46 protein-coding genes and 1 tRNA gene (1 of these 47 cut by a window edge) are annotated in these 52,201 nt (G+C 63.3%); 18 read left to right on the top strand and 29 right to left on the bottom strand.

Translation table 11 applies throughout. The annotated features are described in order from the left end of the window. Positions 1 to 313 precede the first annotated feature (313 nt). Complete coding sequence (gene eno, locus FKB36_RS11320; RefSeq protein ID WP_261598181.1) at positions 314 to 1,600, top strand: phosphopyruvate hydratase; 1,287 nt, start codon at positions 314 to 316, stop codon at positions 1,598 to 1,600. A 137-nt stretch (positions 1,601 to 1,737) separates the two neighbouring features. Then, positions 1,738 to 2,925 (top strand): cation:proton antiporter, encoded by a 1,188-nt coding sequence (locus FKB36_RS11315; protein ID WP_261598180.1) that lies wholly within the window; start codon positions 1,738 to 1,740, stop codon positions 2,923 to 2,925. A 66-nt stretch (positions 2,926 to 2,991) separates the two neighbouring features. On the opposite strand, the gene FKB36_RS11310 is transcribed toward FKB36_RS11315, so the two are convergent. The 10 genes from FKB36_RS11310 to FKB36_RS11265 all read right to left on the bottom strand — a co-directional run bounded on the left by FKB36_RS11310 (position 2,992) and on the right by FKB36_RS11265 (position 14,719). Next, on the bottom strand, positions 2,992 to 3,447 hold the full coding sequence (locus FKB36_RS11310; protein WP_261598179.1) for a ferritin-like domain-containing protein: 456 nt from the start codon (positions 3,445 to 3,447) through the stop codon (positions 2,992 to 2,994). Between the two features lie 605 nt (positions 3,448 to 4,052). After that, complete coding sequence (locus FKB36_RS11305) at positions 4,053 to 5,891, bottom strand: threonine--tRNA ligase (RefSeq protein WP_261598178.1); 1,839 nt, start codon at positions 5,889 to 5,891, stop codon at positions 4,053 to 4,055. A 111-nt stretch (positions 5,892 to 6,002) separates the two neighbouring features. Next, positions 6,003 to 6,566: a dCTP deaminase gene (dcd, locus tag FKB36_RS11300; RefSeq protein WP_261598177.1), complete on the bottom strand. Its 564-nt coding sequence runs from the start codon at positions 6,564 to 6,566 to the stop codon at positions 6,003 to 6,005. 22 nt (positions 6,567 to 6,588) lie between these two features. Continuing rightward, positions 6,589 to 7,287 carry an RNA methyltransferase gene (locus FKB36_RS11295; protein ID WP_261598176.1) on the bottom strand — a complete coding sequence of 233 codons (699 nt, stop codon included), beginning with the start codon at positions 7,285 to 7,287 and terminating at the stop codon, positions 6,589 to 6,591. A gap of 3 nt (positions 7,288 to 7,290) precedes the next feature. Then, positions 7,291 to 7,983, bottom strand: a complete 693-nt coding sequence (locus FKB36_RS11290; RefSeq protein WP_261598175.1) for a phosphoglycerol geranylgeranyltransferase — start codon at positions 7,981 to 7,983, stop codon at positions 7,291 to 7,293. A gap of 4 nt (positions 7,984 to 7,987) precedes the next feature. Further along, positions 7,988 to 10,783, bottom strand: coding sequence for a DNA topoisomerase I (locus FKB36_RS11285; protein WP_261598174.1), 2,796 nt, complete (start codon positions 10,781 to 10,783; stop codon positions 7,988 to 7,990). 6 nt (positions 10,784 to 10,789) lie between these two features. After that, entirely contained in the window at positions 10,790 to 12,205 is a 1,416-nt protein-coding gene (gene gatB, locus FKB36_RS11280; RefSeq protein WP_261598173.1) for an Asp-tRNA(Asn)/Glu-tRNA(Gln) amidotransferase subunit GatB, read from the bottom strand. Further along, positions 12,202 to 13,503: an Asp-tRNA(Asn)/Glu-tRNA(Gln) amidotransferase subunit GatA gene (gatA, locus tag FKB36_RS11275; RefSeq protein WP_261598172.1), complete on the bottom strand. Its 1,302-nt coding sequence runs from the start codon at positions 13,501 to 13,503 to the stop codon at positions 12,202 to 12,204. The genes gatB and gatA overlap by 4 nt, the downstream gene beginning before the upstream one ends. Then, the gene (gene gatC / locus FKB36_RS11270) at positions 13,504 to 13,773 is read right to left on the bottom strand and encodes an Asp-tRNA(Asn)/Glu-tRNA(Gln) amidotransferase subunit GatC (RefSeq protein WP_261598171.1); all 270 of its coding nucleotides are present in this window, start codon (positions 13,771 to 13,773) and stop codon (positions 13,504 to 13,506) included. After that, entirely contained in the window at positions 13,763 to 14,719 is a 957-nt protein-coding gene (locus FKB36_RS11265) for an asparagine synthase C-terminal domain-containing protein (protein WP_261598170.1), read from the bottom strand. Before FKB36_RS11265 ends, gatC begins: the two co-directional genes overlap by 11 nt. 407 nt (positions 14,720 to 15,126) lie before the next feature. Here FKB36_RS11265 and FKB36_RS11260 point away from each other — a divergent pair, with 407 nt between their 5' ends. Further along, a complete protein-coding gene (locus FKB36_RS11260; protein WP_261598169.1) occupies positions 15,127 to 15,483 on the top strand; it encodes a cobaltochelatase subunit CobN in 357 nt (118 codons plus the stop codon). Between the two features lie 87 nt (positions 15,484 to 15,570). Here the strand turns inward: FKB36_RS11260 and FKB36_RS11255 are convergent, their stop codons facing one another. After that, positions 15,571 to 16,752: an LpqB family beta-propeller domain-containing protein gene (locus FKB36_RS11255; protein ID WP_261598168.1), complete on the bottom strand. Its 1,182-nt coding sequence runs from the start codon at positions 16,750 to 16,752 to the stop codon at positions 15,571 to 15,573. A gap of 1,470 nt (positions 16,753 to 18,222) precedes the next feature. On the opposite strand from FKB36_RS11255, the gene FKB36_RS11250 reads away from it, so the two are divergent. Next, a complete protein-coding gene (locus FKB36_RS11250; protein WP_261598167.1) occupies positions 18,223 to 18,555 on the top strand; it encodes a hypothetical protein in 333 nt (110 codons plus the stop codon). A gap of 50 nt (positions 18,556 to 18,605) precedes the next feature. On the opposite strand, the gene purB is transcribed toward FKB36_RS11250, so the two are convergent. From purB to FKB36_RS11225, 5 genes are all read right to left on the bottom strand, one after another. After that, a complete protein-coding gene (gene purB, locus FKB36_RS11245; RefSeq protein ID WP_261598166.1) occupies positions 18,606 to 19,946 on the bottom strand; it encodes an adenylosuccinate lyase in 1,341 nt (446 codons plus the stop codon). A gap of 72 nt (positions 19,947 to 20,018) precedes the next feature. Continuing rightward, positions 20,019 to 21,017, bottom strand: coding sequence for a magnesium/cobalt transporter CorA (gene corA, locus FKB36_RS11240; RefSeq protein WP_261598165.1), 999 nt, complete (start codon positions 21,015 to 21,017; stop codon positions 20,019 to 20,021). Between the two features lie 427 nt (positions 21,018 to 21,444). Further along, on the bottom strand, positions 21,445 to 22,203 hold the full coding sequence (corA, locus tag FKB36_RS11235; RefSeq protein WP_261598186.1) for a magnesium/cobalt transporter CorA: 759 nt from the start codon (positions 22,201 to 22,203) through the stop codon (positions 21,445 to 21,447). Positions 22,204 to 22,212: 9 nt separating this feature from the next. Continuing rightward, a complete protein-coding gene (locus tag FKB36_RS11230) occupies positions 22,213 to 22,482 on the bottom strand; it encodes a hypothetical protein (RefSeq protein ID WP_261598164.1) in 270 nt (89 codons plus the stop codon). 61 nt (positions 22,483 to 22,543) lie between these two features. Beyond that, positions 22,544 to 22,792, bottom strand: coding sequence for a DUF5654 family protein (locus FKB36_RS11225; protein ID WP_261598163.1), 249 nt, complete (start codon positions 22,790 to 22,792; stop codon positions 22,544 to 22,546). A 250-nt stretch (positions 22,793 to 23,042) separates the two neighbouring features. Between FKB36_RS11225 and FKB36_RS11220 the strand changes: the two genes are divergently transcribed. The 5 genes from FKB36_RS11220 (at position 23,043) to FKB36_RS11200 (ending at position 28,920) form a co-directional block, all read left to right on the top strand. Next, on the top strand, positions 23,043 to 25,052 hold the full coding sequence (locus tag FKB36_RS11220; RefSeq protein ID WP_261598185.1) for an ATP-dependent DNA helicase: 2,010 nt from the start codon (positions 23,043 to 23,045) through the stop codon (positions 25,050 to 25,052). After that, positions 25,040 to 25,507: a methylated-DNA--[protein]-cysteine S-methyltransferase gene (locus FKB36_RS11215; protein ID WP_261598162.1), complete on the top strand. Its 468-nt coding sequence runs from the start codon at positions 25,040 to 25,042 to the stop codon at positions 25,505 to 25,507. Before FKB36_RS11220 ends, FKB36_RS11215 begins: the two co-directional genes overlap by 13 nt. Positions 25,508 to 25,528: 21 nt before the next feature. Further along, positions 25,529 to 26,440, top strand: a complete 912-nt coding sequence (locus FKB36_RS11210) for a ketopantoate reductase family protein (protein WP_261598161.1) — start codon at positions 25,529 to 25,531, stop codon at positions 26,438 to 26,440. Positions 26,441 to 26,458: 18 nt separating this feature from the next. After that, entirely contained in the window at positions 26,459 to 27,082 is a 624-nt protein-coding gene (gene mobA / locus FKB36_RS11205; protein WP_261598160.1) for a molybdenum cofactor guanylyltransferase, read from the top strand. A 656-nt stretch (positions 27,083 to 27,738) separates the two neighbouring features. After that, on the top strand, positions 27,739 to 28,920 hold the full coding sequence (locus FKB36_RS11200) for a WD40 repeat domain-containing protein (RefSeq protein ID WP_261598159.1): 1,182 nt from the start codon (positions 27,739 to 27,741) through the stop codon (positions 28,918 to 28,920). 27 nt (positions 28,921 to 28,947) lie between these two features. On the opposite strand, the gene FKB36_RS11195 is transcribed toward FKB36_RS11200, so the two are convergent. Both FKB36_RS11195 and FKB36_RS11190 read right to left on the bottom strand, forming a co-directional pair. Next, positions 28,948 to 29,712: a dihydroorotate dehydrogenase electron transfer subunit gene (locus FKB36_RS11195; protein WP_261598158.1), complete on the bottom strand. Its 765-nt coding sequence runs from the start codon at positions 29,710 to 29,712 to the stop codon at positions 28,948 to 28,950. Then, positions 29,705 to 30,592 (bottom strand): dihydroorotate dehydrogenase, encoded by an 888-nt coding sequence (locus FKB36_RS11190; protein WP_261598157.1) that lies wholly within the window; start codon positions 30,590 to 30,592, stop codon positions 29,705 to 29,707. The genes FKB36_RS11195 and FKB36_RS11190 overlap by 8 nt, the downstream gene beginning before the upstream one ends. Before the next feature lie 194 nt (positions 30,593 to 30,786). On the opposite strand from FKB36_RS11190, the gene FKB36_RS11185 reads away from it, so the two are divergent. Together FKB36_RS11185 and FKB36_RS11180 are read left to right on the top strand one after the other, a co-directional pair. Then, complete coding sequence (locus FKB36_RS11185; RefSeq protein WP_261598156.1) at positions 30,787 to 31,653, top strand: malate dehydrogenase; 867 nt, start codon at positions 30,787 to 30,789, stop codon at positions 31,651 to 31,653. Positions 31,654 to 31,672: 19 nt separating this feature from the next. Continuing rightward, entirely contained in the window at positions 31,673 to 34,108 is a 2,436-nt protein-coding gene (locus tag FKB36_RS11180; protein ID WP_261598184.1) for a DNA-directed DNA polymerase, read from the top strand. A 20-nt stretch (positions 34,109 to 34,128) separates the two neighbouring features. Here the strand turns inward: FKB36_RS11180 and FKB36_RS11175 are convergent, their stop codons facing one another. Further along, on the bottom strand, positions 34,129 to 34,542 hold the full coding sequence (locus FKB36_RS11175) for a hypothetical protein (RefSeq protein ID WP_261598155.1): 414 nt from the start codon (positions 34,540 to 34,542) through the stop codon (positions 34,129 to 34,131). A 256-nt stretch (positions 34,543 to 34,798) separates the two neighbouring features. Here FKB36_RS11175 and FKB36_RS11170 point away from each other — a divergent pair, with 256 nt between their 5' ends. Both FKB36_RS11170 and FKB36_RS11165 read left to right on the top strand, forming a co-directional pair. Beyond that, positions 34,799 to 35,431 (top strand): hypothetical protein, encoded by a 633-nt coding sequence (locus tag FKB36_RS11170; protein ID WP_261598154.1) that lies wholly within the window; start codon positions 34,799 to 34,801, stop codon positions 35,429 to 35,431. Positions 35,432 to 35,546: 115 nt separating this feature from the next. Beyond that, entirely contained in the window at positions 35,547 to 36,524 is a 978-nt protein-coding gene (locus tag FKB36_RS11165) for a hypothetical protein (protein ID WP_261598153.1), read from the top strand. 123 nt (positions 36,525 to 36,647) lie between these two features. On the opposite strand, the gene FKB36_RS11160 is transcribed toward FKB36_RS11165, so the two are convergent. Continuing rightward, complete coding sequence (locus FKB36_RS11160; RefSeq protein WP_261598151.1) at positions 36,648 to 37,238, bottom strand: indolepyruvate oxidoreductase subunit beta; 591 nt, start codon at positions 37,236 to 37,238, stop codon at positions 36,648 to 36,650. Next, positions 37,235 to 39,004, bottom strand: coding sequence for an indolepyruvate ferredoxin oxidoreductase subunit alpha (iorA, locus tag FKB36_RS11155; RefSeq protein ID WP_261598150.1), 1,770 nt, complete (start codon positions 39,002 to 39,004; stop codon positions 37,235 to 37,237). The genes FKB36_RS11160 and iorA overlap by 4 nt, the downstream gene beginning before the upstream one ends. 344 nt (positions 39,005 to 39,348) lie before the next feature. Here iorA and FKB36_RS11150 point away from each other — a divergent pair. Then, positions 39,349 to 39,421, top strand: a tRNA-Ile gene (locus FKB36_RS11150). 115 nt (positions 39,422 to 39,536) lie between these two features. Here FKB36_RS11150 and FKB36_RS11145 read toward each other — a convergent pair. Continuing rightward, positions 39,537 to 40,823 (bottom strand): uracil-xanthine permease family protein, encoded by a 1,287-nt coding sequence (locus FKB36_RS11145; protein ID WP_261598149.1) that lies wholly within the window; start codon positions 40,821 to 40,823, stop codon positions 39,537 to 39,539. Between the two features lie 481 nt (positions 40,824 to 41,304). Between FKB36_RS11145 and FKB36_RS11140 the strand changes: the two genes are divergently transcribed. After that, a complete protein-coding gene (locus FKB36_RS11140) occupies positions 41,305 to 42,231 on the top strand; it encodes an ABC transporter ATP-binding protein (protein ID WP_261598148.1) in 927 nt (308 codons plus the stop codon). Beyond that, positions 42,228 to 42,920, top strand: coding sequence for an ABC transporter permease (locus tag FKB36_RS11135; RefSeq protein ID WP_261598147.1), 693 nt, complete (start codon positions 42,228 to 42,230; stop codon positions 42,918 to 42,920). Before FKB36_RS11140 ends, FKB36_RS11135 begins: the two co-directional genes overlap by 4 nt. A 19-nt stretch (positions 42,921 to 42,939) precedes the next feature. Here the strand turns inward: FKB36_RS11135 and FKB36_RS11130 are convergent, their stop codons facing one another. After that, on the bottom strand, positions 42,940 to 44,163 hold the full coding sequence (locus FKB36_RS11130) for a serine hydrolase domain-containing protein (RefSeq protein ID WP_261598146.1): 1,224 nt from the start codon (positions 44,161 to 44,163) through the stop codon (positions 42,940 to 42,942). Between the two features lie 200 nt (positions 44,164 to 44,363). Between FKB36_RS11130 and FKB36_RS11125 the strand changes: the two genes are divergently transcribed. Next, positions 44,364 to 46,424: a PAS domain S-box protein gene (locus tag FKB36_RS11125; protein ID WP_261598145.1), complete on the top strand. Its 2,061-nt coding sequence runs from the start codon at positions 44,364 to 44,366 to the stop codon at positions 46,422 to 46,424. Between the two features lie 47 nt (positions 46,425 to 46,471). On the opposite strand, the gene serS is transcribed toward FKB36_RS11125, so the two are convergent. Beyond that, a complete protein-coding gene (gene serS, locus FKB36_RS11120) occupies positions 46,472 to 47,749 on the bottom strand; it encodes a serine--tRNA ligase (protein ID WP_261598144.1) in 1,278 nt (425 codons plus the stop codon). A gap of 264 nt (positions 47,750 to 48,013) precedes the next feature. On the opposite strand from serS, the gene FKB36_RS11115 reads away from it, so the two are divergent. Beyond that, positions 48,014 to 48,466, top strand: a complete 453-nt coding sequence (locus FKB36_RS11115; protein WP_261598143.1) for a hypothetical protein — start codon at positions 48,014 to 48,016, stop codon at positions 48,464 to 48,466. A gap of 325 nt (positions 48,467 to 48,791) precedes the next feature. On the opposite strand, the gene FKB36_RS11110 is transcribed toward FKB36_RS11115, so the two are convergent. From FKB36_RS11110 to FKB36_RS11090, 5 genes are all read right to left on the bottom strand, one after another. Further along, positions 48,792 to 49,316, bottom strand: coding sequence for a hypothetical protein (locus FKB36_RS11110; RefSeq protein ID WP_261598142.1), 525 nt, complete (start codon positions 49,314 to 49,316; stop codon positions 48,792 to 48,794). Positions 49,317 to 49,366: 50 nt separating this feature from the next. After that, positions 49,367 to 50,176, bottom strand: a complete 810-nt coding sequence (locus tag FKB36_RS11105; protein ID WP_261598141.1) for a metal ABC transporter permease — start codon at positions 50,174 to 50,176, stop codon at positions 49,367 to 49,369. Positions 50,177 to 50,178: 2 nt separating this feature from the next. Further along, positions 50,179 to 50,946: a metal ABC transporter ATP-binding protein gene (locus tag FKB36_RS11100; protein WP_261598140.1), complete on the bottom strand. Its 768-nt coding sequence runs from the start codon at positions 50,944 to 50,946 to the stop codon at positions 50,179 to 50,181. After that, the gene (locus FKB36_RS11095) at positions 50,943 to 51,818 is read right to left on the bottom strand and encodes a metal ABC transporter solute-binding protein, Zn/Mn family (protein ID WP_261598139.1); all 876 of its coding nucleotides are present in this window, start codon (positions 51,816 to 51,818) and stop codon (positions 50,943 to 50,945) included. Before FKB36_RS11095 ends, FKB36_RS11100 begins: the two co-directional genes overlap by 4 nt. Before the next feature lie 70 nt (positions 51,819 to 51,888). Then, a protein-coding gene (locus tag FKB36_RS11090) for a metal-dependent transcriptional regulator (protein ID WP_261598138.1) crosses the window boundary here: on the bottom strand, positions 51,889 to 52,201 show its 3' portion. Its footprint extends 131 nt past the window's final position; 313 of the gene's 444 nt are visible here — the last part of the coding sequence; the start codon falls outside the window, past its right edge; its stop codon occupies positions 51,889 to 51,891.

Here is a 52,201-nt window from a genome sequence, read left to right as displayed (position 1 = left end):
GGGGAGGGTCCGGGAGGGGGTGTCCCCCTCCCGGTAACGGTGTTATGGGACAACTTCTTCAGATGGCGACCTGATCAGCAGCCCATCAAGACCCCGAAAGGATCTATTGGTTGGTCGCACTGCTTTCCTGCTTCCGGCATAATGGCTGCCACACTGACTGGTAGATGCTGAATCTGTCTAGTGTCCCGCGAGATCTGGAAATTGAGTTCATCTCTGGAGAGCGATAGGAAGACGGCCCATACTACCGCCACCGCCCGCGCGACCCCGCCGCTGTCGATACCTTTTTCACGCCCGCTCCCCTCCCGCATCGAGCATGACCGATACGAGGATACGATCCATCCATGCCCGCGAGATACTGGACTCAAGGGGGAACCCGACCGTCGAAGCGGATGTAATACTCGCCGGCGGGGCGTCCGGGCGTGCTGCGACCCCGTCCGGGGCATCGACCGGAAAACACGAGGCCGTCGAACTCCGCGACGGCGTAAAGGACCGATACGGCGGCAAAGGGGTGCAGCGCCCCGTTGCCCGGGTCAACGGCGAGGTCGCCGTCACCCTGCAGGGCATGGACGCCCGCGAACAGGCGGCGGTGGACGAAGCCCTCATCGATCTCGACGGAACGCCGAACAAACGAAACCTCGGCGCAAACGCCACGCTTGCGGTCTCCATGGCCGTCGCCCGGGCAGCCGCCGCCGCGGAGGGTCTCTGGCTCTGGGAGTACCTGGGAGACCCGTTGAAGCCGCTCCTGCCCGTCCCGATGATGAACATCCTCAACGGCGGGGTTCATGCCGGCTGGCAGGGGCCGGATTTCCAGGAGTACATGATCGCCCCCTACGGCGCTCCGAGCGTCGCGGAAGCGGTCCGGTGGGGGAGCGAGACCTACCATGCGCTCAAAGATATCCTCAAGGCGCGGGGCTACACGACCGGCGGCGGCGACGAAGGCGGGTTTGCCCCCGCAGTCTCCACGAACACCGAGCCGCTCGACCTGATCGTGGAGGCGATCGAACGGGCCGGGTATGCGCCCGGTCGGGAGATCGGGATCGCCCTCGACCCGGCATCGAGTGCGTTCTACTCGAACGACGTCTACAGCCTCCGGACAGAAGGGTTGACCCTGACCGCCGCCGAGATGGTGGACCGGTACCGCGACCTCACTGCGGCATACCCGGTCATCGTCATCGAGGACGGCCTTGCCGAGGACGACTGGGACGGCTGGCGGCTGCTGACAAAGGCACTCGGGGATCGGGTGGAACTCGTCGGCGACGACCTCTTCGTCACGAAAGTCGACCGGATCGATATGGGTATCCGGAAGGGGGCCGCCAACGCCGTCCTGATCAAGCCCAACCAGATCGGAACGGTGACCGAGACGATCGCCGCGGTGCATCTCGCGCAGCAGCAGCACTGGGGTGCGATGGTCTCCCACCGGAGCGGCGAGACCGTCGACACGTTCATCGCCGACTTCACCGTCGCGATGCAGACCGGCCACCTCAAGACCGGGGCCCCGGCACGGGGCGAGCGGGTGGAGAAGTACAACCAGCTCATCCGGATCGAGGAGGCGGCCGGGGATACGGCCCGGTATGCCGGGAGGAGCGGGTTCGTCCGGTAGTGCCGGGGCGGTGTCCGGGGCCAGTATCGTCAGTGGAATCTCCGGTGTGGCGGAGAAGCGGTTCTGGATCGAGCTGCAACTCTCCGGTGTTCTATATATTTCTTAAGGCCTCCCTCCCAGATCATAGGCAGGTAACTATGGAAAGCGCTGCCCTAGCAATCGAGATCCAGATGAGCCTCCTCCTCTTCCTCGCTCTCGCCGGCTACCTCGTGGCATCCCGAATCAACCAGTCGGCGACGATCGGGGCGATTCTTGTGGGGGTTCTCGTCGGACCGAGCGTCCTCGGTCTGATCACCTACACGGACTTCGTCGCGACCCTGGCGCATCTTGGGGCAATCATCCTCCTCTTCGTCATCGGTTTCGAGTTCAACATCAGGGATATCCTCGACCCGCGCTACGGTGTCATCGGCCTTGTCGGCGTGGTCATCCCCTGGATAGGCGGCTACGCAACCGCCGTCCTCTTCGGGTTCGACTTCGCGAGCGCAGTCTTTGTCGGCACCGCACTGACGGCGACGAGTATCGCCATAACCGCAAACGTTCTCAAAGAGATCGGCGTGCTCCAGACCGGGGCCGCGAAGGCGATCATCGGCGCCGCGGTCATCGACGACGTCCTCTCCCTTCTTGTGCTTGCCGTCAGCACCGATCTCGTCGTGAGCGGAGATATCTCGGTGACATCGGTTGCTCTGATTCTGGCCAAGTCCTTTGGGTTCATCGTCGTCGCCGGTGCCGTCGGGTACTTCGGCATCCGGAAGGTCATCGAGCGGATGGACGCGACACCTCTGGCGCGGAAGTATCCCGAGTTCGTCTTCATCTTCGCCATGATGGTGGCGTTCCTGTACGCGATGCTCGCCGACCTGGTGGGCTTATCCGGTATCATCGGTGCGTTCCTCGCCGGGGTCGCCTTCGCCGGCGTCGAACTCCGGCAGAGCAAGGGCGTCTACGAGGGTGCCGAGTACTTCCAGATCGTCTTCGCCTCGATCTTCTTCGTATCGCTTGGAATCCTCGCGGATATCCGTGCACTCACATCCGACATGGTCCTCTTCCTCCTGGTGCTGACCCTGGTCGCCATCGTCACCAAGGTCATCGGGTGCGCTCTCCCCGCACGGGCGATGGGGATGTGCCGGGAGGACTCCCTCATCATCGGGTTCGGGATGGCGCCGCGCGGCGAGGTGGCGATGATCGTCGCTCTGATCGGGCTCGAGTCGGGACTCATCGGCCAGGAGATCTTCGTTGTCATCGTCCTGATGAGCCTTTTGACCACTCTCATCACCCCGATCGTCTACCGGAACTGGTTCTTCAAGGGCGCATACTGCACCCCGGAGTGATGCGGGGGAAGATCCCCCTCTCATCCTTCTAAAAACAGTCGTTTCTTCTCCCGACACGCCCGGTTCTCACCAGGCCTCAGGAAACGCCATGTTGGTGTAGATGTCCTCGAGGCGCGCCTTGTGGCCGCGCTCCATCGAGGCGAGGCTCTCGAAGAGCTCGATCTGGTCGGGGTCGACGCTCAGGCCCGCGAGCTGGGTGTACATCTGCATCGCGTCGAGTTCTTTCCGGATCGCGATGACAAGGCCGTCGAGCGGTTTCAAGTCGGCCGAGAGCGGCGGGACATCGAGGGTGTCGGCGACCTTGTAGTCCCGTTTCGTGTCGAACCCCAGTTTCCCGGGCTCTTTTAAGAGAAGGGCCTCCGGGGTCTTTCGGTGTTTGCTCTCCTCCCCGGCAAGCTCGTTGAAGAGATTCTTTAAGTTCTCATCCGTGACTTTCTCCCTGACCGTGCGGTAGAAGGTGTAGGATTCGATCTCCCTCTCGATAGCGTTCGATATGATAGAACGATATTCGTCGGTGTCCATGACTCATGCACCGGTGGGACAGTAGCGTTTGAGGTTTTTATACCTTGTTGGGGGCGGGGTTTGGTGTGGTGTTGGATCGGCCGGGAGGTGTCTATAGTGGGGCAGGATGGGGAGAGGAGGCTACTCGGTTCAGGTGGGAACGATTGATAGGGATTGCATATGCCCATCCACGGTTTTCCAGGAGATATCTCCATGGACTGCCCCCGCCCCGCAGGAAGGGGGAGGAGGCCGAAGGCCGGGTGGGGTGGGGGTTACAGGTTAGCCTTACGGGGTAGAGACAGGGGAGGGGGGATGCTCCCCCCTCCCCGTCAGCCCCACCCCCAGGGGCGATATTCCCATGAAATCCGTGCCGGGTGTCGCTCGCCTGCTGCCATCCTCGGCTGCTTACATTTTGGTCCTGAGCGCGACAGTCTGAAAGGCACGACGGACGGCACGTCCATCGCAAGTCATACCTGATGGTGACTAAGCTCCGGTCTTAATGAATCGTCACCACACCTGGTGGGTGACTGCGCTCCAATTTCAATGAGCCGTCACAAGTCGCACCTGTAGTGCTCCCACTCCGACCCATCGGGTCGTCGCGCCCCAAAATTTCGCAAAAAAAGAGATTAAATAAACCGGGGCTTCCGCGAGAGGAGCCTCGGCGTGTAGAGCGGGCGGAAGGGCTTTTCGGTGGTCTCCAACTTCACCGCCTGGATGAGTTCGCTCTCGGTCATCGACTCCTTGCAGGGCTTCTTCTTCTCCGAAAGTCTCCGGATGGTGACCATGAGCCGGCCGGTCTCGGCCTCCTGGTCGCCGATCACCGCGACGTAGGGCACCCAGTCTATCCCGGCCTCGCGGACCTTCTTGTTCACGCTCTCGTCCCGGTCGTCGATGTCTGTCCGGATGCCAGCCGCGTTCAGGCGGGCGCCGATCTCCTCCGCGAAGCAGACGTGCCGCTCCGCCACCGGGACCAGCCTGACCTGGGTCGGGGCGAGCCAGGTCGGGAACGAGGGGACATCCTGGGCTGCGGTACCCTCGAGTATCGCGCAGATCACCCGCTCGATCGAGCCCGTCGGCGAGAAGTGGAGGATCGGGGGGTGGACCTCCGTCCCGTCAGGAGCATAGTATTTGATGTCGAACCGGTCAGCGCTCTCGACGTCGATCTGGACGGTTGGGTTCTCGATGGGCCTGCCCTGTGCGTCGATCGCCGCGAGGTCGACCTTCGCGATCCAGTAGTGGGTCCGCTCTGAGAGGAGCTCTATCAGCATCGGGACGCCCGACTTCGCGACGATCCCCTTCACCCAGAGTTCGTACTGCTCAAAGAAGTCCCGGGTACACCGGAAGACCCCTACGAGCGGGGTTTCGAGGTCCTCGCCGCTCTTCCAGCCTATCGCAAGCTGCTCCTCGAACGCCGCGAGGGCGCCGTCCACGTCCCGGCAGAGGGTGTGCATATCGGGCATCGTGAATGCGCGCAGGCGCTTTAACCCGATCACCTCGCCCTTCTGCTCGTGCCGGAACGAGTAGGTCGAGAGCTCGTAGAGTTTCAGCGGGAGGTTGTTCGGGGAGATGTGCATGTCGTGCATGATCGAGAACATCCCGAAACACGCCGCGAACCGGAGCATCATGTCGCGGTTGCCGCTCTTGAACCGGTACTGCCGTTCCCCGAACTTGCCGGCGTGCTCGGCAATCGCCTTGTCGCCGAGGTCGTACATCACCGGGGTCTCGACCGGCATCCCGCCGTACTCGAGCACCTGAGAGAGGACGTAGTCGGAGAGGAGGTCCCGGATCAGCTTCCCCCGGGGCATCCAGCGGTGGTTCCCGACATCCGCGCGTGGTTCATAGTCCACGAGTTCCTTCGCGCGCATCAGGTCGACGTGCGCCGGCTCGACCCCTTCCTGCCCCGGATACCCGAGCTCTTTCTTGATCAGGGAGGCAAAGGGGGTGTCCTCCTTCGCGTATTCCGCCGCGTCTCTCCGCTCCCCATCGGGGGTGAAGACGAAGAACTCGTGCTCGATCTCCCGCTTTGGTGCGGACGCTCCTCCATCGCCCGGCACAATCGTCCGGGAGAGTTCCGAGAGGGGGTGGCCCTTGCAGGAGAGCGAGAAGGCCTTGTACCAGCCGAACGGCGCCCGTTTCACAACAAAGCCGCCCTCAGCGTTGAGAGCCTCCTCGATGCCCTTGAGAACACTCACCGCCGCATCCGGCGATGCAAGATCAGCGGAGAGGTGGGCATAGGGGTAGATCATGATATTGGTAGTGCCGAGCTGCCGGGCGGTGGTGACGATCTCGGTTGCCGCCTGCCTGACGGCATCCTCGATGTTCTCCTCGTCGACGGACTCAACCGCGGAGAAGACGGCGAGCGCCTCATCGAGGGCGTCTTTTGGGACGACGTCCTCTTCGGCGACCTTCGTCTTCTTCCGGGCCTCGTATTCGATATGATCAGAGTGGATCAGAAGAAGTCGCATTGGTATCCCCAGTTGAATCGTTCAATATCTGTTTTCCTGATATATAGTGCATGACGCTCGGGGGAGCGGGAGCACGCGCCCCGGGCCGCCGATCTCGCCGGATTCCCGGCATCACTCCTGCGTGCGGCGCGCATTCTCGTGGTAGCGGGAGAGGGTCGCCTGCCGCTGGTCCATGTACTTCGCGTCCTGTTTCATGTTGTAGGGGCGCGCAGCGCGATCTGTGCGGTAGAAGACCAGCTGCCCGATCGGCATCCCCGCGTAGACCTTGACCGGCCGGGAGTTCACGTTGCACATCTCGAGCGTTATCGTTCCCCGGAACCCCGCGTCGATCCAACCCCCCGTCTGGTGAAGTTCGACCCCGAGGCGCGCGATGCTGCTCTTCCCCTCGATGCTTGCCACGACGTCGTCGGGGAGCGCGATCGCCTCCAGGGTCTCGGCGAGGAGGAACTGGCCTGGTTCAAGGACGATCGAGTCGGCCACCGTCTCTTCGGTCTCAGCGCAGACGGTCTCTCTGTCGTAGGGGTCGATCACCGTCTCTCCCGGGACGTACCAGACAAAGTGGGAACCGAGCCTGATATCCAGTGAGTTTGGCTGGATCAGGGAGGGCTCGAAAGGATCTACCTGAATATGCCCGCGCCTGATCCGGTCTTCTATCTGCCAGTCGACAAGAATCATTCTAATAAATCTCTCCCGCAACCTATTCTTTGTTTTCGAGGTGCCACTCCGTCCGGCGCATCAGCCCGTGAAGCGTGCTCGCCTCGCGGATCGTCAGTTTCGTCCGGCCGAGTATGCGGCGAATCAGGGTCATCGTGTTCTCCCGCTTGAAGTCCGGATGGTCGACCCGGTCGAGGAAGGCGCTGATGTGCCGGTAGAGCGAATCCATCTCGACAGGGTTCGCAAGCGGGTAAGTCCCGCGCGGCAGGTTCGCAAGCTCGTAGCAGAGGATGCCCACCGCGTGGGAGAGGTTGAGGATAGGGTAGATCTCTGAAGTCGGGATGGTGCAGATGAGGTTTGCCCGTTTGAGTTCGGTGTTCGCGAGCCCCCAGTTCTCCCGCCCGAAGAGGATCGCGACCTTCCCGTCGATATCGGCGACGATCTCCCTGACCTCCGCGGGCGCGTAGTAGGGCATCCGCATCGGGGTGCAGACCGACTTGCTCACCTCGCCGGTCGTCGCGACCACGAAGTCGAACTCCCGGTAGACCTCCTCGATCGTCATCCGCCGGGCGCCGTCGAGAACGTCGCGGGCGTGGGAGGCGCGCATGGTCGCGTCGTCGCCGAGCGTGCAGGGGTTGACGAGAACCAGCCGGGTGAACCCGAAGTTCTTCATCACCCGGGCGGTAAACCCGACGTTCCCCTCGTAGAGGGGTTCGACCAGGACGATCGAGATCTCAGGCATGCCTCATTGTACCGCCCGGACCGTCGCCCGGAGCACGTCGATCCCTTCCTCGTAGACTGCGTTCCCCACGACGATCGTATCGGCATACCGGCCCATCTCCGCCGCCTGCTCGGCCGAGCGGATCCCGCCGCCGTAGTAGAGGGTGGCGTGCTCGATCGCCTCGGCCGCCGCCTTCACGATTGCCGGGTCTCCGTAGGTTCCGCTGTACTCGATGTAGACGATCGGGAACCGGAAGTAGCGATCCGCCACTTCCACGAACGCGGTCACATCCCCGGCCGAGAGTGCGCAGTTCGCCCCCGTCACCCGGCCGACGGCCGAGTTCGGGTTGAGGACGATGTAGGCCTCCGGCACCACCATCTCCCAGTCGATGCTGCTCGCCTGGCGCAGCCAGGCATAGTGCTTCCCGACGATCCAGCGGACGTCGTTTGCGTTCATCACGCTCGGCACGAAGAGGTGGTCGATCTTCCCGTCGAAGATGGCGCAGTCAGGGCTCGCCGGTTCCACCACCAGCGGCAGTCCGTAGGAGGAGACCAGATCCAGGAGTTCATGGAGATTCTCCTGTGTCACGTTCAGCGTGCCCGAGAGCATCAGGGCGTCGGTTCCGCTCGTCGCGATCTCCTCGGCGGCTCCCTCAGGGAGGCGTTTATCCGGGTCAAGTTTCGTTACGTGTGCCCAGGTCTTCCAGTTCGCATGCATGGTGTCACTTCAGGTGGCCGATGTAGTCGTGGAGCCTAGCCTTCGGGATGCCGGTGATGGTAGCGATCTCATCGGGATTGGCATCACGGAGCGTAGCGGCGTCATAGATGCCTGCAAGGTAGAGCCTGTCCACGGTCGCTTCACCAAGCCCGGGGATCTCCAGGAGTTCGTTTCGTCCGCGGTCAAAGGCCGCTTTGGAGATCTTCTGGGGGGTGGGGTGCCCGCGGTGCCTGCAGACCAGATCCACATGTTTATGTATGGTCTCCGGATTAATGCCGGTTTTGCTTGCAAGGTAGGGGATGGGGAGGTAGCAGAGGTCGTCGGGACTCGAGACGCCGCCTGCCTGATACTTCTTCATGCTGACCGCGGGAACCCCGGCCTCCCGGAGGGCGCGCTCGTTGCAGAGCCCGCGGGCCGCGTCCAGGAGTTCGGTTCCGGTTGCCTCCGGGATCCCGGCCTTCTTGATCGCCGCAATGTCGGCGAGCGAGAGCGCGTGGATATCGCCGATCCCCTGTTCGAGGAGGTTCTTGATGATCTTCGCGTGGCTCCGGCCCTTCCTCGGCGGGACGATCTTTCGGACGAACTTCCTGAGTTCCGAACGACGGCGGAGAACCTCGAGAGCATCCTCCGCCTCTTTCGTGAGCTCTGCGGCCTCGCTCGTCCCGGCGCCGACGGTCTTCGCGAGATCTTCAGGCTGCATGCCCGCGATCTCGGAGACCGTGTAGATGTGATGCGCATGCAGGCGGCGCATGAGGTCGTCGGTCATCGAGGGCATCATCCGGAGCGCCTCGACGTTCGAGGCGATATGACTGCAGAGCGGGCAGCCGATGTCCCAGGGGCGTGAGCCCTTCCTGATCAGGCGGACGTGGGCGAGGTTGTGCTCTGCACACGTCGCTTCGACCCGGATCGCCTTGCCCCAGGTGCTGCCGGGCAGGCTGATGTTGAACCGGCACTCGGGGTAGCCGGTGCACCCGATGAACTGGGAGACCCCGATGTGCCGGATCCGGAGATCGTGGCCGCAGGCGGGGCAGGGGCCGACGGTATGCTCCTCGGCGGTCTGCTCCATGATCTCGCTACCGATCTCCGACTCGTGCGCCTCGAGGTTGTCGAAGACCTTATGCAACATCTCGCGTGACTCGGTGACGACGTCGTCGCGGGAGCGCTGGCTCTGCTTGATGAGTTGCATGTGCTCCTCAAGCGTCTGGGTCATCTCTGGTTCGGTGATCGTCCCGGCGTGGTTGTCGAGCGCGTCGATGACCGCCCGGCCGACGAGGGTCGGGCGGAGCGGGTTACCCTCCACGTAGCGGCGGGAGACGAGTTTGCCGATCACCTCGTGCCGGGTGCTCTTCGTTCCGAGGCCGAGTTCCTCCATCACCTGGATGAGCCTGCTCTGTGAGTAGCGCGCCGGCGGCTGCGTCTCCTTCTCTTCGAGGCTCACCTTCTTGATCGGCAGCCGCTCACCCTGGGCGAGCTCCGGGAGGATGTTCTCCTTCGCCTCCGAGTAGGGGTAGACCCGGCGCCACCCGGCGTAGAGGAGCCTGCCGCCCGTGGCCTTGTAGGACTCGCCGGAGGCATCGAAGGTGCATCGTGTGGTCGTCCAGTTCGCGTCGGGGGAGAGGGTCGCGAGGAACCTCCGCACGACGAGTTCATAGACCTTCCACCGGTCCTGCCCGAGCGCTTCGCGGGTCGCCGCCCCCGCCGGGTGGATCGGCGGGTGGTCGGTGCTCTCCTTCTTGCCCCGGGTCGGGACGGGCCGCCGGTTCTGCTGCACCCAGGCGACGTCCTTATCGAAGGCCCCTCCTTTGAGGGTGTTGAGGATCGTGTTCAGGTTCAGCGATTTCGGGTAGACCGTGTTGTCGGTCCTCGGGTAGGAGATGTACCCGTTCATGTAGAGGTCTTCGGCGATCCGCATCGCGTTCGCCGCAGAGAGGCCCAGGCGGGCCGCCGCGACGATGAACGTCGTGGTGTCGAACGGCGTCGGCGCCCGGTCGACTTTCTGCCCCTCTTTCACGTCCGTGACGACGAGCGGTTCCTTTGTCCCCGCCTCGGCGGCGAGGGCCGCTTCGTGGTCAGTGAACCGCCCGGCGGTGTGCCGCGCCTCGATCGCTACACCGTCCTTCTCGGTGTCGAGCGAGAGCATCCAGTAGGTCTGGGGGACGAACTTCTCGATCTCGCGCTCCCGCTCAACGATCATGGCGAGCGTCGGGCTCTGGACCCGGCCGACGGAGAGGATGTTGGTGCCGCCCCGCCGTGCCGCGAGGCTGATGAACCGGGTCAGCGACGCGCCCCACATCAGGTCGACCGCCTGGCGGGCCTCGCCGGCGGCCGCGAGGTCGAAGTCGAGGTCGGTCAGGTTCTCGAAGGCGGAGCGGATCTCCGCCGGGGTTATCGCGGAGAACCGGGCCCTGTTGATCCTGACGCCGGGGTTCACCGCACGGACGAGTTCGTAGGCCTCTTTCCCTATCAGTTCTCCTTCCGTATCGTAATCTGTGGCAATCGTGACGAGGTCAGCCTTCTTCGAGAGTTTCTGGATGAGGTTGACGATCTTCTTCTCGGTCGGCTTCTTGATGATCCCCGCGTCGATGAGGCTTCGCGGTGTATGGATCTCGCTTCGCCAGTTCGTGTAGCCCGGCTCGAAATCCACCTCCACCACGTGCCCTTTGAGGCCGACCACCGTCTTTGTGTCGAAGGAGTAGGTGGATACGCTTCCGTCCTTCGTCGCTCTCACCTTCTCGCTGCCGGCGAGGATCTGCGCGATCCGGTTTGCCGAGATGTTCTTCTCTGCGATGATCAGATGCACTGCGGATTACACCCCGCCTCTGTCGATGTATTCGGATACGATACGGCCGAGTTCCCGCGGGTCGGCCCGCCCGCGTGTCTCCTTCATCACCTGCCCCACGAGGAAGTTCAGGGCCCCTTTCTTCCCGGCCCGGTAGTCCTCCACGGCCTGGGGGTTCGCGGCGACCACCTTCTCGACGACCTGCGTGAACTCGCCTTCCGCGGCCCTGGTGAGCCCTTCGCGCTCCACGATCGCGGCGGGAGGCTCGCAGGGATTACCGGCGGCGCAGGCATCGAGCATCTCCCGCAGAACCTGGACGCCGGCCGCATCGGTGATCGTCTCCGACCGCAGGAGCGCGATGAGTTCCGCGATGCGCTCGGCCGGGACGGCGGCGATGCTCATCTCGCGGTAGTTGAGTTCCCCGAGAAGCGTGTCGGCCACCCAGGTTGCGGCGAGGACGGGTTCGACGTGAGCGACCGCCTCGTAGAAGTCGGCGAGCTTCGGGTCTCCCGTCAGCGTCCGGGCGTGGTTGAGCGATATGCCATACTGCGCCATGAACCGGTTCTTCCGGGCGACAGGAAGTTCGGGGAGGTCGATCGCCTCGACCCATCCCGCGACCCGGAGCGGCGGGAGGTCCGGGTCGGGGAAGTAGCGGTAGTCCTGCGCCTCTTCCTTGCTGCGGGCGGAGGTGGTGATCCCGCGCCCTTCCACGAAGTGCCGGGTCTCTCGCGCCACCTTCTGGCCGCGCCGGAGCAGGTTCCTCTGCCGGGTCACCTCGAAAGTGAGGGCTTTCTCGACGCCCTTGTAGGAGGAGATGTTCTTGACCTCAACCCGTTCGGAGCCTTCCATCGATATGTTTGCATCCACGCGGAGGCCGCCCTCCCGCTCGCCGTCGAAGACCCCGAGATACTCGAGGATCGTCCGGAGTTTGTTGAGGAACCGGCGCGCCTCCTGTGGTGAGCGCATGTCCGGTTCGGTGACGATCTCTAGAAGCGGGATGCCGGACCGGTTGTAGTCGACGAGCGAGTACTTCGACCCGCCTGCGATGTGGATGAGCCTTCCGGGGTCTTCTTCGAGGTGCGCCCGGGTGATCCGGACAATCTTCTCGTGCCCCTCGTCGTCCTCGATCTCGACCGTCCCCTCTACCGCGAGCGGTCTGTCGCTCTGGGTGATCTGGTAGGCCTTTGCGAGATCGGGGTAGAAGTAGTTCTTCCGGGCGAACTCCGACTCTTCCGGGACTCTCATGTCGAGGGCTTTTGCCACCTTGAGGCCGTACTCGACCGCTCTTTTGTTCAGGCGCGGGAGCGCGCCGGGGAGGCCGAGACAGACCGGACAACAGTGGGTGTTCGGCTCGTCGTCACGGTAGTCGGTCGAGCACCCGCAGAAGAGCTTTGTCGCGGTCGAGAGCTGGACGTGGATCTCGAGCCCGACGATCGTCTTCATGCCCTCACCTCCTGCTCGTAGGCAAACGCGACATCGACGACGCGCTCGTCCTCGAACTGTCTTCCCATGATCTGGAGGCCCACGGGAAGGCCGTCCACCCTGCCGCACGGAACGGATATCGCCGGGATGCCGGCGAGGTTCGCGGGGGCCGTGAGAATGTCCGAGAGGTACATCGAGATCGGGTCGGTCTTCTCGCCGAGACGGAAGGCGACTGTCGGCATCGTCGGGCCGGCGATGACGTCCGCTTCCCGAAGGGCTCGCCCGAAGTCCTCCCGGATCTTCCGGCGGGCTACCTGCGCCTTCGCGTAGTACTGGCCGGCGTAACCGGCCGAGAGGGCGAAGGTCCCGAGCATGATCCGGCGCCGGACTTCTGCGCCGAGTAACTCCCGCCGCAGGTCCTGGTAGGCCTCGTGCCAGGACTTCCTGGTGTCGACCGCCGGGCCGTAGCGGACGCCGTCGAACCGCGCGAGGTTCGAGGAGGCCTCGCTCGTGCAGATGACATAGTATGCGGCGAGCGCGTGCCGCATTCCGGGGATGCTCACCGGGACCGTCTCGGCCCCGAGCCCTTCCAGGACCCCGATGGCGTCGCGGACACTCTCTCCCACACGGGGATCGACGCCTTCGCCGAAGTACTCTTCGGGTATCCCGATCCTGAGCCCTTTGACCTCGGCCGAGGGCCGGTGGTTATACGGGCGGTCGAGCATCGTCGAGTCGCGGGGGTCGTAGTGCGCGATCACCGACATGAGCCTCGATACATCCTCGACTGTCCGTGCCATCGGCCCGACCTGTTCGAGGGAGTTGGCGTAGGCGATGAGGCCGTAGCGGGAGACCCGGCCATAGGTGGGTTTGAGGCCTGCGATCCCGCAGAACGCTGCGGGGCACCGGATCGAACCGCCGGTATCGGTGCCGAGCGCCATCGGGACGAGGCCCGCGGCGACGGCGGCGGCGCTCCCGCCGGACGACCCGCCGGGCACCCGTGTTAGATCGACCGGGTTTCGGGTGGGGCCGAACGCGCTCGTCTCGGTAGTGGAGCCCATCCCGAACTCGTCCATGTTGGTCTTGCCGACGATCGCGGCACCTGCTCTCCGGAGGAGGTCCACGACATGGGCGTCATACGGCGGGACGTAGCCATCGAGGATCTTCGACCCGCAGGTGGTCCGTATCCCGGCTGTCGATATGTTGTCCTTGACCGCGACGGCGGTGCCGGCGAGCGGACCGTCACCGAACGGCGCTTCGGCGCAGGTGGTGATGAAGGCGTTATACCGGTCGTCCGGCGAGAAGTCCAGGGTTCCCGCCACTCACATCACCCTCGGCGCTTTTATAAATCCGTTCTCGGTCGATCCTGCGTTTGCGAGCGCCTCTTCCTGCGAGAGGCAGGGATCGGGCTCGTCGTCCCTGAAGACGTTCACGACCCGGGTATCCGGGGCGTTCTCGCCCTCGACGGTATCGAGAACCTCGAAATACTCGATGATCGCGTTGAATTGTCTGGTGAACTCCGGCACCTCGTCTCTTGATATCCCGATATCCGCAAGTTCCGCTATATGTTCAATATCGCTCTCAGTAATCATGTTCCGCCCTGCTGATCTCCGTTAAGTACCCTTGTACCGACTTTTTATAACCGTTTGTACGTGCAAGCTGTTGGATTGTCCGCCAGATTCCGCTCCCGTACTGCATCGCTTTCTTCTCGGCCCGGGCGATCTCGGCGGGAATGTGCCGCTGTGCAACGGCTCTCAGGGGGCGCTTCCTTAACCCGCCGCGCACCCGCTCGGCGGCCGGGATCGCCCTTGCGGCGCGCACCACCCGGAGATCGAGATACGGCATCGAGAAGTACGTGCCGTGGCGCGCCGCAACCGCCTGGTCCCGCGCCCTCTGGCGTCCGTGATCCGCATAGTCCTGTTCGAGTTCCGCCGCGAGGTCGCTGGAGGTGAGGTAGCGGGCGTAGCCGCCGAAGAGCTCGTCCGCCCCCTGTCCGGCGAGGATCCGGGTATGGCCGTGCTCCGCCGCCCATGCGGCGACGAAGAAGAGGGTCGTCGCGATCGAGGCCTCGACGGGGTTTTCCGGGTCGGGGATGACCCGGACGACGCGGGCGAGTACCTCCGCGACCTCGTCCACGGTCGGGGTGACGACCTCAAGGTCGAGTCCCATCATCCTTGCAGCTTTCTCTGCCCACACGGCATCGTGCGACCCGTGGAGCCCCACCGCCACGCAGGGGAGGCCGGCGAACGCGGCGATGAGGGCTGAATCCACCCCGCCGGAGAACGCCACCACCCCTTCGTCGCTCCGAAGACCGATCGCGGTGACGATTGCCTCTTCAAGCGCACAAGGTGCCGGGTCGGGGGCTATCCGGGCCGCCTCCCGCCCGTTGCAGCATACGGTTCCCGGCGGAACCGGGCCGGGCATGATCCCGAAGGCATCGCGCGCGGTGCAGTTGTCCCAGGTGAGCAGGAACTCGCCGCCGCACCGGGTGAGGGCCTCCGGCTCCTCGCTGAGCATCCGCTCAACAGCATTCGGCATAAGCCGCACCCCGTCACACTCTATCCAGCCCTTCAGGTTCATGATCGGCGTATTCCGTAATCCGGCGGTTATCGCCATGAGGCTCGCGCAGTATATGAGCGTCTCAAAAAACGGATCCGTGACAGTGTTTGCACTGTTGGACTATAAATGTGCGTACATTGGCCGGCGCGAAATGCGGGCGGTTTGGAGGGTTTCAGCCGGAATCTGTCACCCCCGGGCGGAGACGGCTGCCCGAACCAGGCGCAGCGTCACCTCGGGCACGTGGCCCTCGGCAAAGGTGAGCGTCACTCGGCCGTCTCCGGAGGATGGATGTGCAGTTAACGACATTGGCATATATTCTTGTCTCGTGCAGCGTCTCGTTGCACGCCTCCCAGAGTGGCGTGTTCAGCGGAACCGGGAGGCCTGTATTGACCGCGATTTCGATCGTGGGCGGTGATTGGGAAGTCAGGTTGATCTTCATCGTCTCCACCGACGTATCGAACGAAAGCGTCCCCCCACGCCGTTTCCGCTCGCGAACGTCTGCTCCCACGAGAAATTCCTGGGCGCTGGAGGAGATCGGGAGACGGCTGCTTGAAGCGCACGAACGTGGCCTCTGGGATGCCGATCCGGATGTTCTCGAAGGGTTGCGGGCGGCGTACCTGGAGATGGAGGGCTGGATCGAGGACCTGATGGGCGATGCCGGAGGTGACATCCAGGGTGGTGCGGTTCGCGTGGTGACCGTGGGGGATGTAAAAGCACTGCGGGGAGCACGGGAGGAGGAGTGAGCGGCGTGAAGACGGCGATGGCGACACCCGTTAACGCGTCGCGCTCCACCGGTAATCGTCTTCGTGCGGCACGTTCCCGCTTTCCCCTCATTCCTGCTTTCGCAGCCTGAGCAGACATACCGTGAGAAACAGTGCACCCGCTGCAGCAGCTACCCCGAATCCCGGCGATGCGGGTGCCGCCGGGTCTTCGAGCTGGATTGCATACAGGTCGTTTCCATCGCTCACGACGATTGTCCTGCCGTCGGGAGACCACTGCTGCATCATGTACGTTGGATTATCAGGACCGAGGGGTGCGAGGCCGGAGCCGTCGCTCTCCATCACCCAGAGCTTCCGGTCCCTCGACTCCGACCGGAAGGCGATCCTGCTGCTGTCCGGCGACCAGACCGGGGATGTGTCCCAGTTTCCGGTCGTCAATTGCTCCGAACCCGATCCGTCGCTCTCGATAACCCGGAGAGAAAACTCCGGCAATGTTCCAGGCGGTGCCGCGACTACGTAGGCGATCCTGGTGCCGTCCGGGGACCAGGAATACCCGGATACGTTCCCTTCGCTGAACGTCATCTGTGTCTTGCCCGTTCCGTCGCTCTGCATCGTCCAGATCTCGCTCTTCCCGGAAGGATCCGAGAGGTATGCGATTCTGTCCCCGTGCGGCTGCCACAGGGGCAGCAGTGCATCTCCGCCGGTCGTCAGCTGCTTCTTGTTGCCGCCGTCCGCGTCCATGATCCAGATATCGGCATCTTTCCGGATATCTGAGAGGTTCACCGCAGGCGACCCGTTTGCGGCGGTGGCCACGAAGGTCTCCCATATCGCCGAATTATCGAAGAGGCAGGAGGTATAGACTATCCGCTTCCCATCGGCGCTCCAGTCCGCTCCGTAGCCGGAAAGCGTCAGGCCGGGGAGGATGCGGCCGTTTTCGGTCAGGCGCACCTTCCCGGTCCCGTCCGGGTTCATCGTCCAGAGGTCGGGCCCCTCTTCGTCGCCGGACAGGAAGAGGAGTTTCTTCCCGTCCGGCGACCAGGGATCAAACTCAGTGAAGAGATTCCACGAACGGTCGTCCGTCACCGGTACCGGGTTTTGGCCGTCGCGCTCCATCACCCGGATGCCGGCATGGACTCCGTCGGATGAGACAAAGGTGATCCTATCTCCGTCCGGAGACCAGAAGGGGTATGCATCGAATGCCGGATCGTCTGTCAGTTGAACGACGGATGCAGCCGCTGCCGGGGGAGCGCACGCGATCAGCAGCAAGACGATACAGGCCGTTTTTTGATTCATGCAGACCTCTCCTGCGCGTTTCATGGGTATATAACGCAGGAAGCAGAAGCGTCCTCTCTACCGATATTTGTCCATATGATAACCCAGACCCAACATTCAGCATGTACTTTTACTTCCACTGTATAGGAGGAAGCTGAAGGTGCTACATCTATATTGTCCGTACCGGACTGTATGCAGTAATCGGTATAGAGGGGTTTCACGATCTCACTCAAGCCGCCAGGCCAACTCACTTTGATTGTTGTACTGAGTTCGCAGTTCGTGAATGTGAACTGTCGACTATAATCGAAACATCCACTTACATACCAGTCTATTCTAACATAGCGGGTACCGTCACCCCTCTGATACAGATCTGCAGAATTAATCTTTGCTGATGCGTTCATTTTAACGTCCTGAACGGGACCACAAGAACCAATTGACATCACATCACTCTCCTGTTCGGCACATTTTCTTCCCCTTGCAATACTATGTCACTCGAAATTCCGTAACAGTGCCTGGAGGAATACGGAACCGCAACGGATATCCCCTATGGCAGCCAGCAGCCCTATTGCCCCCCGGGCACGCTTTTGGGGGACGGGATACGACGGCAATCGGGGTTCCCGGCCCCCGGCGGGATACCGTACGCGGTGTCACCGTTCAAGATGTCAATGTTCTCCCATATACCTTTTCTGTGACAAACATCGAACTGTCGCGGCTGTACCCGGGCCGTAGCATTCTCCTGATACGCCCTCGTTGTTCCATCTCCCGGCAGTACGGCCGATCTCCAGTGGAAACATACCTAGATCCCCGGATCGCGGGTATGAGTGCATACTCCGGTAAGAACCCTGCATACCTTCCCCGAATATCGAAACCCAGCGGAATAATCGGCCTGTCTCCGCTGCAGCCCCTCCCCGGGAGCGAAGGTGCGCGCCCGTCTCTCATCGGATATCCGTCCGCATGAACCGCGTGTATGCGACGGCAAAGAAGACGACGGGATAGAGGATCAGCGCCACCACGCTCGACCATATCTCGCCGAGCGTATCTTCAAGGGTCGCCTCAGGGAGGCGTGAATCCTCAGGATCAGGATGCTCCTCAGGGAGCGTCCTTCGAGCATTGTCAGGTGCGCGTCCGGTGAACCGTCGTGCCCGGGAATTGCTATCGCCGGGAGCAGGCGGGGAAAAGTTTCGAAAAATTCGGCTTTTCTCGTATCGACTGGTTCCCGGGCACTACCCGGCATGACAGGGGAGCCGGGATCGGTCGAACGGCGAAAGACCGGGACGGTGGCGCCGTCGGGGAAATTAATGTTACTAATAATTAATATTGTGGCACTTAATCTTAATAATATTAAATTGTATGACACTCGACGTTCTACCTCTGCCCGGCGGGCGGTGGCAGGATCGCTGAAATGCCATGGCTATCTCACCGGGCTTCCGGGTTCCTCGCCGCCGCCTGCCGAACTGCCCTGCACGGCCGGCGGGGCAGAGGTGACTGACCATGAAGAAATGCATTCAATCCGAAAAGGGCGAGGTCCTCCTCGACACCGACCGCGACGTCTGGCTCTACCTCGCGCCGCGGGGCGGCAACATCGGTGGGGCATTCGCGCGTGGAAAGGACCTCTACCTGCACGAAGAGGAGGGGCTGCCGGATGTCTACTACATTCACTCCTGGTCGATGGAGCCCGGAGAAGAAGAACAGATCCAGGCCGTTTCCATCGTATCTGCCGAAGAATTCCTGGAGTCGCGGGGGCTCGTGCTTGCCGCATACCCGGAGCAGAGGGGGAGCCAGGTGCTGCGGTCGTACGGCTACGGCGTCGCGGAAGAGTTCTGAGACCTCAAGGAGGGAGGGGGTGCGGTGGTGCATCCCGCCTGATGCCCCTCTCACCGGCAGAGCGGCGTGAGTTTCTCGATCAGCCGCTCCACCTGCCGGACGGCCGTCCCGATGTAGGCGTCGGGGTCGAGGAGCGCATCGAGTTCCTCGCGGGTGACGAACGCCGTGACCTCCGGCCGCTCGCCGAGCACCTGGCTGAGGTCGCGGTCTTCGTCGAGGGCCTGCATGCTCGCCGTCCGCATCACTTCGTGGGCGTCCTGCCGGTTCATGCCCCGCTTTGTCAGGTCGATCATCACCGACTCGGCGAGGTTCACGCCGCGGAGCATCATCAGGTTCTTTCGGATGTTCTTCTTGTTGAACTCGAGGCCATCCATCACGGCGATCATCACGTTCAGGATGTGGTCGGCGAGCACCGACGCCTCGGGGAAGAGCACCCGCTCGGGGGATGAGTTCGTGAGGTCGCGCTCGTCCCAGAGGACGTTGTTCTGCAGGGCGGGTTCGACCGCTGAGCGGACGATCCGGGCAAGGCCGCAGACCTGCTCGCTCTTGATCGGGTTTCTCTTGTGGGGCATCGTGCTCGAGCCCACCTGCTTCTTCCCGAACGCCTCCGCGACCTCCCCAATCTCGGAGCGCTGCATCAGCCGGAGTTCAAGCCCGATCTTGTCGAGCGTGGTCGCGACGTTTGCGAGGAGCATGAAGTACTCCGCGTAGCGGTCCCGTGCGATGATCTGGTTCGAGACGTCCACGGCCCGGATACCGAGGAACTCCATCATCGTCTCCTGGATCTCGATACCGGCATCACCGAGGGCCGCCTGGGTGCCTACGGCACCGGTGAGCTGCCCGACGACGACGCGGGGTCGCATCTGGCGGAGCCGCTCGATGTGGCGGGAGACCTCGCTCGCCCAGATCGCGAACCGGAGGCCGTAGGTCGTCGGGACGCCGATCTGCCCGTGGGTTCGGCCGGCGCAGACGAGGGTCTTCGTCTCGGCGCTCCGGGCGAGGAGCACCGAGAGGAGTTTACCGAGTTTCTCCTCGATGAGCGCGAGGCTCTCGCGGATCTGCAGGGCGGTCGCCGTGTCCAGGATGTCGTTTGAGGTCGCGCCGTAGTGGATCCACCGCCCGGCGTCGCCACAGACCTCGGCGACGGCCTTGACGATCGCCATCATGTCGTGGTTGATCTCGGCCTCGATCTCCTGCGCTCGCTCGAGGCGGGCCTCCGGCGCGCGGGCCGCGATCGTCTCCGCATCCTCGCGGGGGATCATCCCGTGCGCCGCCTCAGCACGGGCCAGCGCCACTTCGGCCGTGACGATCGCCCGGAAGCGGTTCTCCTCACTCCAGACGGCACGCATCTCCAGGGTGCCGTAGCGGTAGTCGATGGGATGGATTGCCATAATGGAGAAGTGTTGGCATCCTCGCTACAAAAAAGAGGTTGCCGCACCTGTCCCGCGCCGCAGAGCCCGCCGTCATATCCACTCATTCCTCCTGAAGTAGAGGAGCATCGCGGCCGCGACGCCTACCATGATGAGGAGGACGAGCGGGTAGCCCCAGGGCGAGTCTTCGAGCGGTATGTTCCTGAGGTTCATCCCGTAAAACCCGGTGATGAAACTCAAGGGGATGAAGATGCTCGCGACGATGGTGAGGATCGTCGTGATCTCGGCGAGCCTGTTGTTCTGGTTCGAGGTATGGAGGTCCATCACGCCGGAGAGCGTATCGCGGGTATACTCCGCAACCTCCGCCGCCTGGATGCACCGATCGTATACATCCCGGAAGTACGGGATCGTCTCCTTCCGGACCAGGCTCAACTCCCGGCTTGCGAGCGATCCGAGAACCTCGCGTGCCGGCACGGCCGCTCTCCGGATGGTCAGGAGATCTTCTTTGAGTTCGTAGATCTGTTTTAAGGCAAGCGGATCCGCGGCAGCCAGAACCCTGCCCTGGAGGTCTTCCACCCGGTCGTCGACCGCGTCGAGAATGGCGAGGTAGACGCCCACGATGGCGTCGAGGAGCGTGTAGGCGAGGAAGTCCGGACCCATGCCCCGGAGGAGACTCAGCTCGTTCCTGAGCCGCTCTCTGACCTGTTCGAAGACCCGGAAGGGCTGCTCGCGGAACGTTATGACGTAGTTCTCCCCGAAGATCAGGCTGACCTGCTCGCTTACAACCCTGCCGTCTCTCTCCGAGAGCATCCTCGCGATGACGGCGACGTAACTCCCGAACTCCTCCACCTTCGGCCGCTGGTCCGGGGCGGTGATATCCTCCATCGTGAGCGGGTGGATGCCGGCCTGCCTGCCGAGGATCACGAGTTCGTCGCGCTCCGGCACCCCGATAACGTCGATCCAGGTGACCGTCTCCCGGCCGATCCACGACCAGGCCTCGGTGAGTTCGATGCACTCGTGCTCCTCGATGCGGTCCTGCGTGTAGTCTATCACGCGGATCGAGAGTATCCCACAGGTTTTTTCCGGCTGCATCAACACCTCCGGACTGCCTGCTCCCCGGGGAAGAGGCGGCTGCACCTCGCCAGTCCCGGGGAATCAGTCGGCGAGTCGCCCGCCAGGAGTCGTGGACACCACCCCGGGGAAGGGGCATTCATCCCAAGGTATAAAACATCACTGCCTGCCCAATCATGCGTCTTTTACCGGCCCGCCGCCGTAGGAGATGGATCTACTCGGTCGCGACGGCGGTTCCCGCGCCGACGATCCCGCAGGCGACCAGGATGCAGTTGGCGTCGATCCGGACCCGAAGGGGAATGACGCCGATAACGACGACCATTAAGGTGGATGCCGTTCTCCGAAACGAGTAGTATTCCCTCTCGTCCGTGCTATCGCCGGCGCACGCGGGCTTCGACGCAGCGGGAGATACCGGTATCCGGTTATGAGCGGGGGTACCGGCAGCGGTTCAGATCCACTCTTCCTTCCTGAAGTAGAGGAGCATCAACCCCGCGACGACCGCCATCGAGGCGAGGGCGGCCGCATAGCCCAGGGGATGCCCGATCCCCGGCATGTGCGCGAAGTTCATGCCGTAGACCCCGGCGATGAAGGTGAGCGGGATGAAGATGGTGGCGATGACGGTGAGGACCTTCATGATCTCGTTCATCTTGCTGCTCTGGCTCGAGAGATAGACGTCGAGTGTCCCGGTCATCACCTCCCGGTAGGTCTCCACCGTCTCGGCGACCTCTATAGTGTGGTCGTAGATGTCCCGGAAGTAGACGCGCGTCGGCTCACGGATCAGGGGCGATTCACCCCGTTCGAGTTCTGCCACCACGTCGCGAAGCGGCCAGACCGAGCGCCGGAGCGCAACCAGAGACCGTTTCAGGGCGTAGATCGCCTGCAGGGTCTTGCGGTTGGGTTCTGCCACCACCTCATCTTCGACTGCTTCGATACGCTCCCCAAACTCCTCGATCACGGTGAAATAACCGTCGACGATCGCGTCCAGCAGAGCGTGGAAGAGGCCGTCCGCCCCCTCGCCCCGGAGCCTTCCTGCTCCCGCGCGCAGCCGCTCCCTGATGCGCCAGAAGAGATCGCCCGGCTGCTCCTGGAACGAGACGACGTAACCGTTCCCGAGCAGAAGGCTGACCTGCTCGCTCTGGAACTCGCCGTCGCCGTCGGGGGCGAGCATCCGGACCGCGACGTAGAGGTAATCGCCGTAGTCCTCTATCTTCGGCCGCTAGCGGGTGTTCGCGATGTCCTCCAGGATCAGGGGGTGGATCCCGACGGCTTCCCCGACCTCCCGGATAACCCCGGCATCATGGACGCCGTCGACGTCGACCCAGGTGACCGTCGGGCGGGTGATAAGGTCCCGGAAGTCTCCCGGCCGGGTGCAGACCCGCTCGTCGAGACGGGCTGCGTCGTAGTCGATGACCGTGACGGTGACCGGTCGTGTGCGGGCAGCATCGGTGTAGACGAGATCCTTTGCCCGGTTGTCGTGCAGCCTCATTGGAGATCCGATAGGTTCTGGTCTGGATGAATGAGCCAAAAATCGGAGTGGTTTGCGGATTTCACTGTTTTGCTGTCTCGTCCTCTCGCTTCGCCTTCGCGGCGGCGCGGCCGATCAGGATCACCACGATCACTGCGATGATCGTCACGACGACGGCATACACCAGCATGGCGACGAGCGTGCTCTGATCGCCGAATATGAGGGCAAAAAGCTCTTGAATTGCGCCGTTCCATGCGAGAGCGGCGACCAGACCAAATGCGGCCGTGACGAGGGCCGCTATCTTGTCGATGACTTCTGCTTTGAAGGACATATGATTCCTCAGTCGGGAGGTTCACGGTAAGCAAGATAATACTTTCGTCATGTTTCATTTTCCTGCCCCCGTAAGGCAATTAAGTATTTTTTAATGGCTCTCAATGAAAACCGACGTCGATCTGTGCGCCGTGCTGCGTTCACGGCAGGACCGTGGTAGATCCGGCATCGTCCTCTCCCCCGCCTTCCTCCCCCTCACTTTCGCCCCGGGCACCCAAACTACATTGATGTACGACGTCGAACTGTATGCAATGGATAGTCTCGACGACTGGTTCCCGTACCGGGAGTACCGCCCTCACCAGCGGGAGATGCTTGAGTCGGCCGCAACTGTCGCCCGCGACGGCGGCATCGCCATGATCGATGCGCCGACCGGGAGCGGCAAGTCGAGCGTGGTCTCCGCGCTCCTTGCGGAGAGCCGGGGACGCAAAGTCTTCGTCGCCGTCCGGACCATCAGCCAGCTTGCGACGTTCATGCGGGAGCTCGAGCTCATCCGGAAGAAGCGCGGCGGCCTCAAGTTCGCCTACCTCATCGGTAAGTCCAGCATGTGTCCGCTCGGGGGCGAGGGTGACATCTACCGGCGGTGTGAGGGCGTCAAGTCCTTCTCGACGGCGCTGATGCGGGAGCGGGCGCAGAAGGGATCGCTCGTCCCGGCAAACGACCGCCAGATCAAACAGCAGATCCGCAAAATAGACCCGGAACACCCGCTCATCTGCCCCTACTTCATCCACGGTAAATCCTTCGTGGAGCCCGAGGATGGGGGGTTGAAGATGATCCCGTCGGCGGCCCTGCGCGTCCGGGCGGAGCGGGTGAGCACCGAGATGATCTGGCCCGACCAGCTCGCCGGGTTCTGCGGCGACATCTGCCCTTACGATACGATGATGCATGCCGCACGGGACGCCGATGTGGTGCTCGTGAACTTCTACCACCTCTTCGACGACGCCATCCGGGAGCAGATCTACCTCTCGCTCGGGATCGAGGGGCACGACGCCCTGCTGCTCATCGATGAGGCCCACAACTGCGGCGATGTCGTCCAGAGCATCGAGAGCGTGACGATCGAGGAGCGGGATATCGTGCAGGCCGGCCACGAACTCTCCGGTCGCCGCCGGTCGCCGCAGGCGGACGCCATCGTCCAGATTCTGCCGCAGATCACCCGGTTCATGGAGGCGCTCAAGGGCTCGCACGAGGTCGAGGACTGGTTCGACCCCGCCATCTTCCAGCGGATGATCCTCTCGGGGACACTCTACCGGAACGTGGAGGAGATCGTGGACGACCTCCTCAAGATCAGCGAGGGGATCCGCGAGAAGAACATGCAGGCGGGCGAGTTCCGGGAGAGCGCGATCGAACGGCTGACCGAGTTCTTCTACCGGATCTTCCGTTCCGCCGCCGACCCGGCCTACCTTACGGTCTACCGCAAAGAGGAAGAAGGGGCTGTGGCGCTCGAGGTCAGAAACATCGACCCGAGCACGAAACTCCAGGAGATCGCCCGTGCGCATGCCTGTTGTGTCTTGATCTCGGGGACGCTCTCGCCCATCGAGAGTTACCGCCGCTACTACTTCGGCGACCTCCCCGTCACGGCGATCTCGCTCCCGAACTCCTTCCCCCCCGAGAACCGCCGCATCTTCTGCGCAAACGACATCACCACCGCCTACTCGATGCGCCGGGACAGAGATAACCTCTCGCGGACCGAGGACTATATCACGACGTTCGCCCGCATCCCGGGGAACCTCGCGGTCTACTTCCCCTCCTACGACCTCCTGAACACCTTCGCGGATCGCTGCGCCCCCCGGATCAGGAAGAAGCAGATCTACATCGAGTCCAAGGATACCTCGGCCTCGGCCGCGATGCTCCGGGAGTTCATGGCCCTCCCCGGGACCGGCCGCTCTGGCGTCCTCTTTGCGGTCTGCGGCGGCAAGTGGAGTGAGGGCCTGGACTACCGCGGCGATATGCTTTCCGGGGCGCTCGTCATCGGTCTCCCGCTCGCACCGTTCAACCGCGTCCGTAAGATGGTGATCGACTACTTCCGGATGAAGTTCGGCGATGAGGGGGAGTTCATCAGCTACACCCTCCCGGCCGTCAACCGCGCCCTGCAGGCGTTAGGGAGGGTGCTCCGGACGCCTGAGGACAGGGGGATGCTCGTCCTCGGTGATAAACGGTTCCTTGAGTCCCGGGTTCACGCCGGGCTGCCTCCGTGGATGCAGGAGGAGATGACGAGATGCACCCTCGAAGAGTTCCGGAAGGAGGCCGAGAGATGGCGATCCTGAGCGGATCGTGCCGCTTCGGTCTCTGGAACGTCCATGTCTCGTGGCAGGACGATCTCGTCTACCGGGTGCGTTTTGCGCGCGAAGGTATCCCTGGCCCCGTCCCGGAAGAGATCCTGCGCTACTGTGCCGGGCGGCCATCGGATCTCTCCACGCTCAGAAGCGTCGCGACCGAGGGTGAGACGACCTTCGCGAGGATCTACCGTGCCGTCCGGGAAGTCCCCTGCGGGGAGACCGTCACCTACGGTGAGGTTGCCTGGATGGTCGGAACCGCGCCCCGGGCGGTCGGGGCGGCGATGGCGAGGAACCCGACCCCGCTCGTGGTGCCCTGCCACCGGGTCGTCGCGAAGACCGGCATCGGCGGGTTCTCCCCCGATCTCGCGATCAAAGAGGCCCTGCTGGCGATGGAACGCCAGAGAGATGTCTGCATGCCGGAAAAGGGAGAAGTTAACAGGTAACTCTGCTATAGTACTATCGAGATGAAGATCGTGGTCCTGGGTGCCGGGGCGGTCGGGCTGACCATTGCCGCGAAGTTGTCCCGCGTCGCGGACGTTCACGCCGTTACCCGGGCGCGGCATGCGAACGCGGTGCAGGAGCGGGGCTTTCTGATGACCGGCATATGGGGGGCGGGCACATACCGGTTCAGCTGCTCCGAGGATCTCCCCGACGGATGGCGGGATGCCGACTACTACATCGTCACCGCGAAGTCCACCGACACGGAGGCGATCTGCCGTCAGTTCGCCGACGCCATCAGGGGGCGCGAGACGGTGAGCCTCCAGAACGGCATCGGGAACGAGGAGATCATCGCGCGGTTCACCGACCGGGTCATCGCGGGCATGATCATCACCGGGTTCGAGTGGCGGGGCGATGCGTCGGTCCACGTCTCGGTGGAGGCGTCTCCCATGATACTCGGGAGGTTCCCGTCCGGTAAGGACGACGCGGTCGATGCCCTCGCCGCCCTCATGCGGGAGGCCGGTATCCGGGCGGAGGCAACCGCCGGGATCAGGACGGATGTCTGGAGCAAGACCCTCTACAACTGCGCGTTAAATCCACTCGGTGCCCTGATGAACGTCCCGTACGGCGCGCTCACCGATCCGCACGCATGGACGGTCGTCGCCGCGATCGTCCGTGAGGCATACCGGGTGGCAAAAGCCGAAGGCGTCGCCCTTCCCTGGGAGACGGCGGAGGCCTACCTCGAGTATCTCCGCACCGACCAGCTCCCCGCCACGGCCGCCCATCACTCGTCGATGCTCCAGGACATCGCTGGCGGGAGGAAGACCGAGATCGACTTCATGAACGGTGCGGTGGCGGCACTCGCCAGGAAGCACGGCATCGAGGCACCTTACAACACCTGCATCGCCGAACTGATCCGCTTCCGGGAGCGGCTCTGACGGCCGGGAGGGAGGAGCATGCGATCTGCGATAGTCCTTGTCGGCGGAGCGGCACGCCGTGCCGGGGGGCGGGAGAAGTATTTTTTTACGTTCCAGGGCAAGACCTTCATCGACCGCCTCATCGACACCCTGAAGGAGGCGGTCGACGAGATCGTGGTCGTTGCGCGGGATCCCGGGCAGTGCGAGCGGTTCAATCATCTCGGGAATATCCAGTGCATACCGGATCTCAGGAGAGGTCTCGGCCCCATCGGCGGCCTGCACGCGGGGGCGCTCGCGGTGCACGGCGAGTATGTCTTCGTTGCCGCCTGCGACATGCCCTGCATCCATCCGGGGGTGGTCAGGCTGCTCTTCGACGCTGCGGCTGGCTACGATGCCGCCATTCCGAGCTGGAACGCCGATATGCTCGAACCGCTCCACGCGGTCTACCGGAGAAGCGCACTGCTTGAGTATCTTGAGGAGCACGATTCGCTCTCGGTCCGGGCGATGATCTGGAGTCTCAATACCCGGTACGTGGGTATGGAGGAGATCCGGGAGATCGATCCCGACCTGTTGACGTTCACGAATATCAACAATCTCGAAGACCTGGAGTCGATCGATCCCGCGGCAGGACACGATACCGACGACCTGCGCGACGCTTGCTGAACGTCGTCACGCCGATCTTCGCACGGAACCCCGACCCGTAACCGGGCGGGAGACCGCCCGGCCTGCCGTATCTCTGCGAGCATTCCCCGTTCAAGAACCTCCTTTTCTCGTGCCCGAGCGGTGAGTTCCCGAATCCGGCTCAGTACTTTGCTAACATGGTTGGAGCAGTCCACCCGGAGGATCAACCATCGAGGCTTCTCAAACTCCATTCTTGATGGAACGTCGCGGCTCGAAACTTGATGGCTTCTCATGCTCGCTACACTCGCACTTCGCACCTGACGGTGCTCAAGCACCTGTCCTACGGGCAGTCGCACTTCGCGGCTTCGCGCTCTTCGCGTGAGATTTCGGTACTGCTCCCGCCGTCACCTCACGCGAAGGCGCGAAGAACGCGAAGTCCGGTGTCGGGTGCCGAAACTAGTGAAGTACTGAGACTCTCCCGGATCCTCAAAAAGTTCTACCGGCCCTCCCGAAACCGTGGCAACCTCCGGCCGTCCCTGATCGGGGTCGTTCAGGACCCGCCGAACCGTCCCGGGAGCCGGAGGCGGTACGTTGCCCGAAAGAATTATATACTATCTCCGAGTAGTCAGGCCGTGATGTCATCGGGGGAAGTGACTTCATCCAGTTCTACCGCCAGGGTCCCGGCCGGTTCCGGAATAATGCGTTCCGGGCGTGCGATCCGGGGAAATCGAGCCGGACGTATAGCGACACCGCTCCTTCTCTTCTGCTGTCTTGTTGCAGCCCTGTGCGGGGTTGTCTCCGCCGACGAAGGGGAGTATGTTCCCGTCTGGAGCCTGGGGGCAAACGGCCCGGTCAGTTCCGTGGCGATCACCCACGACGGTGCTACGATCGTTGCCTCTGCGGGTTCGACGGTATACCTTCTCGACCAGCAGGGCAACGTCCTCTGGCAGAACCCTGTCGGTTCCCGCGTGAACGGCGTCGGGATATCGCCCGAAGGATCACGTATCGGCGTTGCTGCAGACAAACTCTATCTCTACAACCGGGACGGAGACCTGCTCTGGGCGGTGAAGACGGGTTTTATCTACCGGAGCGTGGATCTCTCGTCGAACGGGGCGTACGTCGCCGCCGGCTGCGACAACGGCGCGGTCTACATCTTTGATAAAAACAAGAAGCAACTCTGGGACTACGACATGGGAACCGACAGCTACGACCTCGCGATATCGGAGAACGGCCGCAGAATCGCGATCGGCTGCGATAACCAGGGGGTCTACCTCCTCAACAGCAGGCAGGGTGAGTCCTGGAGTTACGGGACCGGGAGGCTGGTGAGGGGGATCGACCTCACCCCCGACGGCCGGTTCGTGGCGGCCGGATCGGTCGACCGGTGCCTCTATCTCTCCACGGGGGAGGGTGAACACCTCTGGAAGTATCCCGTGGAGGAGGCCGTCTCCTCGGCGGCCCTGACGAACGAGGCTGACAGGGTCTTCGCTGCGGCCGGCAAGACGATCCACGTCCTCGACCGGACGGGAGCCCGGGTCCAGGAGATCGGCCTCGCCGGCCGTGCGGAATCAGTTGCCGTGACTCCCGACGGTTCGTTCCTCGTCGTCGGGGGCGGCGAGGGCGATCGGTCGATCCGTCTCTTCACAGACGATCCGGACCTGGTCGAGACCTGGAATCCGCCGGAGGCTCTGATTGACGAGACCGAACAGCCGGACGAGGCGGCGGTAGATGTGATCGTCTCCCCGGCACCCGAAAACACCGGCAAGGATACGGGGGAAGTGAGCGCCGCGGCTCAGGAAGTCCCGATGACCTCAAGGGTCTTCGGGTGGGTGGAGAACATCCTCTCCCTCCTCTTTAAGCCCCAGGATGACTTCCTGGCCTGACTCACTCTTTTCGGGCAGGATAGGGGGTTAGACCCGATGCCGGCTCCCGCTCGCGTCGCGCGCGTAACGCCCGAACTCGCTCTCGAGCAGGACGTCGCCGGAGAAGACGGGGCCGTCCCTGCAGACCCGCAGGCCGTGCGGGTCGGTGCAGCACGACCCGCAGAGACCGACCCCGCACTTCATGTAGCGGTTTATGGAGAACTGCCCCCGTTCCGCACACCCTTCCCGGTCGAGGATGGCGAGGACCGCCGCCATCATCACCTCCGGCCCGCAGACGCAGACGTGTTCGAAGTCGGCGAGGTCCACCCTTGAGACGAGTTCCGTCACGAACCCGTGGTGGCCGGCGGTGCCGTCGTCGGTCGCGATCATCAGCGCCGCCGCACGCCGTATCCTCTCCGCGAAGAGGAGCTCGGAGGCTGTCCGTGCGCCAAGGAGGAAGGTGTCCACCTGCCCGGCCTCAACAAGCGGCAGCAGCGGGGAGGTGCCGACACCGCCGCCGATGGCGAGCGTCCTCCCCGAGACGGCAAACCCGTTCCCGTAGGGGCCGCGGATCCCGATCCGGTCGCCTGCGTTCTTCGCAAAGAGAGCAGTTGTCGCGTCTCCGACCTTCTGGACGGTTATCGACGACGGTGAGGAGAGGCCCATCGGGATCTCGTCCACGCCCGGGACCCAGACCATCACGAACTGGCCCGGCCGCGCGGCAATCTCCCGGTCGAAGACGAACGTCCTGATCGACGGCGTCTCCTCCACGATCTCTGTTATCGTCACCCCTGCGGGCATCTGCTCATGCATGGGCGCACCCCACGATCTCGTCCGCGTCGATGCCGTCGGGGTCATAAAGGTCGTCAGCTATCGCAGCAAAGATGCCGATCTCGTCGATGACCGCGCTCCCGATCTCGACCGCGCTCGCGCCCGCCATCATCATCTCGACGACGTTGTCGGCGGTTGAGACCCCGCCGCACCCGATGATCGGGATGGAGCATGCCTCGTAGAGGTCGTAGACGCATCGGACCGCGACGGGGAAGATGGCCTTCCCCGATAGCCCGCCGAACCGGTTCCCGAGCACCGGCCGGCGGAGCGCCGTCGATATCCGCATCGCTTTCACGGTGTTGACCGCAACGATCGCGTCCGCCCCGCCGCGCTCTGCGGCCGCTCCGATCTCGGCGATATCAGCGACGTTTGGGGTGAGTTTCACCCAGGTCGGGATACCGAGAGAGGCCGCCGCCCTCGTGCACTCCTCCACGAGAGCCGGGTCGCTCCCGATCGCCGCCCCGTAGCCCTCCGCGTGGGGGCAGGAGAGGTTCAGTTCGAGCCCCGAGGCCTTACCGGCAAACCAGCCGGCGACCGTCCGGAACTCTTCGGGTGTTCCCCCGAAGATGCTCACGACCACCGGCTCCCCTTGAAGGGCGGTCAGTTCCTCCACGAACGCGGCCGAGGGGTTCGGCAGGCCCATGGCGTTGATGATACCGCCGTCGACGACGACCAGGCAGGGTCCGGGATGCCCCTCTTTCGGATTCGGGCCGATAGACTTTGTGACCACACCGCCCGCTCCGTTCGCGAGGATACGGGCGAGCGACGCCCCGGTGGTTCCGAGGATGCCGGCCGCCAGAAGAAGGTGATTCTTCAACCGGATGCCGCCGACCTCGACAGGGCCAGGATACAGCGCAACCATTGAAAAAAGGTGGGAGCGGGGTATTATTATATTCTCGCGCCAAGTATATTGACGAAGAAGCATGTGCTCCGCTCTCCGGATACCGGTGCAGGAGGCGGTAAGGTGGCCATTTTCCCTGCCGGATCATTGTTCTCCGGGCATATAATGGCCCTTTATGCGCACAATCTTACCATTACTCAATTCAGGACAATACTATGACCTCGCTTGCGATCTTTGGTGTAGGAAAGGTGGGGGGTGAGACGGCGTTTCTCTCCGCCGCGCTTGGTCTCGTCGATGAACTCATCGTCTACGACACATATGAACCCATCCTCCGGGCGCAGGTTCTCGATCTGCAGCACACGGGTATCGATGTCTCGATCTCCACTGATATGGCGGCGACGCGGGACGCCGATATCTTCGTCTTTGCAGCGGGTACCCCGAGGACGCCGGAGATCGAGACCAGGGCCGACCTCCTCGAGGCCAATATCCCCGTGGCGAAGCGTTGCAGCGAGTTCCTGCAGGGATTTCCTGGTATCGTCATCACCGTCACGAACCCCATGGACGCGAACAACTACGGCCTCTGGAGGATGATGGGCATCGACCGGCGGCAGTGCATCGGTTTCGGCGGCCAGCTCGACAGCGCGCGATTTGCCGGTCTCCTCCGCGAGGCCGGGATCCCGGGACCTGCCTGGGTGCTCGGGGAGCACGGTGAGCACCAGGTGCCGCTCTTCTCAAAGACCGGGGCCGATGTCGGTATCGAGGAGCGGGAGGCGATCCTCTCCCGGATGCGCGGGGCGAGCATGGAGGTTATCCGCGGCAAAGGCGGGACGATCTTCGGGCCGGCGTATCACATCACCATGCTGATCCGGGCGGTCCTCGAAGACCGGCGCGAGGTTCTCCCCTGCTCGTGCGTGCTCGACGGTGAATATGGTCTCTCCGGCTGCTCCCTCGGCGTTCCCGCCCGGATAGGCCGCGAGGGCATCCTCGGCATCGAGGAGTGGGATCTCGATACCTGGGAGTCCGCAAAGATGGCGGAGGCGGGGGCGTTTGTCAGGGACCTCTGCAGGAGATTCGATGACTGAGCGGGTGCTCGAGTCCGGCATGAGCGTTGCAACCGTCCTCGACGATTTCGGGAAGACCCGTATCGGTATACACCAGGTGGAGTACAGCGTCGGCGCCGAGACCCCGGTCGTTCACATCTTCGGCCGGGACGCGGCCGGAAAAGCGATGCGGATCAACGTGACCGGTTTTCGCCCCTACTTCTACGCGCCCGCCGAGCAGGTGGACGGGAGAGCCCTCGCCCGGGAGGTCATCGGTGTTGAGCGGGATACGACCTACCGCTCCATCCAGGGCGTTCTTCTCCGGCGGCTCTACACCCGCCGCCCTGGCGACGTCCGTTCCGTCCGCGATGACTTCAGCCAGCATTTCGAGGCTGATATCCCATTCACCACCCGATTCATGATAGACTGCGGCCTAACCGGCGGTGTCGAACTCCCGGCCGACGCCCCCGAGTCGCTCGATGGCGCCTTTGAGGTCGAGCACGACGACCTCGCGCCGGCCGAGGTCAAGGCTCCTGCCCGGACGTGCATCATGGACATCGAGTGCGTGGACGAGGAGGGGTTCCCCGAGCCCGAACGCGACCCGATCATCTGCGTCACCTGCTGGGACTCGTTCGACGACGACTACACGACGCTCCTCTGGCAGCCCTCCGCGGCTGCGGGCGACGCGCCCGACCTTCGTGTCAACGAGCGGCACCGGGTCGTCCGGCACCCGGACGAGGCCTCGATGCTCAGGGGGCTCGCCGCCTACGTGAAAGAGCGCGACCCGGATATCCTCTCGGGCTGGAACTTCGTGGAGTTCGACATCCCCTACATCGTGAAGCGGATGGCGGTGCTGGGGCTCCCGGCCGAGGATCTCGCCCGCCTCCCCGGGCAGACCGAGCGAAACGCCGTCCGCGGGCGGTCGATCTTCGATCTCCTTGCCGCCTACCGGAAGATGCACCAGGCCCAGAAAGAGTCATACCGACTCGACGCGGTCGCCGAAGAGGAACTCGGGGTGACGAAGGTTCGCTACACCGGGACGATCACCGAGCTCTGGAGATCGGATCCGAAACGACTCGTGGAGTACAACTGCCGTGACGTCGAACTCTGTGTCGGGATCGATCAAAAGAACAATATCATCGAGTTCTACGGGGAGATCGCCCGGTACGTCGGGTGCCCGCTCGATCGCACGCTGAACTCCTCGAACGTCATCGATATCTACGTTCTCCGGAAGGCGTCGGGAAAGTTCGTCCTCCCGTCAAAAGGGCTCGCTGCGGGCGACGAGTTCGAGGGGGCGACCGTCTTCGAGCCCGCCACAGGTCTCCGTGAGAACGTGGTGGTCCTCGACCTGAAATCGCTCTACCCGATGGCGATGATGACGATCAACGCCTCTCCCGAGACGAAGAACCCGGACGGCGAACTGCGGGCGCCGAACGGTGTCCGGTTCTCCCGGGAGCCGGACGGGTTGACGAGGAGCATCATCTCGGAGCTCCTCGGGGAGCGGGACGAGCGCAAACGCCTCCGAAACCTTTACCCCTTCGGGTCGCCGGAGTACGTCCTCTACGACCTCCAGCAGAACGTCCTGAAGGTGATCATGAACTCCTACTACGGGGTTTCGGGCTACACCCGGTTCAGGCTCTACGACCGCGAGATCGGGTCGGCCGTCACCTCGGTCGGCCGGGCGATCATCAGGCATACCCGGGACGTCATCACCGATCTCGGCTACACCGTCCTCTACGGCGACACCGACTCCTGTATGGTGCAGGTTCCGCCGGGGAGCCTTGAGGAGACCATCGCACGGGCGAGGGATATCGAGGCGAAGTTGAACGCGAGCTACGGTGACTTTGCGAAGGCCGAACTGAACGCCGATATGCATTACTTCTCCATCAAGTTCGAGAAGGTCTATCGCCGTTTCTTCCAGGCGGGCAAGAAGAAGCGCTACGCCGGGCACCTGGTCTGGAAGGAGGGGAAAGACGTCGACGAGGTCGACGTCGTCGGGTTCGAGATCCGGCGGAGCGACTCCCCGCAGATCACGCGGGAGGTGCAGGGCACCGTCATCGAGATGATCCTCCGCGGGGACGCATTCAGCGATGTGCAGCCGTATCTCCGCGACGTCATCAGGAAGTACCGCCGGGGTGAGTACTCCCTTGACGAGGCCGGTATCCCCGGCGGTATCGGAAAGAACCTGGACAGTTACGAGAACGACGACGCCCACATCAGGGGCGCTAAGTACTCCAACAAATACCTCGGGACTGATTTCAAGCGGGGCAGCAAGCCGAAGCGCATCTACATCAAGGCCGTCACGGCAAAGTACCCGAGGACGGATGTCGTCTGCTTCGAGTACGCCGACCAGGTGCCGCCGGAGTTCGTCATCGACTGGGAGACGATGCTTGAGAAGACGCTCAAAGGCCCCATCTCAAGGATCATCGAGCCGCTCGGGTGGGACTGGCACGACGTCGATCCCTCGCGGACGACGCTCTTTGATTTCGGGATGTGAGAAAAGTTTGAGGGGTCGCTTTACGCGATGCCCCTTCTCGCGCGCTCCTCATCGAGGAACGCGCTCCGCTCGACATTCTTCGACCAGGCGATCCGGCCGCCGACGATCTGCCAGTTGTCCATCTCCAGGACGTCGACCCCCTCGGGGACCTCAGGGACGGCCGCCCCGCCGGGGACGACGAGGACGGCCCTGTCTGCGTTACCGGCGCTTGCGGCAGCCTTGAGCGCCTCGACGGCGCCTGCCTGGACCACAGGGGCCATATTCACGTTCACGAGCACCCGCTCCGCCCTGCCGGCGACCCGGCGGGAGAGCACGTATTCCGGCTGAGCACTGCCGGCGGGAGATCCTGCATACTGCCACCCCTCCCGGGGAGAGAACCGCCGGGAAAGGGTCTTTTTCACATCCAGATGTGTAGAATCTTTTATGCCACCCATATCAATATCCTCTGTGTACCTGTTATGGTCACGGTCGAATATAAGCGTTGTAGTTTGCACATTCCTGTTTGTAGCGGGTGACCGGTGGCGTTGATGCTCTCCACGGGCTCAAGCCAGGGCAACCTCTCCGTCATCATCGATCCGTTTCTCCCGGGCTGTTCACAGGGCGAAGGCGGCGGTCGGTAAAGAAGGAGCATCGGAAGATCCGAAGGAACACTTTTATTCTACTATCGGTATTATGCACCGGGGTTTCATTATGGCAGAAGCAACGCAGACGGATGCCGGGGTTGTGGAAGCGTACGAGAGACTTGCGCATGAGGTGCTGGAGCGGCCGGAGAGCATCCCGAGCGCTATCCACAATCTCCTCCTGAAACTGGCGGAGACGCACCCGGGAGCGGTCTACTGGATCATCCGCAAGTTCTACCAGGAGTATCTCCGGCTCTACGTCTCCGATACCGGCTACATCGGCATCGCAGATCGGTATGAACCCGATCTGATGTACCCGGGCGACATTGTCCTCTACATGGTGCCGGAGAGCCCGCAGGCGGGCGATGTGGTCCAGATCTCCTTCACCGACAAGGGTGAGGTGAGCGTCTACGTCATCCACGGACGGGTCATCGGGTGCAACGACGACCGGTCGGTACAGGTGGCGGATACGAGCACCGGAGAGGAGTACCGGGTCGTTGACTGGAACATCCTCGGGAAGCTGGTCAGGGTCATCCCGTTCGGCTCCAGCGAGTGGCAGGAACTCTTCACGGCGTCCGGCGTCCCGAAGGGATGGGTCGCAACATCGGTCGAGGAGAACATCCGTTCCATCCAGGACTCAGACGTTGCCGGGAAGGACGAGGCAATCACTGAACTCAAGCGGCGCCTTAAAGACCTGGTATAGGAGAGGTGGCTACGCCTGTGCGTTTTCTGCCGGGCGGGAGCAGACCGGCTTTCGTACCGGCCAACGACGCCTACCCGCACGAACCTTTTTTAAGGGGATGGTCTATCCCTGCCGCATGAGGCATCTGGCAATAATCATCCTTGCTCTGCTTCTCATCCCGTCCGGAGCAGAGGCGCTCACCTTCCTCGGCGGGGACGAGACCCTGATCGATACTCCTATTCCCGACGACGTGGTCGTCTCAGGCGGGACCGTGACCGTCAACGCCCCCGTCGACAGCCTGACGGTCGCCGGGGGAACGGTGAGGGTGGACGCGCCGGTCGCCGGCGACATCATCGCCGGCGGAGGCAGCCTGATTATCAACGGCGACGTCGGTGGGAAGGTGCTCGCCGCCGGCGGCGAGATCGAGTTGAACGGGAACGCGACGAACGCCCTCGTCACGGGTGGTGCGGTCAGGATCGGGAGAGATGCCGTTATAGAGCGCGACGCGGTGATCAGTGCGGGAGAGGTCACGAACGAAGGATCGGTTCTCCGCAACCTGACGGTCGAGGCCGAGACCTTCACCAATACCGGTACGGCCGGGAACGTGACCTTCGAGCAGGAGGAGCCGGAGTCGGCGCTGCCCGGCCTCTTCTCGGTTCTCTTCGCCGTCGGGTTCCTTATCCTCGGCCTTCTCCTCATCCGGGGATTCCCCGACCTGTTTACGGCGGTGGTCGGGCAGGTCAGGGAGAGCCCGGTTCTCCTGACGGTCCTCGGGTTCGTCGCGATCATCGTATCGGCGATCATCCTCGTCATCGTCGCAATCACGATCGTCGGCCTCCCCGTCGCGCTCGTCGCAGGAATGCTCTTTGTCGTCGCCCTGATGCTCTCGTCGCTCTTTGTCGCGTACGCCCTCGGAGACGTCATCGCATCCCGGGCGGGGTGGAGCCCGGGTCGTGCGTGGATATTCGTTCTCGGGTTCGTGATCCTGCAGATCCTCATCTTCATCCCGCTGCTCGGGGCGATCGTCCAGATCATCGCGGTCAGCCTCGGTTTCGGCGGGATCCTCTACGCGCTCAGGAGCGACCGTCCGTTCCGTGCCGGCGGTGAGGCGTAGCCTTTTTTTTTTGATGAGCCAGAGGGCCCGCTCGGACTGCACCGGGTAGACTGCCCGGCAGGATGGCTATATGGGGTGCGGCTCCCCGTTCTGCGGAAAAATAGGGGTGGGGTTGAATCCCGCTCAGGGCGTCGTGCCGGCGCCCTTCTCCCGGCCGAGCCGGAAGGCCGCGGTGTTGACCTCGACGGTCTTTTTGGGCACGCACCGCCGCACCGCCTCTTCGAGGGTCTCGGGCCGGAGCGGGATGTCGGCCGACGCCGCCCCGAGCATAACGATGTTCTGCGAGAGGATGTTTCCCGCCTCCCTGGCGAGGGCCGCGGCGTCGATGCAGGCGACGTCGAGGCCGGCGAGCGCGGCGAGGATGCTCTCGTCGTCGGGGACGTCGAGTGCCTGCTGGTAGACCGACGTCGGGACGACCAGGTTCCGGTTCACGATAAGCCGCCCTCCTGCCGGGAGGTAGTGGCGGTAGCGGAGCGCTTCGAGGAGGTCGAAGGCGACGAGGAGATCGGCCGTCCCCGGCACGATCAGGGAACCGTGCTTCCCGTCGATCCGGATATGGCTCTCCACCGACCCGCCGCGCTGCGCCATGCCGTGGGTCTCGGCGCTCCGGACGGTCCGGTTCTCGATGATGCAGGCCTCGCCGAGGACGTTCGAGGCGAGGACGGTTCCCTGGCCGCCGATCCCGACGATCAGGATATCGAACGAGGGTTTCATCGCCGTCCCTCCATACCGATCGCACCTGACGGGCATATGTCCGCGCAGACGCCGCAACCGGCGCAAAGTTCGGTGATCGTTGCGTTCTCCCCGGTAAACGCGATCGCCGGGCAGCCGAACGACCGGCAGACACCGCAGCCGGTGCACCGTTCGGGGTCGACAGCGTAGGCCTTTCGCCGGACTCCGCTCTTCCGTGCGGTGATGACGCAGGGCTGCTTTGAGATGATGACCCGGACGCCCCTCCTCTCCTTTGCCCTCCGGAAGGTTTCGAGGAGCACGGGAAGATCGTAGGGATCGACCGTCTCGACCCACGAGACCCCGCATGCCCGGCAGATCGCGTCGAGCGATATCGGGGTGCTCTCGGCGCCTGTCGCGGTCACTCCCGTGTTGGGGTTCGGTTGGTGGCCGGTCATAGCGGTGATCCGGTTGTCCAGGATGACGACGACCATATCGGCGCCGTTGTAGACGGCGTTCAGGAGCCCCGGTATTCCCGTGTGCAGGAACGTTGAGTCGCCGATGGTGCAGACGACCGGGCGCTCCTCTCCCGACCGGGCGATCCCGCTCCCGACGGTGATCGAGGCACCCATGCAGATGGTGGTGTCCACCGCCCCGAGCTGGAGGCCGAGGGTGTAGCACCCGATGTCGCTCGGGAAGATGCCGTCGCGAAAGACCTTCTTCATCGCGTAGAACGTCGGCCGGTGCATGCACCCGGCGCAGAGGATCGGCGGGCGGGGCGGCACGCCCTGGACCGGGGCGGCCGCCGGGAAGGTCGTCGTCGGGGTCATGCCCGCCTTCTCGAGGGCGGCGGCGACGATCGCCGGGTTGAACTCCCCTTCATACGGCACCGTGCTGTCCATCTTGCCGAAGACCTCGGTCCTCGTCGCCACCTGCCGTACGGCCTCCTCGACGACCGGGTCGAGTTCCTCGACGACGAGGACTCTCTCGTGCCGGTCGACGAACTCCCGGAGCCACTCCTCGTCGATCGGGTAGGCGCCGACGATCGCGAGCGAGACGTCGCCCCCGATCACCTCCTGGACGTAGGCGGCGGCGACGCCGCTCGCGACGACGGCGGTGCTGCCCCGGACGGTGTGGCGGTTGTAGCCGAGTTCGACGAGCCGTTTCTTTAACGCCTGCTGCTTCCCGTTCAGGTTCTTGTGCAGAACCCGGGTGTGCGCGGGGATGACCACGTATTGCTTCGGGTCGCGGTGGAAGACGGCGGTCTGGTGTTCGGTTCCGACTGCGCCCGTGTCGACGTCACCCTTTGAGTGGCAGATCCGGGTGGTGGGGCGGAAGATGACCGGCAGGCCGAACTCCTCGGAGAGGGCGAAGGCGTCCCGTATCATATCGTGCGCCTCCTGAACCGATGCCGGGTCGAGGCAGGGAAGCCGGGCGAAGTGCGCGTAGCGCCGGGTATCCTGCTCGTTCTGGGAACTGTGCGCGAAGGGGTCGTCGGCGGAGAGGACGACGAACCCGCCGGTCACCCCGGTGTATGCGCTCGTCATCAGGGGATCGGCCGCCACGTTCAGTCCGACGTGCTTCATGGTGCAGAGTGCGCGCTGCCCGCACCAGGCGGCGCCGAGCGCGTTCTCGAGGGCGACCTTCTCGTTCGTGGACCACTCCACGGTGAAGGGCCGCTCCTTCTGCACCCTGAGGACGTCGATCACTTCGGAGGACGGCGTGCCGGGATAGCCGCTGGCAAAATCGATGTTTGCCTCCAGGCATGCGTGAGCGATGCCCTCGTTTCCGAGTAGGTACCGTATTGCCATTGTTCCACTCAACTGTACTTCTATTGTCGGGTTTCAACATAGCGCTTTGGATGCCGGTCTAAAACATTCCGGTGCGGAAATGCCGCCTGTCGCGGGAGAACCGCGACGGCCCGTATCTTTTGCGCGCCACTGTTCTCGGAAGTGGATCGGCGGCCGTGTCCCCCAATGCGGCCATTTGCGCTGCTTTCTTTCCAGGAGGACGCCTATCTCCGGAGTTCGTTCCATGCTGCTCTCCCTGCCGGTTCTTCACCGGGCACCATTCCCGGATGATCCGGGGCAGAGTCCTTACATAACCTTTAAGTTGGATATTGTACAATATTTGTAGGCACCAGTAGAGGTGTATCGGGCCCGTAGCATAGCCGGTGGTGCACCCGGCTGATAACCGGGAGGTCATGCGTTCGAATCGCATCGGGCCCATCGTTCTTTCTTCTTCGTGGTTTCACCCTATGCCGTTCGCTACACTGTCTCTCTTCCGATCTCTAGATCTCTATCGATTTCTCCCGAAAAATTGTCTGATCGGGAGCGCGCCCCTTCAGCCCGAATCCTCTGGTCGCCGACGGTAGACAAGATGCTCGAGCACCAGGGCCACCACAATACCCACCACAAACCCGTTCGTGATCAGCGGGCGGACGAGTGCCGGGAACCCCGCGGCGACCACTGCAGGCAGGAACGCCACCAGCGTCCCGAGGAGGAGGGGGATGCCGATGATCAATCCCTCATTGAACGTCCTGACCGCCCCGCTCTCCTGGCCGAGCATCAGCCCCGCTGCGATCTGGGAGGCCATGACGTAGGCGAGGACGACCCCGATGACCGGCCCGGGGATGCTCGCAAGGCCGCCGATGGCGAGGGGAGATAGGGCCATGAGCGCGAGAGCGATGCCTGCCGGGACCAGGGCGAACCGGGACGCGCACCCGGTCGCGGCGATGACGCCGGGGGAGAGCGAGAAGTTCACGGGGCCGATCACCCCGCTGAGGCCTGCTGCGACGTTTCCGAGGCCGGTGATGGTCACCCCGCGGTTTGTGCGCTCACCCATCTTATCCGCCCCGAGAAGGCCGCCCACCGACTGGATGGATCCGAGGTCGTTTACGGCGAGTGCAAGGAAGCAGATCAGGAACGCTGCAAAGACTCCTGCATCGGGCAGGGCGAGCGGCGCGAGCAGGCCCGGAGGGAGTGCGAGCATCGCGGTGCCCTCCGGCGGCAGGGGAACCGGACCAAAGAGGACGATGTAGGAGAGCGTCCCGAAGATGATCGCCCAGAGCGCCAGGGTCGACTTCCATATCCCCTTCAGGAGTCCGCTTGCGACGAAGAGGATGAGAGCGAATGCGAGGGCGAAGAGGAAGGTCTGCGCCGGGGGAACCGTGCCGCCCCCATCCGTGATGAAGTTGAGGATGGTGGGTGCGAGGGTGAATCCGATGAGCATGAGGACGACCGCGATCACCCGGGGTGTGAAGAGGCGTTTGATATACTCAAAGAGGCCAGTTGCCGCTATCCCTGCAAGGAGGAGCCCGCCGATCACCAGTGACGCATTGATGGCGGGAAATCCCGCACCAATGCTTGCAAGGATGCCGATCAGGAGCACCGTTGCCGGGCCGAGCACCAGGGGAAGCCTGTGGCCGAGGTAGATCTGCGCGAGCAGCACCAGGGCGACGAGGAGAAAGAGTTTCTGGAGGTATGGGACGACCGACCCTTCGGTCTGGAGGGCGGCCACCACCCCGCCGGTGATGAGAATGAGCGGCACGCTCACCGCGAGCCATTGCAGGCCGAAGATGAGGAGCGATGCCGGTCGCGGCCGGTCGTCGATACCGTAGGTGAACTCCATTGTAGTGGTTCCCGGCGAAACGACCGGCCCGGGGGTGGAGCACGGGGGCGTTCCGGCCTGTAATCAGGATGTTCTTCTTCCCGGCTCCATAATAGTTTCCTATTCTATCAAGAGATGTTCTGAGCCGGAATCTCTTCGTAGCCCCCTACCAATTCGGTATATCTGTTGTAACCCCACCCCGCGCGGCCTTCGGCCTCCTCCCCCTTCCTGCGGGGCGGGGGCAGTGCGTGGGGATAGCCGGTGGGAAGCCGTGTCCGATTCTCCGCGACAATGCGAGGGAGAACAGCCGGGTGAAACTTCAGATGCGTTCCCCTCTGACCTCCCTCCCTCTTGCAGGATAAGCCCCCGGCGCCGTCTCATGGTCGTTTCCGCAAACCGATGGTTTGATGCCCCGTGGCCGGGAATTGATGGGTATGCTTTCACCCGGTCATGCGACTGAATCCTCCTGTATTCGTCCCGGCATCGGGCGGAGGGCGCGGGTATGAACGCAGTCGAGGTCCGGGGGCTCTCGCGGTCATTCGACGGCCGCGATATCCTCCGCGACGTCTCGTTCACCGTCGGGCACGGGGAGATCTTCGGCTACCTCGGCCCGAACGGCGCCGGAAAGACCACGACAATCCGGATCCTGCTCGGCCTCCTCGCCCCCGATACGGGCGAGGTCCGGGTCCTCGGGAGGGATCTCGCCGCCGACGACGATGCGCGTGCGCGAGTCGGGGTGCTCTTCGAGAACAACGGCCTTGTCGACCGGATGAGCGCCGCCGGCAACCTCACCTACTATGCCGGGCTCTACAGCGTCGATGACCCGGCGGAGCGGGTCGACGAACTCCTCGCGCTCGTCGGTCTCGCCGACCGGCGGGACGACCCGGTCGGGACGTTCTCGACCGGCATGAAGCGGAAACTCGGGATCGCCCGGGCGATCCTCCACCGCCCGGAGGTCGTCTTCCTCGACGAACCCTCCTCAGGCCTCGACCCCGGCGCGCAGAGGATGGTCCGCGACCTCATCCTCGAACTCTCCCGGCGGGAGGAGATGACCGTCTTCTTAAACTCCCATCACCTCGACGAAGTCCAGCGGATCTGCTCCACGGTCGCGATCCTCGCGGGAGGGAGGATCCGCGCCTTCGACTCGGTGGAGAACCTCACCGCAGCATCCGGCCGCCCGGCCGTGACGGTCGCCCTTGCCGGTGCCGGCGCCCGCGCGTGCGAGACTGTCGGAGGACTGCCGTACGTCACGGAGTGCGGCGTGGACGGCGACCGCCTCCGATGCACCCTCGCCGATCCGGCCGCGATACCCGACCTCATCGCGGCCCTCGTCGGGGCAGGGTTCCGCATCGAGGAGGTCCGCCGGTCGTCGCGGTCGCTTGAGGAGATCTACATCGAGCACGTCGGCCGGGCGGAGGGCGGTCCATGAGCACGCTCTCCGTCATCGCCCGCCGGGAGATGGGGCTTGCTCTCCGGAACCGGAGTATCCTCATCTCGGCGTTCATCTTTGCCATCTGGTTCCCGGTGATGTCGGCCCTCGGGATCGCCGCGGGTGCAGGAGACGACGCCACGATCCTGGCCGGGGGTATCGCAGCAATCACCCTCTCTTTAGGGGTCTTCATGGGCTACCTCTTCTGCGCCGATGCCTTCCTCCGGGAGAAGCGGGACGGCAGCATCGAGACACTCCTCTGCGCACCGGTCTCGCTCCAGCGTCTCTGGGAGGGGAAGGCCGCAGGAGTCGCCGTTCCGGCCTATCTGATGACCCTCGTCTCGGCCGCAGTGACTGCCGCCGCGGTCTCCACCCTCACCGGGATTCCGGTCGCCACCGACCCCCTGCTCCTCCTCCACCTCGCGGTCGTCGTCCCGGTCTGGATCCTCGCCGCGGCAGGGCTTATCGGCGCGGCCCAGCTCGCGCTCGGGATGCGAGAGAACCAGATCCTCGGTTTTGTCTTCATATTCGGGTTCTTCTTCCTCATCTTCGCGCTCCAGGGGGTAGTGCCCGGCCTCTCGGTGACGACGGAGGGTATCTTCGCGGCTGCCGGGCTCGCGCTTCTCGCTCTTGCCCGCTTCATCGCCGGGAAAGTGACGAAGGAGCGGATCGTCCGAACAATTCCGTAAAAATATGGAACGGGCCGGCCTATTGCCAGGCCGCTGTCCCTTCCTTGAGATACCGGAGGACCGGGGCGAGGACCTCCTCATTCACCGCGCCTGCTTTTGCCGCAGAGTTGCTGTTCATGGCGATGTAGGTGTCCTTCTCGGCCCAGTAGTAGAGTATCGTGTACGAGCCGTAGTACCCGCCGGTATGGCCGTAGAGGGTCAGGCCCTCCGATGCGTTCTGCTGCGTGAAGTATCCGTACCCGCATCCGACGCTCAACTCCCCGAGACCGGGCACCATCCCGATCTTCTGAGACTGTGGGGAGGTGTTCTCCATCGCTGCAAGCGATGCCGGGCTGATCAACGCTCCCGAGCGGAGTGCACGGTGGAACCTGTTGAGATCGGCCGTCGTGCTCACGATATCCCCGGCGCCCCGGTCGAACTGGATGTAGAGGTCGCTGAAGTCCATGACGGTCCCGTCTTCATCGCTCTCCAGGGCCCGCATGTGTGGACCGGGGATGTGGTTGGTCCGGTGGACGAACGTGTCGTTCATCCCCGCCGGGACGAAGATATTCCGGGTGACATAGTCCTCGTAGGGAGTTCCGGCCGCCTCGTCGATGATCAGCGTGAGAAGGATGTAGTTCACGTTCGAGTAGGTGTAATCCGTTCCCGGCGGATAGAGGGGGCCGGCCTCGAGGCCCTGCCGCATCCCTTCCTGGTAGGGAATCGGGGTATCGGGGTTCATGTACTCTTCGAGGACGATCGCGTTCTCGTCGTAGTCCGCGATCCCGCTCGTGTGGTCGAGGAGGTGGCGGATGGTGATCGTGTCGCTCTCCGGGATCGCCTCCACCACGTCCGCCGGGAGCCAGCGGTCGATGGGGTCGTCGAGCGAGAGTTTTCCGTCCTCGGCGAGCTGCTGAATCGCGACGCTCGTGAAAGTCTTTGTCACGCTCGCGATGATGAACCGCATCTCCGGTCTTGCCGGCACCGCGGGGGAGAGCGAGGCGTTGCCGGCCGCGTAGTTCCAGGTCCATTCCGGCGTCGAGATCTCGATCAGGGTACCGGGGACGCCGGCATTCCGGACCCCGGCCGAGACGATCGACTTGAGATCGGAGATTACCGCCGTGGGCGGGGGGTTTCGGTAGGCGTCGCCCGCCTCCTGCACGGGTCCGGCGCTCTGCATGCACCCGGAGGAGAGGACTGCCGCGGCTACGGCGATAGCGATGAGAAGGAAGATATATGGCTTTGCACAGGGAAAGAGGCGCATAGATTTTCGTATGATTTTTTCGGTTATATGATATCTCTTTTGAGGGGAGTACGATGCTTCGCTGCCGGCAGACATCGGCCCCGGCTGTTACTCGGCACCTGTGAGGGGAGCATCGGGGGGAAAGGGCGAGTGCTCCGGCTGTTTTATCCCGGGTGCCGGCGTGGATAAGGTATATATGGTGCTGTACCTTCTCCGCTCCCATGCAGGAGGAGCACGATCTCCCGGCCCGGATCCTTCGTGCCCTCCGGTTCCGGCCGAAGGGCATGACCATCACCGAGGTGGCAAAACAGCTCGGCGTCACCCGGAACTCAGTCTCAAAACACCTTGAGATCTTCCTGATCGCCGGTAAAGTCGACGTCCGGCAGATCGGGAATGCGAAACTCTACTCCCTTGCCCAGCGCGTCCCGATCTCCGCCTTTCTCTGCTTCACGAAGAACCTGATTCTCATCCTCGATAACGACCAGCGGATCGTCCAGGTCAATGACCAGTGCCTCCGCCATCTCCGGCAGTCGAAGGACGATCTCATCGGCAGGACGATCCGCGAGGCCGCCCTCCCCGTCGTCTCCACCCCCGAAGCGCTCGCGGTGATCGATGAGCTTGAGCGGGAGCAGGTGGTCGCCGATATTCGCTACGCGCGGGAGGACGGGGAGTTCTTCTACCAGATGCAGGCGATCCCGACGACGTTTGAGGACGGGGAGAAGGGTTGCACTCTCGTCCTTGAGGATATCACCGAGCGGAAGCGGTACGTCAGGAACATGGAGTTTCTTGCCCGGACCGGCCGTGATTTCAAGGATATGGATGCGACCGATGACATCTACCAGTACGTTGCACGGGAATTATACACTCTTGCTCCGGGATTCCTGGTCTGGGTTGGCATCATCGATGAATCGGACCAGATGCTCGTTCTAAAAAGCGTCGTCGGAGACCCTGTCGCCATCGCGGTCACGGAGCAGTTCACAGGAATGAAGGTGGAGGGGATGGCGTTTCCTATCACGAAAGCCGATACGGCAGAACTCATCCGTCACCTGAAACTTGTCAAGGCCCCTCCCCTCTACAGGCTCATGCACATGGAGGTCCCTGAGGAGAGCTGCCAGCAGGTTGAGGAGGCTGCAGGGGGCATCGACACCTATCTGATGGGCCTCGTCTCCAGGGGGAGAATCGTGGGAGATGTCGGGATAAGCATCCAGGCGGGCACTGAACTGCCGAACCAGGGACTCATAGAGGCATTCGTCAGGCAGGCCGCGATTGCAATCGATAGGAAGATCGCCGACGACAGACTCAGGCAGAGCCTCGCGCGCGAACTGGAGCAGGTCCGGAACCTGTTGTTCCTCTCCCGGACTGCGATGGATTTCATCGAGATGGACGATTCCGTCGACATCTATCACTACATCGGAGATCGTCTCCATGATCTCACTCCCGACAGCATCATCTTCGTCTGCACCCTGGACGCGGAGCAGCGGGAGATCAGGTTCAGGGCGATCGTGGGAGACAGTGAACAGATCGACCATCTGCGGGACGTTACCGGGACTGAGCTCATTGACGTGCCGTTCCCCATCGATGAGATGCTTCAATCCGGGTTTGATGTATCCGCAGGCAGGATATTTGAGATTTCTTCACTCTACCACACCCTCTTCCACCGGATCCCCGAAGAGCGCTGTGTGCAGGCCGAGATAGAACTCGGGCCCGGCAGGGGATTCGGGAGGAACTTCTCCTGCAGGGAGGGAACGCAGGGGTGCCTATTGATCCAGCCCACCCGGCCGGGTGATCTTACAAACAGGGAAGTCATTGAGGCGTTCGCCAATCAGGTCTCTGTCGCCCTGTTGCGCCGTCGTGCAAGAGGGAACCTCCTCCAGAGTGAGCGGCGGTTCCGTGACCTGGTCGACTCCTCGCCGATTTCATCGGCCGTCATCGAGAGCGACGGCCGCTACACCTACATTAACCGGGCGTTCACCGACCTCTTCGGGTATACGCTCGCGGATATCCCCACCGGGAAAGACTGGCTCCGGCTCGCGTTCCCTGAAGAGGCACAGCGCCGCGAAGCGATCGCCGCCTGGAAGACCGACCGGGAACTGGCCGGCCCCGGCCGGCCCCGCCCGCGGACGTTTCCCGTCCGGTGCCGGGATGGGACTGAAAAGGTGATCCTCTTCCGGCCGGTCGAACTCTCGGACGGGACAGAGTACGTCACCTACGAGGACATCACCGAGGAGCGCCGGGCGTATGGAATGCTGCTTGGCGAGATAGCGGAACTGCGAAAAAAGTAGTTGTCTGGCGCCCTGCATCCGCCGGAAAGATTGGTGCCGGCTTTCCCCTACAGCGTCTCCTCGCCGTAGAGATACGGCCTGAGAGCCTCCGGGATCGTGACCGAGCCGTCCTCGTTCTGGTAGTTCTCGAGGATTGCCCGGATCGCGCGCGACGTCGCTATCGCGGTGCTGTTTAAGGTGTGCAGGTAGCGCTTCTCGGTGAACTCGGTCGGATCGCGCACCTTGATGTTCAGCCTGACCGACTGGTAGGCGGTGCAGTTCGAGCAAGAGACCGCTTCGCGGTAACGCTCCTCGCGTGGCATCCAGACCTCGAGGTCGTACTTCTTCGCGGCGACCGTCCCGATATCCCCCGTGCAGATCAGGACGACCCGGTAGGGGAGGCCGAGGCGCTGGAAGACCTCCTCGGCGTTCGCGAGCAGTTCCTCGTGGAGGTCCCAGGACTGCTCAGGCGTCGCGTAGATGAACTGCTCCACCTTGTGGAACTGGTGGACGCGGAAGAGCCCCTTCGTATCGAGCCCGTGCGCCCCGATCTCGCGCCGGAAGCACGGGCTCAGGCCCGCCAGCCGGAGCGGGAGGTCCTTCTCCTCGAAGATCTCGCCGCTGTACATCGCGGCCATCGGGTGCTCGCTCGTCGCGATCAGGTACTCGTCCTCGTCCTCGATCTTATACATGACGTTCTCGAAGTCGGCGAGATCGGTCACGCCCTCGTATGCGGCCCGGTTCATCATGTAGGGAGGGATGATCGGGGTGTACCCGCGCTCGACGAGGATGTCCATCGTAAACCGCTGGAGCGCCATATCGAGCAGAGCGAGTCTGCCCTTCAGGAAGTAGAACCCTGCCCCGGCAATCTTTGCTGCGCGTTCGAAGTCCGCCCAGTCGTGCTCGACGGCGAGAGCGCCGTGGTTCTCCAGGTCGAACGCGGGAACCTTTGGTTCGCCCCACCGCCGGATCTCGACGTTCTCGGTGTCGTCTTTGCCGATGGGCACGCTCTCGTGGAGGATGTTCGGGAGCCGCATCAGGCGATACCGCACCTCTCCGGTGAGCGTCTCGTGCTCCGCCTCCGCCTCCTTGATCCGTTCCGGGAGGCCTGCGGTTTCGGCGAGGAGATCTGCGATATCTCTCCCTGCCTTCCTCGCCTGGCTGATCTCGCGGGATATGACGTTTTTCCGGTTGCGCAGTTCCCCGATCGCCACGGTGAGCTCCCGGGCCCTCCTGTCCATATCCAGCACCTCGTCGACCCAGGCCAGTTTCTCGGTATCTCCTCTCTTCGTGAGGTCTGCCCGGACGATCTCGGGGTGTGCACGAACGAACTTCAACTCAAGCATGCTGCCTCTCTGTAATACTTTGTGACGACGGTATATGATTCATGTTGCCCCTCCCTGTACCATGAACGCGGCGGGGTGGGGTAGATGCACAGTTACCCCGGGTAGGTGGAGACAGGGGGGGATGCCCCCACGGTCCACTGCCCGGGAATATCCCGGAAGAGAACTGTACTGGCCTTCCCATCGGCCGAAGGCCGGGCACGGCACCCGGATACATCCCGCACACAAAACCTACTCTTATAATCTCCGGAAGGTCAATCCGTTATTATGGAAAAGAACCAGAAGATTGTCCTCGCGGCCGCCGCCCTCGTCACGCTTGGACTGCTCTTCATCGAGCCTATCTTCGCCCTTATCGCCCTCGTCTTCGTGATCGCTCTCCTGATGATCTTCCATATCATGGGAGATACGGCGAACTACCCGCTCGTCATCGCGGAGCTCTCGGAGAATGCGCGGGAGATCACCGTCATCAATACCGGGACTGCGAGGGCGCAGAAGATCCATGTCGCCCTCGTCCCGCTCGACATCGAGTTCGAGGTCGCCTCGCTCGACCCGGACGAGAAGTCCCGGTTCAGCCTGGCGTCGATGGTCTCGGAGGCAAAAGCGGTCGTCACCTACGAGAATACCGAAGGCCAGGAGTTCCGGCGCTCGTATCCGGTCACGGCGCTCGGGGCCGGGCGCGATCCTACCGAACCGCTCATCCCCATCTTCGGGCGCCGGTGAAGGATTAGGTAGTGGGGGAGAACAGCATGTTGATAACGGTGGCCTGCCTCTGCCGGCCGCCCCACTATGTCCTGTGGGTACCGAAGCCTGCCGCCGAAGCCTCGGGGTGCCCCGCCGATTGCTCATAGGGACACCACGAACCTGTGCACGGATTTCCATTGGATATCGCCACCCCCTCAAGGTGATCTCCCACGGTCCACTGCACCGGGCTTTTAATCGAGTCCTGCCTGTCCTTTTATGACAACACGCATGCCGTGGTCAAAACCCCAGGACGGCCCGTTAACCCCGGCACTCCCTACATCGGGCGCTTTCAAAAGAAGTGTTTTTAGGATCCCAGATACTCGAGCGTCCGCGCGAGCGCGGCCGTCAGTTCCTCGTCCTTCTCTGCGTACTCGTAGAGCGCCCGGTAGAGCATGAAGACGAGGTCGTAACCGTAGATATCGAACGCCTCATCCGGCGCGAGCGGCGCAAGGTAGGAGTCCGTCCGGATCTCGGTGTTCGTGTACATCAGTTCGTGGAAGGCTCCGTCTTCGTCGAGGACGCAGATCTGCGCATCGACGGGCATGCTTGGGTCGTCGGGGCGGTAAGGGAGCGGGTCGCCTTTCCCGAGAACGATCATCTTCTTCCCGTAGAACTCCTGGTCGTAGAGGTCTCCCGACGCCTCCCTCTTTGCGCGCCGGAGCATCTCAAGCCCGATCTGTTTCACGACCGGCGCCGTATCGACGGCCATCCGCGCAAGAAGGGCACCCATGCTGCCCCGGAGTTCCGAGGCCGATTCTTCCTTCTTCGCCTGCAGTTCCTCAAGAGTCTCGAGGAGGCGGGCGTATCCCTCTTCGATGGTCGGATCCATTGTTCACTCACCTCTTGCGTATACGAGCATAAGCGCACCGGTTTGTCCTGCTAATCGTCCTGGCGAAGGCGTTCGACCCCGAGGGCGCCCGCATACGCGAGCGTGCTCACCAGGATGATCGTCGCGCCCGAGGGGACGTTCGCGATGTAGGAGAGCCCTATCCCCGTCAGGGTGAAGGCGATGCCGAGGGCGACCGCGAGGAGCATCATGCTCCAGATGCGGGTGGTGTAGAGGCGGCTGATCGCCGCGGGGAGCGTCAGGAGCGCGATCACGAGGATGATCCCCACCACCCGGATCAGCATCACCACCGTGAGCGCGACGAGCACGAGGAGGAGGAGCGAGAGCCGCTCCACCGGGAGGTTCATGACCGTCGCGTAGTCCGGGTCGAACGTGACCGCCTGGAACTCCCGGTAGAGGAGGGCCACGACGGCGACGATGATGACGACGAGCACCCCCATCAGCAGGATGTCTCCCCCTGGGACGAGGAGGATGTTTCCGAAGAGGTAGGAGAAGAGGTCGGGGGCGAATCCCGGTGTCAGGTAGACGAAGAGGATCCCGATGGCCATCCCCGCCGCCCAGACCGCGCCGATGATGGTGTCCATCTGCTGCCGGGCGCGGAGCTGAAGCGCGCCCATCCCGAGCGCCGTCGCCACGGTGAAGGCGGCGGCGCCGAGGAGCGGGTCTATCCCGAGGAAGTAGCCAAGCCCGATCCCGCCGAAGGCCGCGTGGGAGATGCCGCCGCTGACCGAGACCATCCGCCGCACCACGACGTAGGTGCCGATGATGCCGCAGGCGATGCTCGCGAGCACCCCGGCGATGAGGGCGTTCCTGAAGAACTCGAGCCCGAGCACCTCGAACATACTCACTCCTCCTCTACGTGCTCGGAGAAGACCCGGTGCGGGATCCCGTGGGCGATGAGATCGACCGGGCAGTGGTATGCGGCCTCGATCATATCCGGCGTGATCTCGTTCGTGTCGTGCGTATAGAGGCGCCGGTTCAGGCAGGCGACCCGGGTCACGTGCTCCGGGATCACCCCGATGTCGTGGGTCACGAGGACGATCGCCATCTGTCTGCGGAGCCAATCAAGGATATGGTAGAACTGCGCCGCCGTCGGGGCGTCCACGTAGACCGTCGGCTCGTCGAGGAGGAGCACCTTCGGGTCGCCGACGAGCGCCCTGGCGATGATCGCCCGCTGCTGCTCTCCGCCGGAGAGGTTCCGGATCTGCCGGTCGGCGAGACCGGCGATGCCCATCGTCTCGAGAGCCTCCTGTGCCCTGGTGTGGTCTTCCTCGTCGTAGCGCCGCGGGATTCGGGTGATGTGGCCGAGGCGGCCGGAGAGAACCATCTCCTGCACGGTGATGGGATACTCGAAGTCGAACGTCCGAAACTGCGGAACGTAGCCGATCTTCCTCCTCGCCGCCCCCCCCGTTTCGCCGAGGATCCTGACTGTGCCACGGGTGGGGCGAAGGAGGCCGAGGATCACCTTCAGAAGCGTTGTCTTCCCGCCGCCGTTCGGCCCGATGATCGCGTAGAAGTCGTCCGGATAGACGGCGACGTTCACCTCTTCGAGGACGGTATGGCCGCGCAGCCTGACCCAGACGTCCTCGACCTCGATCACGGGAGCGGTCATGGTCTGCCGCTCTCTGCAAACGCCGAGGCCACGTGCCGCATGTTCGCGATGTAAGCCTTTTCGAGCGGGCTCACCGTCACCACCCTGCCCCCGACCGCGTCCGCGATCACCTCGGCGTTCCGGGTGGAGTGCTCGGGCGACGCGAATATCACCCTGATATGCTCCTCCTCCGCCTGCCTGATGAGGTGCTCTATCCTCTGCGGCGAGGGTTCCTTTCCTTCGCTCTCGATCGGCACTTCAGCAAAGCCGTAGTCCCGGGCAAGGTAGGCCCACGACGAGTGGTAGACCATGACCGTCTTCACCCCCGATCGAGCGAGCGCACCGGCGATCTCCGCGTCAAGGGCGTCGAGTTCCCCGAGGTAGACGTCGGCGTTCCGGCGGTAGTCTTCGGCGTTATCCGGGTCGACCGCTATGAGCCCCTCGCGGATCTCCTCGACCATGACCTTCGCGTTTCTTGGGGACGTCCAGATATGGGGGTCGGCTCCCCCATCTTCGCCGTCACCGGCCCTGATCAGGTCGACGCCGCGCGAACAGTCGACGACCAGCATCTCCGGGTTCAGGGCGGCGATCTTGTCCCGCCAGGCGAGTTCGAACTCGATCCCCGAACCGACCGCGGCATGCATATCCGCCCTTGCGACTTCGGCGAGAACCCCCGGCGGGGGTTCGTAGGTGTGCGGGTCGGCCCCCGGCGGCACCAGCAGGATCACCCGGACATGATCGCCCCCCACCCTCTCGACGAACTCTTCTTCGGGCGGTATGGTGACCGCGACGACGACCTCCCCGGTGTCCTGCCGGTCGGTGCCGGTGCATCCCGCCGTGGCTGCTACGAGCAAAAGGACGGTGAATACGGCTGCAACGAGACTCTTCTGCATCCCCATCGTTCTCCCCTTCTGGGTTTGGTATCTGTCTAAACTTTTGCACAGGGGCGGAGGTGCTCCGCCGTCACCTGCGGTCTCCGCCGGGAGTTCTGCAACAGCAATGATCGTGCTCGATCTCCCCGCAGACGCTCATCATCGGGTGCCCGAGCGACGTGCACATCCTGTCGGTGAGGTCCTTCGAGAAGCACTGCTCGATCTTCCCTGCCTCTCTGCAAGCCTCTTCGGGCTCGAGCCCGTGACGGCTGAGCACCAGGGCGACGAGCCGGTGGCGGCGGATCAGGAACCGGGCATACTCGGCACCGGTTAGCGTGAGCCTCACCCCGTGGTAGGGCGTATGCTCAATGTATCCCGCTTTTGCAATCTCCGTGAGCGCTTTC

It is taken from the genome of Methanoculleus formosensis (assembly GCF_025384765.1).
GTDB lineage: Archaea > Halobacteriota > Methanomicrobia > Methanomicrobiales > Methanoculleaceae > Methanoculleus > Methanoculleus formosensis.
The sequence above is the reverse complement of the archived record's forward strand: the minus strand, read 5'-3'. Positions and strand labels throughout refer to the sequence as shown.

Excerpts from the sequence above, each read along its gene's own strand:
- eno (WP_261598181.1), top strand. The coding sequence starts at position 314 with ATGACCGATACGAGGATACGATCCATCCATGCCCGCGAGATACTGGAC.
- FKB36_RS11315 (WP_261598180.1), top strand. The coding sequence starts at position 1,738 with ATGGAAAGCGCTGCCCTAGCAATCGAGATCCAGATGAGCCTCCTCCTC.
- FKB36_RS11310 (WP_261598179.1), bottom strand. The coding sequence starts at position 3,447 with ATGGACACCGACGAATATCGTTCTATCATATCGAACGCTATCGAGAGG.
- FKB36_RS11305 (WP_261598178.1), bottom strand. The coding sequence starts at position 5,891 with ATGCGACTTCTTCTGATCCACTCTGATCATATCGAATACGAGGCCCGG.
- dcd (WP_261598177.1), bottom strand. The coding sequence starts at position 6,566 with ATGATTCTTGTCGACTGGCAGATAGAAGACCGGATCAGGCGCGGGCAT.
- FKB36_RS11295 (WP_261598176.1), bottom strand. The coding sequence starts at position 7,287 with ATGCCTGAGATCTCGATCGTCCTGGTCGAACCCCTCTACGAGGGGAAC.
- FKB36_RS11290 (WP_261598175.1), bottom strand. The coding sequence starts at position 7,983 with ATGCATGCGAACTGGAAGACCTGGGCACACGTAACGAAACTTGACCCG.
- gatB (WP_261598173.1), bottom strand. The coding sequence starts at position 12,205 with ATGAAGACGATCGTCGGGCTCGAGATCCACGTCCAGCTCTCGACCGCG.
- gatC (WP_261598171.1), bottom strand. The coding sequence starts at position 13,773 with ATGATTACTGAGAGCGATATTGAACATATAGCGGAACTTGCGGATATC.
- FKB36_RS11265 (WP_261598170.1), bottom strand. The coding sequence starts at position 14,719 with ATGCCGAATGCTGTTGAGCGGATGCTCAGCGAGGAGCCGGAGGCCCTC.
- FKB36_RS11255 (WP_261598168.1), bottom strand. The coding sequence starts at position 16,752 with ATGAATCAAAAAACGGCCTGTATCGTCTTGCTGCTGATCGCGTGCGCT.
- FKB36_RS11250 (WP_261598167.1), top strand. The coding sequence starts at position 18,223 with ATGAAGAAATGCATTCAATCCGAAAAGGGCGAGGTCCTCCTCGACACC.
- purB (WP_261598166.1), bottom strand. The coding sequence starts at position 19,946 with ATGGCAATCCATCCCATCGACTACCGCTACGGCACCCTGGAGATGCGT.
- corA (WP_261598165.1), bottom strand. The coding sequence starts at position 21,017 with ATGCAGCCGGAAAAAACCTGTGGGATACTCTCGATCCGCGTGATAGAC.
- FKB36_RS11230 (WP_261598164.1), bottom strand. The coding sequence starts at position 22,482 with ATGAGGCTGCACGACAACCGGGCAAAGGATCTCGTCTACACCGATGCT.
- FKB36_RS11225 (WP_261598163.1), bottom strand. The coding sequence starts at position 22,792 with ATGTCCTTCAAAGCAGAAGTCATCGACAAGATAGCGGCCCTCGTCACG.
- FKB36_RS11220 (WP_261598185.1), top strand. The coding sequence starts at position 23,043 with ATGGATAGTCTCGACGACTGGTTCCCGTACCGGGAGTACCGCCCTCAC.
- FKB36_RS11215 (WP_261598162.1), top strand. The coding sequence starts at position 25,040 with ATGGCGATCCTGAGCGGATCGTGCCGCTTCGGTCTCTGGAACGTCCAT.
- FKB36_RS11210 (WP_261598161.1), top strand. The coding sequence starts at position 25,529 with ATGAAGATCGTGGTCCTGGGTGCCGGGGCGGTCGGGCTGACCATTGCC.
- mobA (WP_261598160.1), top strand. The coding sequence starts at position 26,459 with ATGCGATCTGCGATAGTCCTTGTCGGCGGAGCGGCACGCCGTGCCGGG.
- FKB36_RS11200 (WP_261598159.1), top strand. The coding sequence starts at position 27,739 with ATGCGTTCCGGGCGTGCGATCCGGGGAAATCGAGCCGGACGTATAGCG.
- FKB36_RS11195 (WP_261598158.1), bottom strand. The coding sequence starts at position 29,712 with ATGCATGAGCAGATGCCCGCAGGGGTGACGATAACAGAGATCGTGGAG.
- FKB36_RS11190 (WP_261598157.1), bottom strand. The coding sequence starts at position 30,592 with ATGGTTGCGCTGTATCCTGGCCCTGTCGAGGTCGGCGGCATCCGGTTG.
- FKB36_RS11185 (WP_261598156.1), top strand. The coding sequence starts at position 30,787 with ATGACCTCGCTTGCGATCTTTGGTGTAGGAAAGGTGGGGGGTGAGACG.
- FKB36_RS11180 (WP_261598184.1), top strand. The coding sequence starts at position 31,673 with ATGAGCGTTGCAACCGTCCTCGACGATTTCGGGAAGACCCGTATCGGT.
- FKB36_RS11175 (WP_261598155.1), bottom strand. The coding sequence starts at position 34,542 with ATGGGTGGCATAAAAGATTCTACACATCTGGATGTGAAAAAGACCCTT.
- FKB36_RS11170 (WP_261598154.1), top strand. The coding sequence starts at position 34,799 with ATGGCAGAAGCAACGCAGACGGATGCCGGGGTTGTGGAAGCGTACGAG.
- FKB36_RS11165 (WP_261598153.1), top strand. The coding sequence starts at position 35,547 with ATGAGGCATCTGGCAATAATCATCCTTGCTCTGCTTCTCATCCCGTCC.
- FKB36_RS11160 (WP_261598151.1), bottom strand. The coding sequence starts at position 37,238 with ATGAAACCCTCGTTCGATATCCTGATCGTCGGGATCGGCGGCCAGGGA.
- iorA (WP_261598150.1), bottom strand. The coding sequence starts at position 39,004 with ATGGCAATACGGTACCTACTCGGAAACGAGGGCATCGCTCACGCATGC.
- FKB36_RS11145 (WP_261598149.1), bottom strand. The coding sequence starts at position 40,823 with ATGGAGTTCACCTACGGTATCGACGACCGGCCGCGACCGGCATCGCTC.
- FKB36_RS11140 (WP_261598148.1), top strand. The coding sequence starts at position 41,305 with ATGAACGCAGTCGAGGTCCGGGGGCTCTCGCGGTCATTCGACGGCCGC.
- FKB36_RS11135 (WP_261598147.1), top strand. The coding sequence starts at position 42,228 with ATGAGCACGCTCTCCGTCATCGCCCGCCGGGAGATGGGGCTTGCTCTC.
- FKB36_RS11130 (WP_261598146.1), bottom strand. The coding sequence starts at position 44,163 with ATGCGCCTCTTTCCCTGTGCAAAGCCATATATCTTCCTTCTCATCGCT.
- FKB36_RS11125 (WP_261598145.1), top strand. The coding sequence starts at position 44,364 with ATGCAGGAGGAGCACGATCTCCCGGCCCGGATCCTTCGTGCCCTCCGG.
- serS (WP_261598144.1), bottom strand. The coding sequence starts at position 47,749 with ATGCTTGAGTTGAAGTTCGTTCGTGCACACCCCGAGATCGTCCGGGCA.
- FKB36_RS11115 (WP_261598143.1), top strand. The coding sequence starts at position 48,014 with ATGGAAAAGAACCAGAAGATTGTCCTCGCGGCCGCCGCCCTCGTCACG.
- FKB36_RS11110 (WP_261598142.1), bottom strand. The coding sequence starts at position 49,316 with ATGGATCCGACCATCGAAGAGGGATACGCCCGCCTCCTCGAGACTCTT.
- FKB36_RS11105 (WP_261598141.1), bottom strand. The coding sequence starts at position 50,176 with ATGTTCGAGGTGCTCGGGCTCGAGTTCTTCAGGAACGCCCTCATCGCC.
- FKB36_RS11100 (WP_261598140.1), bottom strand. The coding sequence starts at position 50,946 with ATGACCGCTCCCGTGATCGAGGTCGAGGACGTCTGGGTCAGGCTGCGC.
- FKB36_RS11095 (WP_261598139.1), bottom strand. The coding sequence starts at position 51,818 with ATGCAGAAGAGTCTCGTTGCAGCCGTATTCACCGTCCTTTTGCTCGTA.